This is a genomic window from Lysinibacillus sp. YS11, assembly GCF_002896375.1.
Taxonomy (GTDB): Bacteria; Bacillota; Bacilli; order Bacillales_A; family Planococcaceae; genus Lysinibacillus; species Lysinibacillus capsici.
This window is the reverse complement of record NZ_CP026007.1, coordinates 4,170,576-4,228,246: the sequence shown is the minus strand read 5'-3', so window position 1 is coordinate 4,228,246 and position 57,671 is coordinate 4,170,576. Positions and strand designations below refer to the sequence as shown.

The 57,671-nt window shown below is 36.8% G+C and carries 51 protein-coding genes, 2 pseudogenes and 1 riboswitch (1 of these 54 only partly in view); of the genes and pseudogenes, 46 read left to right on the top strand and 7 right to left on the bottom strand.

Annotation, left to right across the window (positions count from 1 at the left end; all coding sequences use genetic code 11):
* The 6 genes from LBYS11_RS21150 to LBYS11_RS21125 form a co-directional block, all read left to right on the top strand.
* Positions 1 to 248, top strand: the 3' portion of a protein-coding gene (locus LBYS11_RS21150) for a DsrE/DsrF/DrsH-like family protein (RefSeq protein ID WP_048394137.1). The gene continues 148 nt to the left of window position 1, outside the view; only the last 248 of its 396 coding nucleotides appear in the window; its start codon lies off the left edge, out of view; the stop codon is at positions 246 to 248.
* Between the two features lie 79 nt (positions 249 to 327).
* Positions 328 to 1,455, top strand: coding sequence for an MBL fold metallo-hydrolase (locus LBYS11_RS21145; protein ID WP_054549638.1), 1,128 nt, complete (start codon positions 328 to 330; stop codon positions 1,453 to 1,455).
* Positions 1,456 to 1,596: 141 nt separating this feature from the next.
* Positions 1,597 to 1,827 carry a sulfurtransferase TusA family protein gene (locus tag LBYS11_RS21140; protein ID WP_103119113.1) on the top strand — a complete coding sequence of 77 codons (231 nt, stop codon included), beginning with the start codon at positions 1,597 to 1,599 and terminating at the stop codon, positions 1,825 to 1,827.
* An 80-nt stretch (positions 1,828 to 1,907) separates the two neighbouring features.
* On the top strand, positions 1,908 to 2,684 hold the full coding sequence (locus LBYS11_RS21135; RefSeq protein WP_103118920.1) for a sulfite exporter TauE/SafE family protein: 777 nt from the start codon (positions 1,908 to 1,910) through the stop codon (positions 2,682 to 2,684).
* A 12-nt stretch (positions 2,685 to 2,696) separates the two neighbouring features.
* Entirely contained in the window at positions 2,697 to 3,401 is a 705-nt protein-coding gene (locus tag LBYS11_RS21130) for a DsbA family oxidoreductase (RefSeq protein WP_054549636.1), read from the top strand.
* Positions 3,402 to 3,635: 234 nt separating this feature from the next.
* Positions 3,636 to 4,586, top strand: coding sequence for a c-type cytochrome (locus tag LBYS11_RS21125; protein ID WP_009370633.1), 951 nt, complete (start codon positions 3,636 to 3,638; stop codon positions 4,584 to 4,586).
* A 38-nt stretch (positions 4,587 to 4,624) separates the two neighbouring features.
* Here LBYS11_RS21125 and LBYS11_RS21120 read toward each other — a convergent pair whose 3' ends face one another.
* Positions 4,625 to 6,319 carry an FAD-dependent oxidoreductase gene (locus tag LBYS11_RS21120; protein ID WP_103118919.1) on the bottom strand — a complete coding sequence of 565 codons (1,695 nt, stop codon included), beginning with the start codon at positions 6,317 to 6,319 and terminating at the stop codon, positions 4,625 to 4,627.
* A gap of 248 nt (positions 6,320 to 6,567) precedes the next feature.
* Between LBYS11_RS21120 and LBYS11_RS21115 the strand changes: the two genes are divergently transcribed.
* Together LBYS11_RS21115 and LBYS11_RS21110 are read left to right on the top strand one after the other, a co-directional pair.
* Complete coding sequence (locus tag LBYS11_RS21115; protein ID WP_103118918.1) at positions 6,568 to 8,556, top strand: ABC1 kinase family protein; 1,989 nt, start codon at positions 6,568 to 6,570, stop codon at positions 8,554 to 8,556.
* Positions 8,557 to 8,898: 342 nt separating this feature from the next.
* Positions 8,899 to 10,032 (top strand): C40 family peptidase, encoded by a 1,134-nt coding sequence (locus tag LBYS11_RS21110; RefSeq protein WP_304481699.1) that lies wholly within the window; start codon positions 8,899 to 8,901, stop codon positions 10,030 to 10,032.
* A gap of 162 nt (positions 10,033 to 10,194) precedes the next feature.
* Here LBYS11_RS21110 and ytvI read toward each other — a convergent pair whose 3' ends face one another.
* Positions 10,195 to 11,253, bottom strand: a complete 1,059-nt coding sequence (gene ytvI / locus LBYS11_RS21105) for a sporulation integral membrane protein YtvI (RefSeq protein ID WP_048394150.1) — start codon at positions 11,251 to 11,253, stop codon at positions 10,195 to 10,197.
* A gap of 90 nt (positions 11,254 to 11,343) precedes the next feature.
* Here ytvI and LBYS11_RS21100 point away from each other — a divergent pair, with 90 nt between their 5' ends.
* The 20 genes and pseudogenes from LBYS11_RS21100 to LBYS11_RS21005 all read left to right on the top strand — a co-directional run bounded on the left by LBYS11_RS21100 (position 11,344) and on the right by LBYS11_RS21005 (position 30,844).
* Complete coding sequence (locus tag LBYS11_RS21100) at positions 11,344 to 11,898, top strand: hypothetical protein (RefSeq protein ID WP_054549633.1); 555 nt, start codon at positions 11,344 to 11,346, stop codon at positions 11,896 to 11,898.
* An 80-nt stretch (positions 11,899 to 11,978) separates the two neighbouring features.
* Positions 11,979 to 12,524 (top strand): glutathione peroxidase, encoded by a 546-nt coding sequence (locus LBYS11_RS21095; protein WP_103118917.1) that lies wholly within the window; start codon positions 11,979 to 11,981, stop codon positions 12,522 to 12,524.
* Between the two features lie 124 nt (positions 12,525 to 12,648).
* Positions 12,649 to 12,847: riboswitch (cobalamin riboswitch) on the top strand.
* 157 nt (positions 12,848 to 13,004) lie between these two features.
* A complete protein-coding gene (locus tag LBYS11_RS21090) occupies positions 13,005 to 13,562 on the top strand; it encodes a hypothetical protein (RefSeq protein ID WP_103118916.1) in 558 nt (185 codons plus the stop codon).
* Positions 13,546 to 14,496 carry an ABC transporter substrate-binding protein gene (locus tag LBYS11_RS21085; RefSeq protein ID WP_103118915.1) on the top strand — a complete coding sequence of 317 codons (951 nt, stop codon included), beginning with the start codon at positions 13,546 to 13,548 and terminating at the stop codon, positions 14,494 to 14,496. Before LBYS11_RS21090 ends, LBYS11_RS21085 begins: the two co-directional genes overlap by 17 nt.
* Before the next feature lie 145 nt (positions 14,497 to 14,641).
* Positions 14,642 to 15,409, top strand: coding sequence for a tyrosine-protein phosphatase (locus LBYS11_RS21080; RefSeq protein WP_048394158.1), 768 nt, complete (start codon positions 14,642 to 14,644; stop codon positions 15,407 to 15,409).
* A gap of 134 nt (positions 15,410 to 15,543) precedes the next feature.
* Positions 15,544 to 16,911, top strand: a complete 1,368-nt coding sequence (locus LBYS11_RS21075; protein WP_103118914.1) for an MATE family efflux transporter — start codon at positions 15,544 to 15,546, stop codon at positions 16,909 to 16,911.
* Between the two features lie 2 nt (positions 16,912 to 16,913).
* Positions 16,914 to 17,747: a putative RNA methyltransferase gene (locus LBYS11_RS21070; RefSeq protein ID WP_103118913.1), complete on the top strand. Its 834-nt coding sequence runs from the start codon at positions 16,914 to 16,916 to the stop codon at positions 17,745 to 17,747.
* Between the two features lie 79 nt (positions 17,748 to 17,826).
* A complete protein-coding gene (locus LBYS11_RS21065; protein WP_048394163.1) occupies positions 17,827 to 18,429 on the top strand; it encodes a lysophospholipid acyltransferase family protein in 603 nt (200 codons plus the stop codon).
* A 60-nt stretch (positions 18,430 to 18,489) separates the two neighbouring features.
* Positions 18,490 to 18,951 (top strand): low molecular weight protein-tyrosine-phosphatase, encoded by a 462-nt coding sequence (locus tag LBYS11_RS21060; RefSeq protein ID WP_103118912.1) that lies wholly within the window; start codon positions 18,490 to 18,492, stop codon positions 18,949 to 18,951.
* A 201-nt stretch (positions 18,952 to 19,152) separates the two neighbouring features.
* Positions 19,153 to 19,872, top strand: coding sequence for a YebC/PmpR family DNA-binding transcriptional regulator (locus LBYS11_RS21055; RefSeq protein WP_004231899.1), 720 nt, complete (start codon positions 19,153 to 19,155; stop codon positions 19,870 to 19,872).
* 64 nt (positions 19,873 to 19,936) lie between these two features.
* Entirely contained in the window at positions 19,937 to 21,232 is a 1,296-nt protein-coding gene (locus LBYS11_RS21050; protein WP_103118911.1) for an arsenic transporter, read from the top strand.
* 82 nt (positions 21,233 to 21,314) lie between these two features.
* Positions 21,315 to 23,063, top strand: coding sequence for a methyl-accepting chemotaxis protein (locus LBYS11_RS21045; protein WP_054549626.1), 1,749 nt, complete (start codon positions 21,315 to 21,317; stop codon positions 23,061 to 23,063).
* Between the two features lie 217 nt (positions 23,064 to 23,280).
* Positions 23,281 to 25,023: a methyl-accepting chemotaxis protein gene (locus tag LBYS11_RS21040; protein ID WP_054549625.1), complete on the top strand. Its 1,743-nt coding sequence runs from the start codon at positions 23,281 to 23,283 to the stop codon at positions 25,021 to 25,023.
* 92 nt (positions 25,024 to 25,115) lie between these two features.
* Complete coding sequence (locus tag LBYS11_RS21035; RefSeq protein ID WP_081010983.1) at positions 25,116 to 25,676, top strand: YdcF family protein; 561 nt, start codon at positions 25,116 to 25,118, stop codon at positions 25,674 to 25,676.
* 141 nt (positions 25,677 to 25,817) lie between these two features.
* Entirely contained in the window at positions 25,818 to 27,515 is a 1,698-nt protein-coding gene (locus LBYS11_RS21030) for a M3 family oligoendopeptidase (protein WP_054549623.1), read from the top strand.
* Positions 27,516 to 27,680: 165 nt separating this feature from the next.
* A pseudogene (locus LBYS11_RS21025) lies at positions 27,681 to 28,771 on the top strand (AI-2E family transporter).
* Positions 28,772 to 28,782: 11 nt separating this feature from the next.
* Positions 28,783 to 29,406: an NUDIX hydrolase gene (locus tag LBYS11_RS21020; protein WP_036079462.1), complete on the top strand. Its 624-nt coding sequence runs from the start codon at positions 28,783 to 28,785 to the stop codon at positions 29,404 to 29,406.
* A 134-nt stretch (positions 29,407 to 29,540) separates the two neighbouring features.
* Entirely contained in the window at positions 29,541 to 30,005 is a 465-nt protein-coding gene (locus tag LBYS11_RS21015; protein ID WP_004231915.1) for a hypothetical protein, read from the top strand.
* A gap of 22 nt (positions 30,006 to 30,027) precedes the next feature.
* Entirely contained in the window at positions 30,028 to 30,174 is a 147-nt protein-coding gene (locus LBYS11_RS21010) for a hypothetical protein (RefSeq protein WP_233732223.1), read from the top strand.
* Between the two features lie 61 nt (positions 30,175 to 30,235).
* Positions 30,236 to 30,844, top strand: a complete 609-nt coding sequence (locus LBYS11_RS21005; RefSeq protein ID WP_066038002.1) for an alpha/beta hydrolase — start codon at positions 30,236 to 30,238, stop codon at positions 30,842 to 30,844.
* A gap of 46 nt (positions 30,845 to 30,890) precedes the next feature.
* On the opposite strand, the gene LBYS11_RS21000 is transcribed toward LBYS11_RS21005, so the two are convergent.
* The 3 genes from LBYS11_RS21000 to LBYS11_RS20990 all read right to left on the bottom strand — a co-directional run bounded on the left by LBYS11_RS21000 (position 30,891) and on the right by LBYS11_RS20990 (position 34,766).
* Positions 30,891 to 33,002 (bottom strand): MMPL family transporter, encoded by a 2,112-nt coding sequence (locus LBYS11_RS21000; RefSeq protein WP_103118910.1) that lies wholly within the window; start codon positions 33,000 to 33,002, stop codon positions 30,891 to 30,893.
* A 105-nt stretch (positions 33,003 to 33,107) separates the two neighbouring features.
* Complete coding sequence (locus LBYS11_RS20995) at positions 33,108 to 34,124, bottom strand: inorganic phosphate transporter (protein WP_004231925.1); 1,017 nt, start codon at positions 34,122 to 34,124, stop codon at positions 33,108 to 33,110.
* A gap of 21 nt (positions 34,125 to 34,145) precedes the next feature.
* Positions 34,146 to 34,766 carry a DUF47 domain-containing protein gene (locus LBYS11_RS20990; RefSeq protein WP_004231927.1) on the bottom strand — a complete coding sequence of 207 codons (621 nt, stop codon included), beginning with the start codon at positions 34,764 to 34,766 and terminating at the stop codon, positions 34,146 to 34,148.
* A gap of 424 nt (positions 34,767 to 35,190) precedes the next feature.
* Here LBYS11_RS20990 and LBYS11_RS20985 point away from each other — a divergent pair, with 424 nt between their 5' ends.
* The gene (locus LBYS11_RS20985) at positions 35,191 to 35,877 is read left to right on the top strand and encodes an ABC transporter ATP-binding protein (protein ID WP_048394180.1); all 687 of its coding nucleotides are present in this window, start codon (positions 35,191 to 35,193) and stop codon (positions 35,875 to 35,877) included.
* A 1-nt stretch (position 35,878) separates the two neighbouring features.
* The gene (locus LBYS11_RS20980) at positions 35,879 to 37,198 is read left to right on the top strand and encodes an ABC transporter permease (protein WP_103118909.1); all 1,320 of its coding nucleotides are present in this window, start codon (positions 35,879 to 35,881) and stop codon (positions 37,196 to 37,198) included.
* Between the two features lie 62 nt (positions 37,199 to 37,260).
* On the opposite strand, the gene LBYS11_RS20975 is transcribed toward LBYS11_RS20980, so the two are convergent.
* Positions 37,261 to 38,421 carry a class I SAM-dependent methyltransferase gene (locus tag LBYS11_RS20975; protein ID WP_048394183.1) on the bottom strand — a complete coding sequence of 387 codons (1,161 nt, stop codon included), beginning with the start codon at positions 38,419 to 38,421 and terminating at the stop codon, positions 37,261 to 37,263.
* A gap of 198 nt (positions 38,422 to 38,619) precedes the next feature.
* Between LBYS11_RS20975 and putP the strand changes: the two genes are divergently transcribed.
* From putP to LBYS11_RS20915, 12 genes and pseudogenes are all read left to right on the top strand, one after another.
* Complete coding sequence (gene putP / locus LBYS11_RS20970) at positions 38,620 to 40,107, top strand: sodium/proline symporter PutP (RefSeq protein ID WP_048394185.1); 1,488 nt, start codon at positions 38,620 to 38,622, stop codon at positions 40,105 to 40,107.
* 133 nt (positions 40,108 to 40,240) lie between these two features.
* Positions 40,241 to 41,527 carry a GTPase HflX gene (gene hflX / locus LBYS11_RS20965; RefSeq protein ID WP_066038006.1) on the top strand — a complete coding sequence of 429 codons (1,287 nt, stop codon included), beginning with the start codon at positions 40,241 to 40,243 and terminating at the stop codon, positions 41,525 to 41,527.
* A 400-nt stretch (positions 41,528 to 41,927) separates the two neighbouring features.
* Positions 41,928 to 43,415, top strand: a complete 1,488-nt coding sequence (locus LBYS11_RS20960; RefSeq protein ID WP_048394189.1) for a peptide MFS transporter — start codon at positions 41,928 to 41,930, stop codon at positions 43,413 to 43,415.
* A 203-nt stretch (positions 43,416 to 43,618) separates the two neighbouring features.
* Positions 43,619 to 44,764 carry a M20 peptidase aminoacylase family protein gene (locus LBYS11_RS20955; RefSeq protein ID WP_048394190.1) on the top strand — a complete coding sequence of 382 codons (1,146 nt, stop codon included), beginning with the start codon at positions 43,619 to 43,621 and terminating at the stop codon, positions 44,762 to 44,764.
* Positions 44,764 to 45,588 carry a GNAT family N-acetyltransferase gene (locus tag LBYS11_RS20950; protein ID WP_048394192.1) on the top strand — a complete coding sequence of 275 codons (825 nt, stop codon included), beginning with the start codon at positions 44,764 to 44,766 and terminating at the stop codon, positions 45,586 to 45,588. The genes LBYS11_RS20955 and LBYS11_RS20950 overlap by 1 nt, the downstream gene beginning before the upstream one ends.
* Before the next feature lie 21 nt (positions 45,589 to 45,609).
* Positions 45,610 to 46,716: an o-succinylbenzoate synthase gene (gene menC / locus LBYS11_RS20945; RefSeq protein WP_103118908.1), complete on the top strand. Its 1,107-nt coding sequence runs from the start codon at positions 45,610 to 45,612 to the stop codon at positions 46,714 to 46,716.
* A gap of 51 nt (positions 46,717 to 46,767) precedes the next feature.
* Positions 46,768 to 47,819, top strand: a pseudogene (locus tag LBYS11_RS20940) (hypothetical protein).
* A gap of 283 nt (positions 47,820 to 48,102) precedes the next feature.
* Complete coding sequence (locus LBYS11_RS20935; protein WP_048394199.1) at positions 48,103 to 49,053, top strand: ABC transporter permease; 951 nt, start codon at positions 48,103 to 48,105, stop codon at positions 49,051 to 49,053.
* Positions 49,046 to 49,999 (top strand): iron chelate uptake ABC transporter family permease subunit, encoded by a 954-nt coding sequence (locus tag LBYS11_RS20930; protein WP_004231949.1) that lies wholly within the window; start codon positions 49,046 to 49,048, stop codon positions 49,997 to 49,999. Before LBYS11_RS20935 ends, LBYS11_RS20930 begins: the two co-directional genes overlap by 8 nt.
* Positions 49,996 to 50,757, top strand: a complete 762-nt coding sequence (locus LBYS11_RS20925) for an iron ABC transporter ATP-binding protein (protein WP_048394201.1) — start codon at positions 49,996 to 49,998, stop codon at positions 50,755 to 50,757. Before LBYS11_RS20930 ends, LBYS11_RS20925 begins: the two co-directional genes overlap by 4 nt.
* 62 nt (positions 50,758 to 50,819) lie before the next feature.
* Positions 50,820 to 51,845 carry a siderophore ABC transporter substrate-binding protein gene (locus LBYS11_RS20920; protein WP_103118907.1) on the top strand — a complete coding sequence of 342 codons (1,026 nt, stop codon included), beginning with the start codon at positions 50,820 to 50,822 and terminating at the stop codon, positions 51,843 to 51,845.
* A gap of 1 nt (position 51,846) precedes the next feature.
* Positions 51,847 to 52,161, top strand: coding sequence for an antibiotic biosynthesis monooxygenase family protein (locus LBYS11_RS20915; protein WP_054549614.1), 315 nt, complete (start codon positions 51,847 to 51,849; stop codon positions 52,159 to 52,161).
* Between the two features lie 649 nt (positions 52,162 to 52,810).
* Here LBYS11_RS20915 and LBYS11_RS20905 read toward each other — a convergent pair.
* Positions 52,811 to 53,356 (bottom strand): hypothetical protein, encoded by a 546-nt coding sequence (locus LBYS11_RS20905; RefSeq protein WP_103118905.1) that lies wholly within the window; start codon positions 53,354 to 53,356, stop codon positions 52,811 to 52,813.
* Between the two features lie 340 nt (positions 53,357 to 53,696).
* On the opposite strand from LBYS11_RS20905, the gene LBYS11_RS20900 reads away from it, so the two are divergent.
* From LBYS11_RS20900 to LBYS11_RS20885, 4 genes are read left to right on the top strand one after another with little or no spacing between them, the layout of a single operon-like run.
* Positions 53,697 to 54,599: a polyprenyl synthetase family protein gene (locus LBYS11_RS20900; protein WP_103118904.1), complete on the top strand. Its 903-nt coding sequence runs from the start codon at positions 53,697 to 53,699 to the stop codon at positions 54,597 to 54,599.
* Positions 54,600 to 54,611: 12 nt separating this feature from the next.
* Positions 54,612 to 54,770: a competence pheromone ComX gene (gene comX, locus LBYS11_RS20895; protein WP_054549612.1), complete on the top strand. Its 159-nt coding sequence runs from the start codon at positions 54,612 to 54,614 to the stop codon at positions 54,768 to 54,770.
* 17 nt (positions 54,771 to 54,787) lie between these two features.
* A complete protein-coding gene (locus LBYS11_RS20890; protein ID WP_048394213.1) occupies positions 54,788 to 57,064 on the top strand; it encodes a sensor histidine kinase in 2,277 nt (758 codons plus the stop codon).
* Positions 57,048 to 57,659 (top strand): response regulator transcription factor, encoded by a 612-nt coding sequence (locus LBYS11_RS20885; RefSeq protein WP_225341057.1) that lies wholly within the window; start codon positions 57,048 to 57,050, stop codon positions 57,657 to 57,659. Before LBYS11_RS20890 ends, LBYS11_RS20885 begins: the two co-directional genes overlap by 17 nt.
* Positions 57,660 to 57,671 lie beyond the last annotated feature (12 nt).

The window sequence follows — 57,671 nt, the reverse complement described above, 5'->3', positions numbered from 1 at the left end:
GTATGCATGCATTACCAATGCCAGCTGGAGCAGAACACTATGCTGAAGGGTTTACAAAAGCAAATGTGCCAGCTATTCCTCAACTAGTGGAAATGGCACAAGAATTAGGTGTGAAATTTATTGCTTGTCAGATGACGATGGATGTTATGGGTTTAACTACTGAAGATTTCATTGAGGGTATTGAAGTGGGAGGAGCCGTAACGTTCCTAGAATTCGCGAAAGACGCAGCACCGTCACTTACATTCTAGTGACCTACCTATAAAAGCGGAGAGGGCACCCCTCTCCGCTATAAAAAACATAAAAACAATACCAATGGGGGTAAAAGAGATGTCAATTCAAAAATGGAGCGCGTCACAAGTAGCTAAAAAGGTTATTCACAATGAAGAGTTGTTTATTTTAGATGTTCGTAATGCGGATGCATTCGAAGATTGGAAAATCGATGGACATCGTTTTGAGTACTTAAATATACCGTATTTTGAACTGTTAGATGGTATTGATAATATTTTACCGAATATCCCAACTGATAAAGATGTATTAGTCGTTTGTGCTAAAGAAGGATCGTCTTTAATGGTTGCTGAAATGTTAGCTGAGGCAGGTATTGAGGTTGCCTATTTAGCTGGAGGTATGAAATCCTGGAGTGAATATTTAGAGCCAATTAAAGTAGGTGATTTAACAGGCGGTGGTGAGCTTTATCAGTTTGTTCGCTTAGGAAAGGGCTGTCTGTCTTATATGGTCCTTTCTGAAGGTGAAGCAGCTATTATTGATGCTGTACGTTTTACAGATGTGTTTATAAATTTTGCAGAACATAAAAATGTCCAAATTAAACATGTTTTTGATACACACTTACATGCTGATCACATTTCAGGTGGGCGCCATATTGCAGAGATGACAGGCGCAACCTATTATTTGCCACCTAAGGACGCTGAGGAAGTTGTGTTCCACTATACACCATTAGTTGATGGAACGACTGTTCAAATCGGTGCATCAAAAATAGATGTAGGAGCTATCTATTCTCCTGGTCATACGATAGGCTCTACTTCATTTGTTGTTGACAGCAAATATTTATTAACAGGAGATATTTTATTTATCGATTCAATCGGACGTCCTGATTTAGCTGGCCTTGCTGATGACTGGGTTGGAGATTTACGAGACACGCTTTACAAGCGTTATCGAGAATTGTCTGATGAACTTATTGTCTTACCAGCACATTTTATGATTATTGATGAGCTGAGTGAAGATGGGACGGTTGCTAGACGACTAGGGGATTTATTTGTACAAAACCATGGATTAAATATTCAAGATGAAGAAGAATTTAGACGTGTGGTAACAGATGAATTACCTCCACAACCAAATGCTTATCAGGAAATTCGTCAGGTGAATATGGGGAAAATCACACCTGCGTTAGATGAGCAAACAGAAATGGAAATTGGACCAAATCGCTGTGCAGTACGATAAAACATGCTAAAGTGCAATGAGTATGCATGTATGCTTATTATATGTAAATTTCGTGAATTGAAGGCGCTCATCCTTCATGAAGATATAAAACAAGAAGAACCGGCAAAATCGCTTACAACTTTTGTCGAGTTGAAGGAGAATATGATGAAATCAAGTTTACAACTAGATGCAAAAGGCCTTTCTTGTCCAATGCCTATTGTGAAGACAAAAAAAGCAATAGATTCCCTAAAGTCTGGGGAAGTTTTAGAAGTTCAGGTGACAGATAAAGGAGCTTTAGCGGATATTCCTGCTTGGGCAAAAGCAGGAGGTCATATCATTTTAGATCAATCTGAAGAGGCTGGCGTTATTACATTTTTCATTCAGAAAGCATAGGGCTGATTGAGGGTTGTCTATTACAGTAGAACAACCCTTCTTTCCTTTTGTTGAATACAGCCAGAAAGAAGGAAAACTAAATGGATATTGCATGGATCTTAACCATTTTACTTATTGGTTTTCTCGGTTCATTTGTATCAGGGATGTTAGGTATTGGCGGTGCCATCATTAATTTCCCGATGCTACTATATATACCGCCATTACTAGGATTTGCGGCCTTTTCTGCACATGAGGTGTCAGGAATAAGTGCGATTCAGGTACTTTTTGCTGCTCTTTCAGGTGTTTGGGTCTATCGTAAAGGTGGGTATTTAAATAAATCACTCATTATCTATATGGGGAGCGCCATATTAGCAGGAAGCTTTGTGGGTAGCTTCGGTTCAAAATTTTTATCTGAGTCTGGTATTAACATGGTCTATGGAATCCTTGCATTGATTGCAGCTGTGATGATGTTCATACCGAAAAAGCAAATTGATGATAAACCGATGCAGGCTGTTACATTTAATAAACCATTGTCGGCCCTATTAGCTTTCGTTGTTGGTATCGGTTCCGGGATAGTAGGGGCAGCTGGTGGATTTTTATTAGTACCAATCATGCTTGTGGTCTTAGGAATCCCTACTCGTATGACCATTGCGTCAAGCCTTGCTATTACGTTTATCTCCTCAATAGGAGGAACTATTGGTAAATTAATGACTGGGCAAGTGGAATATTATCCAGCGCTCATCTTGATTGTAGCTAGTCTAATAGCTGCTCCTCTAGGTGCGAGAATAGGGGGCAAGTTAAATACTAAATTCCTACAAATTATTTTAGCGGTTCTTATATTAGCAACAGCTATTAAAATTTGGATGGATATATTATAAGGGGGTATGGTAATGAAAATTGAAGTTTTCTCTGATTTTACATGTCCATTTTGTTATATTGGCAAGCGAGAACTGGAACGGGCGATTGGCATCGCAGGCTATACAGGATTAGTGGAAATAGAATATAAAGCATTTCAAATAGGCCCAGATATCCCGAAAGTGAATGCACCCTCTTTTTATGAGGCGCTGGCTAAAAAGTATGATGTCACGCTAGATGAAGTGAAAGATATGGTCGAGGGTATAGCTACGAGAGCAACGGAAGTTGGTTTGCATTATGATTTTGCTAAGATGAAAACAGCGCATACAGAAAAGGCTCATCGTTTAGCTAAATGGACGCAGCAATTTGGTAAAGCGACAGCTTATACGGAAGCACTAATGGCTGGTTATTTTAAAGATGGTGAAGATTTGAATAAAGATGAGTTCTTATTAAAAGTTATTGCGCAATTAGATTTGGATAGAGAAGTTGCAGCGGGAATATTAGCTTCAACTGATTTTAGTGAAGAGCTAGACAAGGATCGCTATGAAGCACAGCAACTTGGCGTACAAAGTGTACCGTTCTTTGTATTTGAAAATCGTTATGGTATTAAAGGGGCTGAGCCGAATGAAGTGTTTGTGCGAACTTTGCATCAAGCTGCAGAAATAGCTGGTATTCAGCCAACGATAATGATAAATGGTAATGGAGAATCGGTATGTGCTGATGGACAGTGTAAACTATAAAAGACTTTAAAGGTGTCGAGTGCGTATGTGTACTTGACGCTTTTTTTTCGAACAAATGAATACTGCAAGAGGTATTAAGTCTTGTTTTCTGTGTTATAGAACAAAATAAAATGTATAATTTATCCTTTTTTATCATCTGAATGGTTCTATTTTATGGTAGTGTGAGAAAAATCACATCCAATAAATTGTTATGTTGCTAAAATATAAGTGAGAATACAAAGGGGGGTATTATAGATGAAACCTATAGTAGCAGGAGTAGCAGGAACAGTACTGTTAGCAGGCGCCATTTTTGTTGGGACGTTTGTCAGTGACAAAATTACAGTTGATTCGAATGTGAGTGAGAAAGAAGCGACAGTGCAAACACAAATACCAACAACAGCAGCTGCTCAGTCAATGGTCTATGCTCCGCCAAGTATTGAAGAAGTACCAGATGGTCCAATGAAAGAAGCAATATTAACGGGCTATGAACTTGTTAATAACACACATGTTGCGGCAGATGAATATGTGGGCAACCAATTATCTTGCACAAGCTGTCATGCCGGTGCTGGCTATGACGAGCAAGCCTCATCATTAGTAGGTGTAATGGCAAATTATCCACAGTATATTGGACGCTCAGGTGGTGTAGTTACAATAGAAGAACGGATTAATGGCTGTATGGTTCGGAGTATGAATGGTAAAAAATTCGAAATGAATAGTGATGAACTAGAGGCTATGGTGGCGTATTTCGCTTATATTTCTGAAGGTGTTCCGATTGGAGCAAAACGTGAATGGGCGGGCACAAGTGATATGAAGAATGTGCCGATTCCAAATGTTGCAGATGGTGAGGAGCTTTATGCACAGTCCTGTATAGCCTGTCATGCAGCTGATGGCGCAGGAACTGGTGCTAATACTGGCCCAGCTTTATGGGGAGATAATTCATTTAATGATGGCGCAGGTATGGCACGTATGTCAAAAATGGCTGGCTATATTCAAAATAATATGCCGATAGGTGCAGCGGGAACATTAACAGATCAAGAAGCTGCAGATTTAGCTGCCTTTATTTTATCGCAAGATCGTCCAGAGTGGGCAAACCATGAAAAAGATTGGCCAAAAGGCGGGCGTCCAAATGACATCATGACTAAGGAAAAACGTGAACAAGTTAAAAATGGTACGATTGACTGGGAAAAAGTTTTGTCTACAAATTAACGAAGAAAAGGGATGCTGATAATTGGCATCCCTTTAACTTATTTAAAATTATAAGCAGTTACTATTTTATCTCTGTTCGTTGTGATATCTGTAAAATATTCGTATAAGCAAATCCCTAGGAATGACCCACTTACATTAAAGACGTTAGAAAAACCGCTATTTTGAAGGGCCATAACAGCATTATAGCTACGTTGACCAGATCGGCAATGCACATACACTGCTTGATCCTTCGGAATTTCATCCATTCTTTCCCGAAGTTCACTTAGAGGAATATTGTGTGCATTGATAAGGTGACCGGATTCAAATTCATTTTTTTCACGAACGTCTAAGAAAAAGGCTTGATTTTCAATGAGTTCCCTTACTTCATCAACTTTTACCTGCTTAAAGTGTCCGTGTAATAGATTTTGAGCTACAAGAGCTGCCAAATTAACAATATCACGGGCAGTGTTAAACATTGGAGAATAGGATAACTCTAGCTCCTTTAAATCTTCTAATGTACCGCCCATTGTGATGAGGGTAGCTATAACATCAATCCTCTTATCTGCATTACCTTTACCTATTGCTTGAGCCCCTAGTATTTTACCCGTCGGTGTTTCATAAACGAGCTTAAAGTGAAGTGGATTACTATTTGGCATTAGTCCTACTTTGTCTGGAGCTATCAAATAAACACTTTTTGCTTGAAAGCCATTTGCTAGGGCTGTTTTTTCGTTCAAACCTGTTGTCGCGCATACGAGATCGAAAATTTGTACGCTTGAAGATCCAATGACTCCTTTGTTGTGATGAGGGATGTTATACATATGATTAGCTGCTGCACGTGCTTGTCGTTGAGCGGGACCGGCTAAAGCAAGGCGCGTCTGTTTATGGGTAAGCTGATGGAATACTTCAATCGCATCTCCCACAGCATATATGGAAGGATCAGACGTCACGTAATTTGCATCAACTTGAATACCTCCGAGTTCACCAATTGTTAGCCCGGCCTCTTTGGCTAAGCGGATTTCAGGTCGAACGCCAATTGCTAATACTACTGCTTGGGCTTTCAATTGTTTGCCTGAGTTCAACGTCACATTATTTGGTGTAACCTTTGCAAGACCGTCATTGACAATAACTTGAACCCCTTTATCAGTCATTTCCTTGTGTAAGATTTGAGCCATATCATAATCAAAAGGGACCATAATTTGTTGGCCAAATTCAACTAGAGATACATTATAGCCTGCTAGCTTCAAATTTTCTGCTACCTCTACACCAATGAAGCCTCCGCCGACCACGGCAATATCCTGTACATTATCTGTTTGTAGATACCAATTTAAACGGTCAATATCAGCCACGTTTCTAATGGTAAAGACGTGCTTAGAATGAATGCCCTCTAAGTCAGGGACGATAGGACTTGCTCCTGGGGATAAAATTAACGTATCGTAACTTTCCTCATAATCTCTATTCGTTTTTAAATCCTTAATGGTGATGGTTTTTTGCTCTCTGTTAATACGTACAACTTCTTGCTGAACACGAGCCTCTATATTGTATTTTGTTTGGAAGCCTTGAGGCGTCATTAAAATTAATTTGTCGCTATTTTCAACAATCCCGCTTAAATGGAAGGGGAGAGAACAATTAGAGAATGAAACATTCGGCCCCTTTTCAAATATAATAATTTCTGCCTTTTCATCTAGACGACGAAGACGAGCCGCTGTGGATGCACCACCTGCAACGCCGCCGACTATTAAAAATTTTTTACTCAATGTAAACACTCCTTTTCATAGTAAATACATAATGGGGTATTTAGAGTCTATTAAATAAAGGTTTTGTTTCTAAAAATAGGAGAATTATGTAGTTTGAATACTACAAATAAATAATATACCCTAAAGGGTATATTATCAAGGTGCCAAATTAATAAATTTTCTGTGGTGTTCCTCGTTCAAGAAAGTTGATGCACAAATTTGCTATACTAACGGTAGTAGGAAATGGAAATGGCACAGGGGGTGACATATTGATCTTTTTGAAATTTTTAACCCAAATCCTCATAGTATCGGGTTTGATTTATATTGTGAGTGGACGATTAATTGGCTCGAATATTAATTTTGTGCGAAGAGTGCTGTCAGTCGTTATTAGTGTGACATTAACCTCTTTTGTGTACTGGTATTCTTATCTACGCCATACAGATTTTTTATCAGAAACGATGATGCAAACAGTAACTGAGGTAAGCACACTAATTTGGATCGGTAGTATGCTACTAATTTCGATGTTGCTTTATTTGGTATTTGAGCTTTTTGACCCTAGTGGCATTACGAATGGAGATCGCCGTCACGGCCAAAAATCTTTACTATTGCGATTGCGTAGCTATTGGCGACAGCAGAAACGCCTGCGTCAGGTATTAAAAATTGCTGTTACAAACGGTGTCGTACAAACGATTAAATTTGCGAGGCAACGAGAAAATGAAAAAGAACTTGCAATTGCTTTGCGCGCAACGTTAGAACAATGTGGTGGGATTTTCATCAAATTTGGCCAGGTACTTTCCACACGAAAAGAGCTTTTTTCACCTATTTTTATTGATGAATTAGAAAGGCTTCAACACCGAGTAAGGCCTTTATCAGAGGAGCAAGTGAAACAAATTTTAGAGAGATCTCTTCCGCAATCAATGGACGAAATATTTAGCCAATTTCAAATGGAACCCATTGCAGCAGCCTCTATTGGCCAAGTGCATAAAGCAAGGCTTAAAAATTATGAAGAGGTGGTAGTCAAGCTATTGCGTCCAGAAGTAAAGGGAATTATGCGCGATGACCTTGAAATTTTAGAGGAATTTGCTAATTGGCTATCCACAAAATCAACCTGGGCAGAATCATTAGGCTTTCGAGAGTTGGCTGGGGGATTTGCAGAGGGGCTACGTGAGGAGATTCATTTAGATATTGAAGTACGTAATACGCTACAGGTGAAGAATGCACTGGCGAAAAGCGATTACAAGGTTCGAATTCCTAAAATATTTACGCCTTACAGTAATGAAAATGTTATTGTGATGGAGTATATTCGTGGACAAAGTGTGGCAGAGGGGGCATCTGAATTTAATCGTTTGTCGATTGATCGTAGGCAATTTGCAAGAACCGTACTCTACTCATTTTTTGAGCAGATGCTATTCTCTGGTATTTTTCATGCAGACCCACATCCGGGAAATATCCATATCGATGAAACAGATGGAACACCAGTCTTGCTTGACTTTGGCGCAGTAGGACGTTTAGGTGCAACACAGCAAGAAGGCTTAAAGTTATTTTTGATGGGCATTCAACTAAATGATTCAAGCGTTTTATATGATGGTTTAACATTATTAGTGGAAAATGCTGATCATGCAGAACGTGCGAGAATGGAGCAGGCAATCGACCAAATTTTACTGAAAATTTCCTATGTTGACCGTATACCTACTGAAGAATTAATTCACGCGCTATTTACAGTGGTAAGAGATTTTGGACTTGCATTCTATCCAGCAGTGGGATTAGCTCTCCGTTCCTTAGTGACGTTAGATGGCACATTACGGGTAATAGATCCACGTTTTGATATCTTTACTGAGGCAAAGGATTTTTCTGCTACATATATGCGTGCCTCTTTCCTTAAGCCTTTTAAAGAACCGATGGCAACTAAGGAGCGGCTGCAAGAAGAATTATCTATGCTAATACCGACTTTGCGTAAAATGCCTAGAAGAGTCGATCAGCTCATTCAGCGAGTTGAGAGCGGAAAAATCATTTTACATCATGATGTCTTTTCGGATGAACATAATTCACGTTTTATTACACATTTGTTTTCTCAATTTGTTTTGCTGCTGGTGGGTATAACTTTTGGTATTATATCTGTCGCTCTTTTAGCTATTTCACAATTTATCCACGATTCTTATGCGGTCTATTTGAACACAGCGGCATATTTAGGTTTATTTTTATGTGCTATTTTGTTAGTGAGATTATCTATACAAGCATTAAGGTCGATGAAGCAATAGGTAGGGAATTTTTTCCCTACCTTTTTCTTTGGCACCCTCAAATATTACAAAAACATTACAAAAGATCTGTTAGGTCTAATGTCGAATTAGCTAATAGTTTCTCTGTGTAGAAGAAAAATGTATTATGTAGAATAATGTAGTTTAAGTGCGAATGTTACAGAAATATTTCGAGTTTTACTAATGTATTAAATAGACATGAAATAGTATAAAAGTTATGTAGAAAATGCTAAACTTTAAAAGGCTAAAATAAATATAAGAACATTTAATTAAAATAGAAATCGTTCAAGTGATTACATAGAATATCGAGAGCGAAATTGATAGATGAAGGGAAATGAAGGTAACGTGGCTAAGCGTAACAAATGGCGTAAGTCGATGGTGCTAGCATTAGCACTAGCTGGCGGCTTATTATTTAATACAATTCAACCAACAGAAGTACATGCCGAAGAAACTTCTCAACAAATGATTGAGAAAAAGGCTGAAATAGATGCACAAATTAAAAAATTACAAGAAGAACTAACGAAACTACAACAAGAGATCGACGCAAAAGTAAAGGTATTTAAACAAGTACAAGCAGATATTAAAGAAGTGGATGCTAGTATTGTTGAAACACAAAAACGTATCGAGCAACGTTCAAAAATTTTAAGTGAGCGTATGGCTGCATATCAAGCGCAAGACAACACTGTAGGTGTTTATTTAAATGTAGTGCTTGAGGCAAAAAGCTTTGCAGATTTAATGGATCGTGTCGTAGCGGTAAAAACATTAATGGATGCTGACCAAGAATTAGTGGATCAACAGGAAGCAGATAAAGCAAGCTTAGAGCAACAAAAAGCTACATTAGATGAAAAACAAAAGGAACTTCAAAAACAATTCCAAGAGCTTCAGCAAAAAGAAAGCGAAATGGAAGTGAAGAAAGCTGAGAACGAAGCGAAATCACTTGCATTAAAAGCTGAAATTGCAACGAAACAAGAAGAAGAACGTTTAGAAGCAGAGCGTAAAGCAGCTGAAGAAGAGGCAGCTCGTTTACGTGCACTTCAAGCAGCTACACCAGTTATACAAGCAACTCAGAATAATGGTGGAGGCGAACCACAAAAAATTATTGTTGGGTCAGGAGCTGGCACTGTTTCTTCAGGAGATGCCATTTCAACAGCTAAACAATTCCTAGGACGTCCTTATGTTTGGGGTGGTAGCAACCCATCGACAGGTTTTGACTGTTCAGGTCTTGTACAATGGTCATATAAGCAAGCGGGTGTTTCTTTACCTCGTACAGCATCACAACAATATTTAGCAACACAACGCATTTCAGCAGGTGAAGCACGCGTTGGGGACTTAGTGTTCTTCAGCTATGGTTCAGGTGTAGCTCACGTAGGTATTTATTTAGGTAATAACACAATGATCGACGCTCAAAACAATGGTGTCGTAATTGAATCACTTGATTGGTGGAATCAATACTTAGTAGGCTTTGGACGTATTCAATAGGCCTCACTAATATATAGACGGTTGAGATAAGAAAAAGGTCATCTTTGTAGAGAAAAATATACAAAGATGACCTTTTTTGTTTTTGGAATGCTATTCTTTCAAAAGAAACAAGACGACTACTTCTATTCTTGAAAAGAGACTTTCCTGCATATTAAATTGATATTAAATTTTAAAATTTACTTTGATGACACCTGTCTCTTTCAAGGCAATAAAGAAAATAATAACGAATGGGCCGACAAGTAAACCGATAATACCAAATAACTGTAGACCTATGAACATGGAAATTAATGTTGGTAAAGTGGATAAACCGATATGGTCTCCCATTAATTTAGGCTCGACTACTCGACGAATAATAAGTAAAATAGCAGCTAAGATGAATAATTTTACAGCTATAGAGGTGTTTCCCATCAACAGGTGGTAAAGTCCCCATGGCGCTAGAATAATGATAGAGCCTAGGAATGGTACAATATCTATTAACCAGATAATAATCGTCATTGTTACTGCATATTTCGGTTGGATTAATAGCAGTCCAATGAGTGTGACGCCTCCAATAATAAAGCTTACAAATAAGTGAGCCTTCATATAGCCAAATGTTGCATCTTTTAAGCGATTTAAAATAATTTTTATCTTCTTTGCTGTATTGGGCTTTAAATATTTATAAGTGATTTGCTTTAACTTAGGCAAATCAAGCATAAATAGGAATAGCGCAATCATATAAACGAGAAGACTGATAAATAGGCTGGGTATCTCTGAAAAGAAGGCAGAAACTTTGCTATAATTAAAGAAGCTTAAAAAGGATTCTTCGACTTTCTTTATGAAATCCATAGTGGTTTTTTGAAGCGAAGCACTTACTTCAGGTGGAAAGTCTTCTGTGTATTTAGAAATATTTTCTTGCATATGAAGCCACATATCTGATAGCTTGGAAATATAATAGGGAGCTTGCTTAGATAGTAAAATTATTTGTGTCATTATTTGTGTAATAGAAAGATAACAAATAATAGATATAACAATAACACTCACTATGTAAATAAAAGCAACTGCTATTTTCCGTGACATTTTCCATTTCCGTTTAAAGAACATGACAATTGGTTCTAAGAAAAATGCACTAATCCCAGCAAGTATTAAAGGCATGGACACTGGGATAACAAAATAGGCAGCTAGAAGTAGTGATATTATCACAATCAACCGAAAAATCAATTTCCTAGCATTAAATTTATTCATAAACTCACCTTCTTTGCGAAAAAAATTAAGTTAAGTGTACCATAAATCAAATTTTATTACGTTCTGAAACAATAAAGGTAGGGATGAATTATGGAAAAAGAGATTTTGCAACTTTTTAGTAATCTAACAGAGCATGATCGCGATATTCAATATGAATCTTACGAGGAATTAATAAAAATTATGCAAGAACCCGTAGATTGGACATATGCAGTTTGGGAACAGCTAATAAAAGCTCTTACATACAATAATGGTTATTCTCGTGCACGTGCTGCACAAATTTTATGCGCTTTAGCTGCAAAAAGTGATCCAGAAGAAAGGGTCTTGGAGGATTTTTTAAAGATTTGGGCTGTGACTTACGATGAACAATCTGCTACGGCAAGGCATGCATTACAAGCAATTTGGAAAATTGGACAGGCGGGTCCAGTACAAAGAGATTTGGTTGTATCGTATCTAGCTAAAAGATTTCAAACATGTATAGATGAAAAACAGCCATCTCTTATTCGTCAGGATATTATAATGTCATTTAAAAAGTTATATGATCAAACAAATGACTCGAAATTATTAGATATTGCCCATCGTTTAATTAATGAAGAACAAGATGCTAAATATAAAAAGAAGTATAAGTCAGCCATCCGTTCAAAGTAGCGAGGTGGTGTTTTTTTGTGCAAATTCTTTGATGAACGATAGAATAGTCAACTATAATGAATGAAAAAAGGGGATTATGCATGAGCATTTATAATTATCTAGTTCGGAAGCCTAATGGCGAAATTTTATCGATGGAAACATATCGTGGAAAAACAATGTTAATTGTTAACACGGCAAACCAATGCCGATTTACATATCAATTTGAAGACTTACAGAAAATGTATGATAGATATGGAAAAGAGAATTTTGTAGTTCTTGGATTCCCTTGTGATCAATTTGGCCATCAAAATCCTGAAGATGGGGAGGAAACTAAGCATCTATGCAAGGTAAACTATGGGGTCACATTCCCGATTTTTGAGCTTGTACAGGTAAATGGAGAGGCTACCCATCCACTCTTTAATTATTTAAAGCATGAAGTGGATTACCGAGAGTTTGGGAAGGCAAGTATGCAGGAGAAAATGTTGGCAGAAGCAATTGTTCAACTTGCCCCAAGCTTTTTAGATGGTCGTAATATTCGCTGGAACTTTACAAAATTTCTAGTAGATGCTAATGGTAAGACCGTCGCACGCTTTGAACCAACAGATTCACAGCTCGATATTGAAAAAGCAATTGAAACACTATTATAGTAAATTTCTTAATAATGTAAAAATTTGTTAGGGTTTTCTCTTCAAGTAGAAATAATGCTATATTTTAAAACTGTGTACAGCTATTTTTTCTGAAGCATATATGATAAACTGCTTTACAAATGAAATATTCTTGCAGAATAAAGGTGCTAATTAGCATAATCGGGAATCCGGTGAAAAACCGGAGCTGTTTCCGCAACTGTAAGTGCAGCCATTATAAAGATTTACCACTGTCTCAAAGAAGATGGGAAGGTCCTTTATAACACATTCGTTTCATGTGACGAACTGTACAAGCCAGGAGACCGACCTTTATTTGAACGTATAAAAACTTCTCGGAAGCTAGGAGGATATACGGCAAATACATAGGCTTTGTCCAGTTTGATGGCTCATTATGTTATTTTTGTCGTTCCTTTGCAAAAAGGAGCGACTTTTTTATGCCTTTCAAATAAGAATTTTTCATTATAGAAAATAGGGGGGAAGCAAGTGAAAAAAGATGCCCGTTATTCTTGTTATCCATTTATGCGTGAGAAAGCTTCAACGGTCGATTTTGAAATTCGAACAGATAGCCTGACAACACATCTAGGAGTTGCATTAGCTGCGGTAAAAAAAGAGGATGTTCAAGTTGTTACTGAGGATTTATTGCTTATGTTACCTATGGCTTATCATGTGAATGGCTCAGTACGTGGGAAATTAGCAGTAACTGAAGAGGATTTATCTTGGTTAAGTGAACGTTATGATTTTTACGTTCGCCATGTGAAGGAAGAGATTCAAAGTTTTGTTTTACCTCAAGGAACAGAGGCTGCTGCAGCCTTACATCTTTGTCGCAGTGAGGCAAAAAAATCATATCGTACTTTACACAAAGTATCAGAAGAACGAGAGGTTCCAGCTATTCTTTTCGATTACCTTGGTTTATTAGCTAATGTATGTTTTGTCATGGCTGTTTTTATGAATCAGCAAGCTGGAATAGCGGAAATACCGTTTATTAGTAAATCCTACCCAATGAAAAAGAAAAAGGAGAATAACAATGAAAAAAGTATTTAATTTCCAATGGCTATCAGTGCTCTTACTTGCACTGGTATTAGCAGGCTGTGGCACTGCTGAAGATACAAAAAATAAAGATGCTTCGCAAGATACACAACAAGCAGAGAAAACAAGCTATAAAGTGACAGATGACCGTGGAGTGGAAATAGAGTTTAAAGAAGTACCAAAAACAGTTGTATCTTTACAACCAAGTAATACTGAAATTTTGTTTGCTTTAGGTGTTGGCGATAAAATTGTAGGAGCAACTGAGTACGATACTTACCCAGAGGAAGCACAAAAAATTGAACGTGTCTCTGATACTACGAACTTTAACAGTGAAAGAATTATAGCGTTAAAGCCAGATGTTGTCATTGCTTATACAATCGGTGATAAGGATGCCCTAAAGCCGCTTGAGGACGCAGGAATTAAAGTGTTTGTTATTCAATCTGCGACTACTTTCGACGATGTTTATGGAGATATCGAACAAATTGCTGCTGTGATGGATGTTCCTGATAAAGGAAATAAATTAAACGAAGAGATTAAAGCGAAAATTGCTGAAGTACAAACGAAGGTGAAGGATGTAAAAACGCCGAAAAATGTTTATTTAGAGGTTAGCCCTAAGCCAGATATATATACAGCAGGCTCTAGCACTTTCCAGCAAGAAATATTAGATGCAGCTAATGTTAATAATGTTTTTTCTGACTTGAATAGCTGGGCAAAAGTGAATGAGGAAGATGTTATTGCGAAAAATCCAGATGTTATTTTAACAACAGTAAACTATACAGAAGATCCAATAGGAGAAATTCTTGGACGAGATGGTTGGAATACTGTGAAAGCTATTCAAAACAAAGCGGTATTGTCCATTGATACAGATATCTCTAATCGACCTGGTCCGCGTATTGGTGAAGCTGTAGAATTAGTAGCGAAGGCTGTGTACCCAGAGTTATTTAAATAAGAAATGTTTCCATGCTAGCTGTCAGCCATTCAGCTAGCATTTTTTATGTGGTTTAAATTATTACCTAGCGTGAAAATTGGAATTAATGTAGTTTGTTCTTTAAAATAAAAGTAAGTATGCTTGATAATCTTAGGAGGTGTAGTGATTGGAGCAATTAGAGACAAAGGTAATTCCATTTGAAGCAGTCTATAATTTCCGAGACATGGGTGGATATAAAACAAAAGATGGGCGTAGGGTAAAGAACGGTTTATTTTACCGCTCAGCTGCCCTTGGAAAAATGACACTGTCGGATAAAGAGCTATTTGAAACGTTAGGGATTAAGACCATTTTTGATTATCGCGATAACAATGAGGCGTATCATAATCCTAACCCAGTGTTCTCGCATGCTCAATATATACAAATCCCAGCGAAGGGTAATCATGCTTTTGAAATGCCAACCAATGCTGGTGGTAGAGATTTCTATAAAGTGGTAAGCCCTGAGATGTTTCGGGATTTTTATGCACAAATGCCTTTTAACAATCTTTCATTTAAAGAGTTAATGCAAACGATTCAAAATCCTAATAATCTAGGTCTTGTACATCATTGCGCAGTTGGTAAGGACCGAACGGGTATTGGAGGAGCACTTATTTTACTAGCTTTAGATGTACCCGTGGAGACTATCATGGAGGATTATTTAGATACTAATATACATTTACGTCCAATGGTAGAACGAATGGCTCAGGCTATTCAGCATCAGTATAATGAGCAAGAACTACAGCAATTTTATGCATTAATGTCCGCCCGTGAAGACTATTTACAAGCAGCATTGGATGCGATGGATCGTCGCTATGGTTCTAAGACTGGGTTTTTAGAGCAGGAATTTGGCCTAACAATTGAAAAACGAGAGCAATTACAATCTTATTGCTTAATTTAAAAATGAGCCCTTTCACACGATGTGAAAGGGATTTTTTATGTGGAAGCACTGTCTTCCTATAAATCTCTTTACAGTCTGAATATTTGTGATAAGATACAATAGATTTTTAAGAAAAAATAGGAGAAGTGAAAGTATTGGCAGACACAATTAAAGAGACAAATAAGTTAAGTCTATTCCATTTAACATGGCCAATCTTCTTAGAAGTTTTTCTATTTATGTTGATGGGACTAGCCGATACTTTTATGCTCAGTGCTTTATCAGATAATGCTGTATCAGGAGTAGGTGCAGCCAATCAATATATCCATATTGCCATCTTGATTCTGGAGGTAGTGGGCAATGGTGCATCTATTGTTGTTTCTCAGTATTTAGGCTCCAAACGCTTTTTTGAAGCGGCCAAGATCTCGGCGTTAGCGGTCACGATGAATTTGGTCGTTGGGCTTTTAATGAGTATTTTATTTTTCTTCTTTGCGAGACATTTAATGACAATGATGAACTTGCAGGGAGAAGTACTCCACTATGCACAAAGTTACTTAGCCATCATTGGGAGTTTTATTTTCCTACAGGCTATTATTAATGCACTCGCTGCAATTATTCGTGTACATGGTTGGACAAAACAAACTATGTACGTTTCGCTTGGCATGAACGTCTTACATGTTGTGCTAAACTACGGTCTTATTTTTGGGAATTTAGGTTTACCAGAGCTTGGTGTGAAAGGAGCGGCTATTTCCTCTGTCATTAGTCGCGGATTAGCCGTCCTAGTATTTTTCTGGTTGCTGTATCAGGTAATGGAAGTGCGCGTAAAGTTACAATATTTTTTTGAGTATTCAAAGGAATATGTGAGAAAAATATTAAACATTGGTTTACCATCTGCGTTTGAACAGGTACTTTATCAATTTTGCCAAATCATCTTTTTATATTATGCGACTTACTTAGGAGCAGAAACACTAGCAGCACGACAATATGCTATGAATATTTCGATGTTTACGTATTTATTTGCAATTGCCATTGGTACAGGAACAGCCATTATTATTGGTCGTCATGTAGGTGCAGGAGAAAAAGATGAGGCGTATCATCAGCTATGGAAAAGTGTTCGTGCAGCATTTGCTTTTACGATTATTATGGTCGCAGTCGTTACGCTATTCCGTAAGCCACTTATGCAGGTATTTACTGATAATCCAGAAGTCATTAAGATTGGGGCATCCGTGTTAGCATTAAGTATTTTGCTAGAGACTGGTCGCACAATGAATATCGTTGTCATTAACTCTTTACGCGCTTCTGGGGATGCTAGATTCCCTGTGAAAATTGGTTTTCTATCAATGGTTTGCATGAGCCTGCCGCTTGGCTATTTATTTGTCTTTGTATTGGATTGGGGCTTGGTCGGAATTTGGCTAGCCATTTCAGCAGATGAATGGGTGCGGGCAATTATCGTATACTTTAGATGGAAAAGTCGTAAATGGGAGCGTTATGCTCTTGTATCACCGAACGACAAAAAGGAGGCATAGAAATGGGCGCATTATCGAAACGTGCTATCGGGGCGGCATTAATGGATCAACATATCACCCTTTTTGCTTGTCCAATCTGTCAGCAATCAATGCATGTATATGAGCAGGGGAGATTGGTTTGTACTTCTAACCATTCCTTTGATATTGCGAAACAAGGCTATGTCAATATGCTGACACATAACGCCGCTTCTAAATATAGTAAGAGCCTTTTTGAATCCCGCAAGGCTGTTATTGATAGTGGGATTTATGATGCTGTAGAAGCCCGAATCGGTGAGCTTATAAGCTCTGCAAAAACGGTGCTCGATACTGGTTGTGGAGAGGGCTCACATTTAGCTCGCATTATGAATGATAGAGATCATGGTATTGGCGTTGGAATTGACATAGCGAAGGAGGGCATTTTGGCTGCAGCACGTCATTATCCTCAACAAATTTGGTGTGTAGGGGATTTAGCTAAAAGTCCATTTGCTCAAGCGAGTTTCGATGCCATTTTAAATATACTATCACCAGCAAATTATGAGGAGTTTAAACGACTTCTTACACCGAATGGCTGTCTTGTGAAGGTTGTACCGCAAAGTGGTTATTTGCGGGAACTGCGTGCTCAATTATATGCAGATTCAAACAAGGAAACTTATTCTAATAAACAAATTGTAGCTCGTTTTCAAGAAAGTTTTTGTGAGGTAAACGTAGAACGTGTAACTTATACTTTACCGCTTTCAGAAGAGCTAGTACCCGCTCTATTAGAGATGACACCAATGGGTTGGCATAAAGCAGAACAAACAGCCGTTGAACTAAATGAAATCACGATTGATGTGGATCTATTAGTAGGGAAGGTTTAAGTTGGTCACCTGCAATTGCAGTATACTGGTATTTTCGATTACAATGGGAATAACTATTGAATAAGGTAGGAATGTAACAGTGTATAAACTAGCAGCAAATGTTGTCAAAGTAATATTAAAATTAATGGGTTCAAAGGCTCGTGTATACGGAGAAGAAAACTTGCCGAAAGAGGGTGGGTTTATTATAGCTTGTACACATACTGGCTATGTGGATATTTTAAACCTTGGTGTAGCCATGTACCCTCGTGAAATTCACTTTATGGCGAAGAAGCAATTATTTGAAATGAAAGGGCTTGGCTGGCTTGTTAAGCATTTAAATGCTTTTCCGGTAGACCGTGATAATCCTGGACCAAGCGTGATTAAAATTCCTTCGCAGTTATTGAAGGAAGGTAAAATTGTAGGGATTTTCCCCTCTGGGACACGTAGTGCAGAAGGAACAGATTTAAAACAAGGGGCTATTACCATTGCACAGTTGGCAAAGGCGCAAATTGTTCCAGCTGCTTATGTTGGTGCACGTAATGTGGGTGATGTAATGAAGCGAGGCAAAGGCTATTTAATTTATGGTGAGCCTTTTTATGTAACAGGCAAGGGTAAAGAAGGTCGTGAGCAGTTTACTCAACACCTTGAGCATGAATTAGTTGCTCTAACAGAAGAACTACAGAAACGTATTCCCGTAAAATAAAAGCAAACGGCACTCAGAATCAAATTGATTTTGAGTGCTTTGTTGTAGGAGGAAAATAAAATGATTCGAGTACTTTTCGTATGTTTAGGTAATATCTGTCGCTCACCCATGGCTGAGGCGGTCATGCGCGACATGGTGAAGAAAGAGCATTTAGAAGATAAAATTGAAGTGGATTCCGCTGCTACTAGCTCATGGTATATTGGCGAACCTCCACATAGAGGTACACAGGATAAGCTTAGGGAATATGGTATTTCTACAATAGATATGCAAGGTCGACAATTACAAAAGTCTGATTTTGAAAAGTTTGCTTATATTATTGGAATGGATGAAAGCAATATTCGTAATATCCGCACAATACTAGGCAATCCAAACTCGCCAAAGATTTTTCGTTTTTTAGATTTAACAGCGCATCGTAAGGATGTCCCGGATCCTTATTATACAGGTGATTTTCAGGAAACCTATGAATTGGTGCAAGAAGGCTGTCGGGCATTGCTAGCAAAAATTAAACAAGAGCTGTTGTAAGATGGCGCTAAAATCGTAAATTTTAACAGCCATTTTTTTAGAAAAATGCTACCTTAAACATTGGTATATCTAGCTTTGTAAGCATCATTGTGTTATTATTTGCAGAGTAAAGATACGATAAGTATTTAATTACCATTTACAGATATACAACTGTGTATCTATTATTTTTATAAATTTATCTTTTGAAAGAGAGTGGAAACAATGGGTCGTAAGTGGAACAATATTAAAGAAAAGAAAGCGTCTAAAGATCAAAGCACAAGCCGTATTAATGCAAAATTTGGGCGAGAAATTTATGTGGCAGCTAAATCAGGCGAACCAGATCCAGAGTCAAACCGTGCACTTAAAGTAGTGCTTGAACGCGCAAAAACATACAGTGTTCCAAAACATATTATAGAAAAAGCCATTGATAAAGCAAAAGGTGGCGGTGATGAAAGCTTTGATGAATTACGTTATGAAGGCTTTGGACCAGCCGGCACAATGATTATCGTGGATGCTTTAACAAACAATGTAAATCGTACAGCATCAGATGTACGTGCAGCATTTGGTAAAAATAACGGCAATATGGGTGTCAGTGGATCTGTAGCTTATATGTTCGATTCAACAGCAGTTATTGGCTTAGAAGGTAAAACCGCTGATGAAGTACTAGAGATTTTAATGGAAGCTGATATTGATGCTCGCGATATTCTAGAAGAGGAAGAAGCGGTAATTATTTATGCAGAGCCAGACCAATTCTTTGCGACACAAGAAGCATTAAAGGCTGCGGGCGTAGAAGAATTTACAGTAGCAGAGCTTTCTATGTTGCCTCAAACAGAAGTGACTTTAACTGGCGACGATGTAGCGAAGTTTGAAAAACTAATTGATGCATTAGAAGATTTAGAAGATGTACAAAATGTTTTCCACAATGCAGATTTAGGCGAATAAATATTAACAAAATGAGTAAACCAGTAGCATTTAAGCTACTGGTTTTTAATTAGGGAGGAAAACGATGCAGACTGCTTTAGCCATTATTTTATTTTTAGTCACATTATTTTTTGTCATAGTGCAACCACGAAAACTATCAATTGGCTGGTCAGCCTGTATAGGAGCAGCTATTGCGCTATTAATAGGTGTAGTAACCTGGCAGGATGTGTTAGAGGTAACGGGGATTGTTTGGAATGCAACGCTATCATTTATTGGTATTATTTTAATTTCACTCATCTTAGATGAAATTGGCTTTTTCGAATGGGCTGCTCTACATATGGCACGACTTGCAAAGGGAAGTGGAATTCGCTTATTTGTTTATATTAGTTGCCTTGGAGCTGTTGTATCGGCTTTGTTTGCGAACGATGGGGGTGCTTTAATTCTAACGCCGATCGTTTTAGCGATGGTGAGAAAACTGAACTTGAGTGAAAAAATGATCTTTCCATTTATTATTGCAAGTGGATTTATAGCAGATACAACCTCGTTACCGTTCGTTATTAGCAATTTAACGAATATCGTATCCGCTGACTTTTTCGATATAGGCTTTATAGATTATGCAGTTCATATGCTTGTACCGAATTTCTTTTCGTTAGTGGCAAGTATAGTAGTACTTTACATTGTTTTTCGCCGTTCCATACCACAACATTATTCTCTTGAGGCCGTTGAGCAACCAAGTCAGGCAATCCGAGATCCCAAATTATTTTCGATCGCTTGGTATGTAATTGGGATTCTATTAGTGGGCTTCGTAGCTGGTGAGGTTTTACACATCCCTGTATCTTTTATTTTATGTGGGGTCGCTGCAATATTCTTATGGCTAGCACAGCGTAGCTCTGTGGTAGATACAAAAAGAGTTGTAAAAGGAGCGCCATGGAGTATTGTGTTCTTCTCAATTGGCATGTATGTGGTTGTCTATGGGTTAAAAAATGTAGGGATGACAGGAATGTTAGCAAATTTATTTGAACTTGCTATACAACAGGGCTTCGTAGTAGCAACGATGACAATGGGATTTGTCGCTGCCATTTTGTCTGCTGTCATGAACAATTTACCTACTGTTATGATAGATGCTTTGGCGATTTCAGAAACCAGCGCATCGGGCATGATGAAAGAGGGACTGATTTATGCAAATATAATTGGTACGAATTTAGGTCCAAAAATGACACCGATTGGTTCACTGGCAACATTGCTATGGCTTCATATATTAGCCCAGAAAGGCATTAAAATTAGCTGGGGACAATATTTTAAAATCGGTGTTATTCTTACCATCCCGACACTGTTCGTCACTTTAATTGCATTAATTATTTGGATATGCTTAATATCATAGATTTATTGTCGAAATAGTTGAAAAAATAGTACAATAGGAACTATTAAGATATTAGTATATCAGTATATTAAAGGAGGAAAGTATGCGAGCGACAGGCAAATTAAGCAATAAAATAGTGTTAATGTCATTGGTAATGTTAGTGGCTTTGTTATCTTTTTTCGTTATAACAACTATCTACACAGCAAAATCATCTGTTAATAAAACCATGGGAACACAGGCAGTTGCAGTTGCTGAGAATATTGCAAAACATCTAAATGCTGCTGAATATGAACAACTCTCAAAGGAACCAAAAGAATCTGAGTTATATTGGCGACTTCGAGAAGAGCTAAACGAATTACGTGAAATAAATGGTGTTCTCTATGCCTATACTTTCGCAGTACCACAGGAAGATAAAAAGGTACGTTTTTTAGTGGACGGTATGCCAGCAGATGATCAAGAAAATGCTGGAGCTATAGGAGATGAGTCCTCCACCACATACTACAAGGATATTGAAAAGGTAAAGAATACAGGAAGTTATTATTCCGCTATTTTACATAGTGATTTTGGAGATTATTTATCTGGTACTGTTCCATTAAAGGATGAGGCAGGGAATACTGTTGCCTTTGTTGGGGTCGATATAGAAGCAACAGAGGTAAGCAATGTTGCGAATGCCGTATTAACGGCTATTTTACCTGCATTAATTATTGTCATATTAGCTTTAACAGGTATTGTTATGTTCATCCTATATCGTTATATTAATGGAGCGTTAAAACCTCTTGCACATTTAGGTGATGCAGCACAAAGTTTTGCTCAAGGTGATATTGCTAAGGCAACGATAGCAGTGGAGAAAATCCAGCTAAAAGGAGCAAATGAAATTACAATATTTGCACAATCCTTCAGAGAATCACTACAAAAATTAAAAGAAACTTTCCATACGATTCAACAACGCACATTTGCTTTACAAAATGTTGTTCAAAAAATTGATGAGACTTCTCAGCATGTGGAAGAATCAAACGCTCAAATTGCAGATCGAATTATTGAAATTGCTGCTGGTAGTGAGCAACAGCAGCAAAATAATCAAGAGGTTGTATTAACTATGAATGAGATGTCGATTGGTATTCAACGACTGGCTGATACAACTTCAGAAATTGCAGAGTCATCATCAGCAATGACGGGACTTGTGGAAACAAGTGTTAGTCATTCTCAAGAAGTTGTATCTCAAATTCAAAACGTAGAATCTTCTGTTTTACGTACGGCTAATCATGTCGAGGAAATGGGTGATAAGTTCCGATCAATTGAAGAGATGGTGACCATCATTACGAGTATTGCGGATCAAACCAACCTACTAGCTTTAAACGCGGCAATAGAAGCAGCTAGAGCAGGAGAAGCTGGTAAAGGATTTGCGGTCGTGGCAGATGAAGTTCGTAAACTTGCAGAGATGTCTAAAGCATCTGCTGACGAAATACACATGCATTTAGAAAGCTTTAAGAAAATTACTGATCGAGCGTTACAAGAGATGGCTAGTAGTACCATAGATGTACAGGCAGGCAATAAAGCAGTGCAACACATAGGTGAAAGTCTAGAGAAAATATTGCAATCTGTCCTTGAGGTGAATAATAAAATTCAAGATGACTCTGCTGTCATTGAAGAAATGTCAGCAGGCTCTGAGGAAGTATTAGCTACTACCGAACAGATGAATGCTATTGCGAAGCATAGTGTCCTAGGAACAAAGGAAGTAGCAACTGCCTCAGATTTACAAGTAACGATGGTTTCTGAATTAAATGAAGTTGTAACAATATTAGATCAAACATCGAAAGAGGTTATAGAAACGATTAATACATTTAAATTATGATTAGTTTAGAACTATTTCTCTATAAGCTTATGTCTTGTGGAGAAATAGTTCTTTTTATTTTTGGCATTTAAAAATTTAACTGGAGATTAGCATAAAACAAACCATATTAAGGGAAATAAGAAAATAATTTGTGCTTTACCCATTGTGAAAACTTTCAAACCATAACATAATATAAAGTAATATATTGTTGAACGAAGAAAATAGGGGGGGCTAAAGTATGAAGTTTTTACGTTCAATACAGGGGAAATTGATTATTATTTCATTGGCACTACTAATTATTCCAAGTTTAATAATTGGTATAGTTAGTTATGGTAAGGCTAAGAATGGGATGGAGGATATAGGAGAACAGGTACTTTACAATAGTGTTGAATCTGCTTTGCAATTAATCGAGCTCGCAAACGAGAGTGTTGAAAAGGGTGACATACCCTTAGAGGTTGCACAGGAACGAGTAAGAGAAGCATTTCTTGGTCCGAAAGATAGCGAAGGAAAACGGCCTATTAATTATCCGGGTGATTTAGGGGAATATGGCTATATCTATGTGTTGGATGATAAGGGAACATTAACAACACATCCAACACGAGAAGGAGATAATCTTTGGAATGATCAAGATAGCAGTGGCAATTACTTTATTCGAGAAGTAACTGAAAAGGCACTTGATGGTGGTGGTTTTACACAATATGAATTTGAACTACCAGGTCAGGATGTCTTAGCGGATAAAATTATTTATTCTGAGAAAGATCCACATTGGGGATGGATTATTGCATCAGGTACATATATGCAGGATTTTAATGCAGAGGCGAATTCTTTATTGCTAGTAATTGGTTTGACATTAGTAGGTGCCATAATTATTGGGACAATCGTTGTCATTCTTGTATCAAGACATCTGGCATTACCAGTTCAAAAATTATCTAAACGTGTACGTGAAGTAGCAAAAGGGAATTTAACGGTTGAAATTGAGCATTTACAGCGCTCGGATGAAATAGGACAGTTAAATGATGGCTTTAATGAAATGGTACAACAACTTAAAACACTTATTTCAGATGTGGAGGAAGCGATTGTAGAAATACAATCAACTTCAGCAAATTTAACCGCAGTAGCTGAAGAGACAAATGCCTATGGTGATGAAATCGTCAAAGCAATCAATGAAGTATCCAAGGGTGCAGTCAAGCAAGCATCTGATGCAGAGGATACAAACCGAACGGCTATCGAGTTTGCGCAGCAAATAGAAGGATTGCATGATAAAAATGAATTAATGTTAGATGCCTCACAGCATATGAAAAAATCAAATGAAGAAGGCCTAGTCAATTTAGAAAGCTTAAAGGATAAGTCGCGGGAGTCTTCAACTCTCGTTCAGAATATTCAGTCTGTATTTGGTAGTCTAATTGTCAAGGTACGTGAAATTGAAGGCATCGTGGGGACGATTACGGAGATTTCAGATCAAACGAATTTACTTGCACTTAATGCCTCTATTGAAGCAGCAAGAGCGGGTGAACATGGTAAAGGATTCGCAGTTGTCGCGGAAGAGGTACGTAAACTTGCTGATCAAACCTCTGTAGCAACTGAGCTAGTACGCACGACGCTAAAAGGCATTGAAAGTGAAACAAACTTAGTCAATGGAGAAATGCAGAAAACCCATATCATTGTAAGTCAACAAAATGATTCTGTCATGGTAACAGAATCATCCTTTAAAGAAATTAAATTAGCTGTTGAAAAAATCATAGCCATTATAGGCGATACAACAGATAGCGTAGAATATTTAAATAGCTCTAAGAATACGATTATGCAATCGATTGAAAGCATTGCGATGATTAGTGAAAAGAATGCTGCTGCGTCTGAAGAGGTAACAGCATCTGTAGATGAGCAACAACGCGCAATACAACTCGTTAGCGAATCTTCCAATGATTTAACTGATGAAATATCTGCCTTACAGGAGTCTATTAAACGATTTATATTGAGATAATATCTTTCAGGGTGCTTGCTTAACAAGCATCCTTTTCTTTTTATCATCGTTAATAAAAGGTAAAGGAGGAATGATTTGTGAGAAGGTGGCTGATGACAATTGGTGTTATTTTAATCAGTATTGGAATCGTTCTTTATATTTGGCTGGGAAAAGAAATTGATCAGGGTATGGAACCGAATGCCAATGGTTCAGCTGATTATATGATTATATTGGGAGCAAAAGTAAGGCCAGGTGGTGTACCATCGCTTTCATTAAAAAGTAGATTAGAGGTGGCTGTTCCATACTTAACAAAATACCCACATGTTAAGGTCATTGTGTCAGGTGGACAAGGACCTGATGAAGATCGTACAGAGGCATCTGTAATGCAAGACTATTTGGAACAGCATGGCATCGATGCCGCGAGAATTATCATAGAAGATCAATCTACATCTACTTATGAAAATTTAGTATTCTCTAAAGAATTATTACCACAAGAAACAAAGAAAATTACCATCGTTTCAAATGACTTTCATTTGAAACGTGCAAAATATCTTGCTGAATCGTTAGATTTTGAAGTAGATGTTCTATCGGCAAGAACACCCAAATCAGTAGAGGCAAAATTAAGAATAAGAGAAAGAGCTGCGTTATTAAAAACATATATTGTGGGCTATTAAAACAACAACGCCATTATATTTAGGAACCGCTTCTTTCTCAAAAAAATCATGGAACAGAAAAGAGATAATTGTTTCTTAATAGATTCTATTTGGCATATAATAGAAATATTACGGGGTATAGGACAGAAAGAGGGGACTTTAATGACAACGTTTAAAGAATATCAATACAGCCGTCCAAATGTGGCATCAATGAAAGAGCAGCAGTTAGCACTCATTGAGCAATTTAAACAAGCACAATCGATGGACGAGCAAAGTAATATCATTGAAAAGCACAATGCAATTAGTAATGACTTTGCGACAATGGCTAATTTAGTATATATTCGTGCTTCAATCGATACGAACGATGAATTTTATCAAGCAGAACGTGATTATTTCGATGAAGTAGGTCCTGAGCTAGAAGAAGTAACGACGGAATACTATAAAGCTCTAATTGATTCACCATTTCGTGAGCAATTAGAAGAAAAATGGGGACAACAATTATTTGATCTAGCAACTTATCAAATTAAAGGCTTCTCACCAGAAGTTATTGATTTGATGCAAAAAGAAAACAGACTTGTTTCTGAGTACAATAAGCTTGTTGCATCTGCACAAATTGACTTTAATGGGGAAACATTAACACTCGCTCAACTTGGTCCGTTTGCAGAGTCAACGGATCGAGAAACACGTAAGGCAGCAACGGATGCTCGCTTTGGCTTCTTTGCACAGCATGAAGATGAATTCGATCGTTTATATGATGAACTTGTCAAGGTACGCCATGAAATTGCGATTAAACTCGGCTATAACAACTATGTTGACCTAGGCTATATTCGTATGAATCGGATTGATTACAATGCTGATATGGTTAAAAAATTCCGTGATCAGGTACGTGATTTAATTGTGCCTGTTGCAACGAAGCTTTACGAGCGTCAGGCAAAGCGAATTGGCATTGAAGATTTCAAATTTTATGATGAAGCACTTAACTTCTTATCAGGTAATGCTACACCAAAAGGGAATCCTGAGTGGATTGTAGCAAACGGTAAAAAAATGTATGAGGAACTTTCACCTGAAACAGGAGAGTTCTTTAATTTCATGATTGACCATGACTTAATGGATCTTGTAGCGAAGAAAGGGAAAGAAAGTGGCGGTTATTGTACGTTTATTGAAAACTATCATTCCCCATTCATTTTCTCAAATTTTAACGGTACTTCAGGTGACATCGATGTATTAACACATGAAGCTGGACATGCTTTCCAAGTTTATTCAAGTCGTAACATTGGCATTCCTGAGTATTTATGGCCTACCTACGAATCTTGTGAAATTCACTCGATGAGTATGGAATTCTTTACTTGGCCTTGGATGGAGCTGTTCTTTGAAGGTGATACAGAGAAATATAAATTTACACATTTAAGTAGTGGTCTTTTATTCTTACCATATGGTGTGGCAGTAGATGAGTTCCAGCATGTTATTTATGAAAATCCAACAATGACTCCTGCTGAACGTAAAGCTGCATGGAAAAAAATTGAGGAAACGTATTTACCACACCGTGACTATGATCATAACAGCTACCTAGAGGCTGGGGGCATTTGGCAACGTCAAGCTCACATCTATGCAAGTCCGTTCTACTACATTGATTACACGTTAGCGCAAATTTGTGCCTTCCAATTCTGGAAACGTTCACGTGAAGAATTTGAAGCGGCTTGGAAAGACTATATTCATCTTTGTGGTTTAGGTGGCTCTATGTCCTTTACAAAGCTTGTAAAAGAGGCAGGTTTAATCTCGCCATTTGAGGATGGCTGTGTTGAATCGGTTATTGGAGAAATTGAGACATTCTTAAATTCCATAGATGATTCTTCTCTATAATTGATGACTTAAATTCGTTTCACTTCCACGATAACTATTATTGGGGAAGTGAGCGAATTTTTTAGTTTGTCAGAGGAGTTCTGTAAAAAAATACTAGGATACTTGCGAAATGGTTAATATATCAGTAGTATTTTCAGTAACTGCTATTAAAGGAAGTGAAAGAAAGTGACAAGGAAAGTTTGGTTTCAAGTAGGGGTAGGGATACTACTTACACTATTAATCATTAAATATTTTATAGAAATTCATTGGATTTTTTCACCGCTTGTCATCATATTAAAAGCCATTTTTGTGCCTTTACTACTTGGTGGTGTTCTCTATTATGTGACGGAACCAATTCAGAGATTTTTAGAAAAACGTAGATTTCCTCGATGGGGAAGTATATTGACGATTGTGTTCGGACTAATAGCAATGGTAGGTATTTTTGGCTGGATTATTGGTAACCCGATTGCCGAGCAGGTCAATAAATTAGTGAAAAATGCCCCTATGATTAGTACGAGTATTAGTACGAGCATCCAGCAATTAACAGACTATGTAACGCAAAATAAGGATAACTTCCCTGAGCAATTAAATGATGTTATCGAAAAATGGCGAATTCGGTTCAAGATATTGCAGTAGTGGCGAGTAAAGGTTTTGTGTCCTTTTTACAATCCATTGTATCTGTGTCGTTATTAGCCATTTTAATTCCGTTCTTCTTTATTTTTATGCTGAAGGATCATGAGAAGTTTGCTCCATCCATCTATAAATATTTCAGTGGTGAACGTCAGCAATGGGTAAAGAAAACGTTAAGTGAAATTGATGATGTATTACGTACCTACATTCAGGGCCAACTGCAAATTAGTTTTTTATTAGCACTAATAATGTATGTAGGCTATTTAATTATAGGTTTAGACTATTCGTTATTACTAGTGATTTTTGCATTCTTTATGAATATGATTCCATTTATCGGGCCTTGGATTGCCTTTGCGCCAGCCCTGATTGTGGCAGTTATTCAAGATCCAATTTTAGTGGTGTGGGTTTCGGTTGTGACGCTGGTTGCTCAGCAAATAGACAGCAACTTTATTACACCTAATGTCATGGGGAAATCACTTGATATCCACCCCCTTACCGTTATTACAATTATTTTAGCGGCAGGTAATATAGCAGGTTTTATTGGTATTATTATCGCTGTACCATTTTATGCAGTCTTAAAGGTTATCGTATCCAATATTTATGATCAACGTAATGCAATTAAGAAAAAAGCGACGAAGTCAGTATAGGAGTCGAAACAATGGAACAAGAAATTGTAAAGGTATTTAATGAACAGCATGAGCAAATTGGGACAGCTACGAGAGCGGAAGTGCATGAAAAGGGGCTTTGGCATGAGACTTTTCATTGCTGGCTTGTAAATGAAGACTATATTTATTTTCAAGTACGTAGTTCACAGAAAAAGGATTATCCAGGGTTACTCGATATTACAGCAGCAGGACATCTTTTAGCGATTGAGACAGTAGAGTCAGGCATTCGAGAAGTAAAAGAAGAATTGGGACTTAATATTGATGTCCATGAAGTTGTCAAAATGGGCATGACATCTTGTAGTATCGTTTCTGAAAATATGATCGACAATGAATTTTGCCATGTCTACATATATCCTTTCAAGCATGATTGGGATTCCTTTGCTTTGCAGTATGAAGAAGTATCGGGTGTAGTTAGAGCGAGGCTAAATGAGGCGGAGGCTTTCTTCTTGGGAGAAACGACGACACTTAATATTGAAGGGTATGAATATTTCCCTGATGGTCAACGTGTGAGAATTGTCAGACCAGTAGGTACTGCACAATTTGTTCCTTATCGGGAATTGTATGTTGCACAGGTGATAAAATTCACACGTGAAAAAATATTTAATCAAACCTCATAAGTTTAAATAGGATAAGCTATAATATTAGCTTGTCCTATTTTCTTGCGCAAAAATGATTTACAAACGACACGATATAATAGGAAAAAATGAGTTATACTGTTAGATAGATTGTAAAGAAAAGGAGCATTTTTTATATGCTAACATTTGAACAAAAACAAGCGATTATTGAATCGTTTTCTGAGCTAACAAAAAAAGAAATTTCTTTAAAGCGCCTAAATTATCATTACATGGACAGTCTTTACGAAAAGACGATTGTAGTTGAGAAATTACATCCAAACGGCAATGGCTTTGTCTTTGTAGGAGATTTATTACGCTATGAGAATGAGGCTAATGATAAAGGATTAGTAAATATCCGCGATTACGATGAACAACAACTTCGTGAAATTATTGAAGACGCAATCCAATATTTATCTGAAGAAGTAGAAGAGCAGGAGCCAATTGTAGAGATTTGGCATAGTCGCGATGGTAGTCAGTTACAGCTAGCTTTTGAGCAACGTTCGTGGAACGTGTATCATGGAGACAATCTGGAAGAGGCATTTGGTACGTATGAGGCAGCAAAGGAATATTTACTAGAAGAAGGCTTTCGTACAAAGAAATAAGAAATACGGGGGATCATGATAGATGAACGGAAAAAAATTAGTGGGAATTGTTATTGTTGTTGTGATTGCGGCATGTTTATTTTCAGTTTATACCATTACTAATTTTTATAAAAATCACGAAGAACAGCCAAATCGTGAAATCGTGAAATTAATAAGTCAAAGAGCTTGAATTTAATTTTGCCACAGGCTACAATTATCTCGAATTCAAGATAATTGAGAGGTGACTGTCAGTGCAACATATTTTTTATAAAGGTACAGACGAAACGAAGCCGACATTATTATTGCTACATGGTACAGGTGGTAATGAGGAAAGTCTTATTGGGCTGGCAAAAGAAATAGATGAAACAGCCAATATTTTAAGTGTTCGCGGAAATGTACTTGAGCATGGAATGCCACGATTTTTCCGCCGATTAGCCGAAGGTGTCTTTGATATTGAGGATTTAATCTTTCGTACAAAGGAGCTTCATGAATTTTTAAAGACGTCAGCACAGCAATATGGCTTTGATCGCCAACGAATTGTAGCAATAGGGTATTCGAATGGTGCTAATATTGCAGCAAGCTTATTATTCCACTACGATGATGCGTTAGCAGGAGCTATTTTGCATCACCCAATGGTACCAAGACGTGGTATTGAATTACCGCAACTTTCTCCAACACCTGTGTTTATCGGTGCTGGTACGAATGATCCGATGTGTACAGCACAGGAGTCTGAGGATTTAGAAACCCTTTTAAGTGCTGCAGGTGCCAAAGTAACGACGAAATGGTTTAATTTTGGTCATCAACTAACAATGCCTGAAGTACAAGCTGCAAAAGAATGGTATAAAAGCATCTACGCTTAATTGAAAAATCCACCTCCTTTTATAAGGGAGGCGGATTTTCTTTATGTTATTTACTTTTCTTTGAGAAAGGAAGCCACCAGTTCCAATCACCAAACAGCTTCATAAGACTAGGCACAAGCATAAGACGAATAATTGTTGCATCAATGGCAACAGCAATAGCGATACCCACACCAATTTGCTTTACAGGCATTACATCTGTGAAGGCAAATGCACCTGTAATAACAATCATGATAAGCGCTGCAGATGTAATTATTCGGCTAGTGGATGTTAAGCCATCAATTGTTGCACGCGTATTATCGGAGCCCTTTAAATATTCCTCTTGGATACGAGAAATTAAAAAGACTTCGTAGTCCATACTTAAGCCAAATACAAGACAAAAAACAATAACTGGAATGATTAGCACGATGGAGCTTGCTTCAATACCAAAATGACCATATTGGAAAATATAAACGAGTATCCCGAATGCAGATGAAAGCCCAATAATGTTCATGATTATTGCCTTTAACGGAATTAAGATAGAACGGAATGCCAACATTAAAATAAAGAATGTAGAAACGATAATAATTGCTATAGCTAAAACAATTTTATTAGCAATTTCATCAAAGATTTCTTGGTTGAATTTAGCTGGTCCACCAAGTGCAAAATCCACGCCCAGGTCTTTGTCCATCCATGTTCGGGCAAATTTTTGAGCTGTAGAGGAAGAACCTGCTGCATCAATTGTAATTGGAACAAATAGCTGTGTATCCTTTGAAAATGAATTAATAACAGGTTTTAATTGTTCAGCAACCTGTGGAATAGCTAAAGAAGCAGAAAGCTCTTCTGGTGTTTGAATGTTAGCAGCTGTATAAATAGTTGAAACATTAGTCACTAATGGGTCCTTTAATAGCTTTTCTTGAATAGTAAAAATTAGCTCTCTACCCTCAGTATCCTCCCAGCCATCTTTTCGTTCAACCAACAAATATAATGTAGAAGATTCACCTAGTCCAAACGTTTCATCTAATTTATCGTATGCTGCACGAGCATCATATTTCGTAGGTAAGGAGTCCACCTGTGGAATGGTTAATTGGATATCCTTTAAAGGGATCATGCCGATGCCTAGTAATAATAATGCTGAAATCACTATAGCTACTGGATGTTTCATGACAAAACCTGCAAAGCCACGCCAACGATTAGCCCCACCTGGTTTAACGCGTATTAAGCGCCATTTATTAAGTCTATCTCCTAATAGCATCATAGTGGCAGGAAGTAATGTTAAGCCAGAAAGAACGGCTAACAGGACGACTATAGTGCCTCCTAGGGCGATATTATGAAAAATTTCTACATTAATGACAATCATCGCACCTAAGCCAATCATGACACAGACTGCGGAGAAAATGATAGAACGACCTGCTGTCTGAATAGCCGTTTGAATGGCTTGAGCAATGGAAGTATGTGTGCGTTCTTCTCTGTAACGATTAATAAACAGCAATGCAAAATCAATACTTAAAGCCAGCCCAAGCATTGGAACAATATTTAAGACGAAAATAGATAGATTTACATTAGCACTGAGCAGTGTCATCATACCAAAGGCGGTAACCACTGTCACAACACCAATGACGATTGGCAAAATAGAAGCAACAACTGTACCAAACGCTAATAAGAGAACCACGATGGCAATTGGCAATCCAATGGCCTCAGCTGATGCCAAATCCTTTTGACTAGCAGTATTTATGTCAGCAGAAATAACAGGCCCTCCAGTGATACTAATTCCGTCTTTTTCAATTAATGAACGGAATTCCTCAACAATGTCAGGAAGGTTTTCTACATCGTTCTTTATGTGAACCATAGCATAGGCAATACCATCTTTCCGTAAAGAGGAGTCTTCTAAAGGTGATTGAATAGAATGAATCTCTTTTATGCTATCTAATTTTTTTAAAGTGTCTTCAATTTTCTGATCTTCAGCTGGATCAAAGACAACCAAAATCGTATTAGATGGTAAATCAAATTTTTCTGCTAGCTCGTTGGTAACATAGGTATGATCTGCTTCGACAAAGAAACCATCACCTTGAAGTTTGCCTGGAAGCTGTAAAGCAAAGTACGCCATTGCTAGAAAAATAATAAGCCATATGACTACGATTGCTTTCGCATGTGCTGTAATAAAAGCTGAAAAAGTTTTCATAGTTGTTTATACATCCCCCTTTTCAATTAGTGTAAAGGATGTGTCACATTTTGTCGTGTGACAAAGTAAAGACTCCCATCCACTTTTTGGACAGGAGTCTTACTATTAAAAGAATAATGATAATATGAAATAAATAACAGATGCCATAACGGCAGAAATTGGCATTGTAATCACCCAAGTAGTAACAATCTTTCGAGCCATACCCCAGTTTACACCACGCACACGCTGTGCTGAACCGACACCCATAATGGAGGAAGAAATGACATGTGTTGTTGAAACTGGTAAGTGGATTAGCGTAGCGCCAAAAATAACAGTAGCAGATGCTAAATCTGCCGCAACACCATTAACAGGGCGGATTTTCATAATCTTACCACCAACCGTTTTAATGATTTTATAACCACCAATTGACGTACCTAGCCCCATTGCTGTAGCTGCAGCAGCACGCACCCAGAAAGGTATTTCATCTCCAGTGTGCAAGCCACCAGCGATTAACGCCATCGTCATAATCCCCATCGCTTTTTGCGCATCATTTGTACCATGGGTGAACGATTGGATGGCAGCAGTAAAAATTTGCATTGTACGGAAACCTTTATTCGTCCTATATAAATTTAAATTTTTAAACCATAGTTTAAAAAGAGTCATCATAATAAAGCCTGCACAAATAGCAAGTAAAGGTGAAAACACTAAAGCCATGATGATTTTAGTAAAGCCGCCATAGTTTAACACATTAAAACCAGCGGATGCGATTGCAGCACCGGCAATAGACCCAATCAATGTGTGTGAAGAACTTGACGGAATACCGAAATACCATGTCAATAAATTCCAAATTATAGCTGAAATTAATGCAGCTAAAATAACGACTGAGCCAGTTGTGTCTCCTTCAAAAGCATTTAATGCAAAAGGATCTACAATATCTTTTGTTAGAGCTTTTGCAACCCCTACAAAGGTGATAGCACCAATAAAGTTCATAGTTGCCGCCATAATGATTGCCGTGCGTGGCGGCAATGCTCTAGTAGAAACCGAAGTTGCAATAGCATTTGCTGTATCATGGAAGCCATTGATAAAGTCAAATGTTAGGGCAAAGATGACGACCAGTACGGTTAATATAATGATTGTGTTCATTGTAAAGTGCCCATCTCCTAATTATGCGTTACGCATGATAATTGTTTCCATAGTATTTGCTACGTTTTGACAATGATCAGCGATATCTTCAAGTTGTTCATAAATATCCTTAAATTTAATGAGGCGGATTGGATCTTTTTCATTTAAAAATAACTTCTTAATAGAAGTACGTTGTACCTCATCACATTCACGTTCATAGTCTTTAATAAGAATTGCGTGTGGACGCATGCCAATTAGATTCTTTTTCTTTAACTCTTCTGTCGCTTTGACTATTTCATCAGCACTTTTTGAAATAAACCCTAAGAAAATGCGCATAGATTCATCAATCTCAGTGAGCGAAAACATTTCAAAGTGTGCAATACAGTGTTCTGTTCCATCTAAAACATCATCCATACGAATGGCGAGCTCTAAAATATCCTCACGTTCAATAGGTGTCATGAATGATTTGTTTAACATGACAATCAGTTCATGAATAAGCTTATCACCAGCAGTTTCATAATTTTTCATTGTAATGCTAATCTCTTTTAGGTCAGCTACACTGTTAATACGAAAATCATTTGCGTAATGTACAGCCTCTCTCATATTTTCAGCAATTTTATGCAATGCAATAAAGAAAGGGTCTTGTTTTTTTGAGTTAAGCATGTGAATCGAATCCTCCTGGATATAAATAAATTAATCGACCTCTAAACTTTACTATCATAACAAAATCTTTAATTTATCTACATAAAAATTTACTAATCGACATGAAAATTTACATTGCTGTAATATACAATTCGTTCACAAAATATAAGGTAATCCAGCTGTATTTATTTTTATGAGTACAGATAAAACTTGTTATAAATGGCTATTCATCTGTAATGGTGACTTATTAGTACAGATTAAGACACGAAAGATAATAGAAGGTAATAAAAATAGCGCATTCGAATTGTAAAGGTATTGTAAATTCATTTGATAACCAGAAGAGTACCTTCTTATTCTTAAGAATATCTTCATTTTTATCCTCCCTCTTTATTAAGAATTGTTTACTACAATGGAAAATGAATAGGAAAGGAGCGTTTATTAACTAATGATTCAGGTTGAAAACTTACAACATACATTTTTAATTGGAAAACGAGGGAAGGAAAAGCAAGTGCCGGTATTGAAAGGTGTGAACTTCGAGGTCCATAAAGGAGAAATTGTTGCCATTGTAGGTAAAAGTGGCTCAGGAAAATCGACCTTATTACAAGTTCTAGCTGGTTTTATGAAGGCTGAACAGGGCTCTATTAAAGTAAATGGAAAGGAAACAGCCCATCTAACTGAAACAGAAAGTGCTGCCTTCCGTTTACGTCAATTCGGTTTTATTTTTCAAAACTTTCAATTGATGCCTGGTTTAACTGCTTTTGAAAATATCGAATTACCTTTAAAGCTACAGGGTTTGCGTAAGGCTATGCGCAAAGAAAAAGTGAAGAAATTAATGGACAAGGTTGGTTTGACAGAAGTAGCAGACCATTATCCCAATGAATTGTCAGGTGGACAGCAACAGCGTGTCAGCATTGCACGAGCCCTTATTACGAATCCTCCTATATTACTTGCTGATGAGCCAACAGGGAGTCTCGATTCAGAAACCGAGCAGGATATCTTATTGCTTATTCAAAGTTTAAATCGTGAATTAGGGCTAACCTTTGTCATTATCACGCACGATGAAGAAGTAGCTACTATCGCACATAGACGCTTCCGCATGTACGATGGAGAACTTGTAAAGGAGGAAGCTTAACATGTTATTTAAGGATCAATTAGATTTTGTAACACAGCATATCAAGAAAAATAAGCTGCGTGTGTTTATGACGATACTAGCTGCAACGATGGGCTGTGCCTTTTTAATCGTGCTAGCATCCGTTGGTTTTGGTTTACAGGAATTTTTACGTAATGAAATTCTTTCAAACGAAACAGTTACAAAAATTCAAGTATATGGCGATAAGCAATTAACTGAAGAACAAGTACAAGAAATTAAAAAAATGGAACATGTAGAAACGGTGCTTGAAACAATTAGTGTCAATGCTACCGCACAATCATTTTTTGAAGATCGTGATACTACTTCTAATTTAATATTGTCAGATATGCAGGACTTTGAACAGGTAAATGGAAAGCTTGCAAAAGGGCGTTATCCAACGAAATCTAATGAAATTGTTGTAGGCTATCATTTTGCTCAAACATTATTGAATGAAAGAGAACGTGATGTCATTGCGGAAAAAAGTAAAAAGGCTGAAGCTGAGGGTACGTATTATGATGGTAGTGAAGAGGGCTATAAAGAATCATTGATTGGAAAGAACATAGACCTGTCATTAGTTCCTCACACGGGTACAAATGATGAAAAGCAAAAAATGAGCTATACAATTGTTGGCGTAATGGAGAAACCTTCTTATGATTGGATGGTTGATAACGCTATTCATATGGACAAAGAGCAAAAAGCAGTATGGGTTGAAAATTTATCTACAGATAGTAACATGGCAGAGGATGAGCTGTTTTACTCTGAATTTAATATTTATGCGGATACATTAGAAAACGTAAAGCCGATTTTAGAGAAGTTAAAAGATAAGGGCTATAGCGTATATTCAGTAACAGAGCAACTAGATCAAATGAATGTATTTTTCCTTGTCTTAAAAATTGGCTTAATCTTTGTTGGTACAATTGCTGTGTTGATTGCTTCCATTGGTATTTTTAATACAATGACAATGGCTGTCACAGAGCGAACACGTGAAATTGGTGTATTAAAGGCAATTGGGGCAAGTCCGAAGCTTATACAACGGTTATTTTTAATGGAAAGCACATTTATCGGTATTTTTGGTACGCTAATTGCGGTTGTCATCTCGTATGCTATTAGCTTTGCGGCTAATGCAGCATTACCATTAATTCTTAAGGCGGCAACAGGGGAGGAAGCTTTTGCAACAAATGATATAACATTTTCTCTTATTCCATGGCAACTAGTCATTATTGCAGCAGCCATTAGTGTTGGTGTAGCGATGATTTCAGGTTATCGCCCAGCACGTAAAGCAACAAAAATCGACGTTATTCAAGCTTTACGACAAGAGTTATAGTAAAAAAGGCGGTCCAATCAACATTGGATCGCCTTTTATTTGGATTGAAGTACATCTGTATGTTATAAATACTCTTTTAACTCATTCGCTAAAAATGGTGTTGCATTCAATAATTTTAAGAAGGCATCATAGCTGGCACGTTGCTCTTCATTTGGTTTTTTACCTGTTTGATAGGCTCGAATTAATATGTTTTTAGGTGTATTCTCCATATCGATAAACTCTAAAAGCTGTGCCTCATAGCCAACAAGCGATAAAATTTCAGCTCGAATAGCATCTGTAGCAAGTGCCGCAAATCGCTCTCGAACAAGTCCATGTTGCAACATAATATCGAGAGCAGGTGTATTTAGTTGACGATTTAACTCATGCTGACAGCAAGGCACACTTAGAATGACACTTGCTCCCCATTTCACAGCACGAGCCAAGGCCATATCTGTCGCTACATCACATGCATGGAGTGTCACCACCATATCCACAGCACTTTCATCATTATAATCATTGATATCTCCTACAAGAAATTCTAGCTGATCATAGCCTAGATCCTGTGCTATTCTTGAGCACTCTTCAATAACCTCTTTTTTTAAATCTAAACCAGTAACACGAATGTCTAAGCCTTTTTCAATTTTTAAATAATGATACAAAGCAAAGGTTAAGTAGGATTTTCCTGAACCAAAATCTAAAATCCTCACCTGTCGATCCTGAGGTAAATAGGTTAAGGCATCATCTATAAATTCAATGAAGCGGTTAATCTGTTTAAATTTATCATACTTTTGTTTCTTAACCTTTCCTTCTTCTGTTTGTACCCCCAGTCGAATTAAAAATGGATAGGGTTGATCATCAGATAGTAAATAATTTTTTTTACGATTATGGCTTAGATGGACTTGTTTAGGTGAAGCTGTTTTATCTGATTTCCAAAGGACTTTGTTCTTTTTTGATAATTGTACTTGTACCGTTTCATCTACGAAATCAATATGAGCTTGACGATACTCCTCAAAAAACGCGTCAAGCTTGGAAGGTAAATGAGCCAATAGAATATTTTCATGTTTTAAAATCCGTTCATATTGGTATTCAATTTGTATATGGTACTGATTTTTTAACATTAATGGTTTTAATTTTATACGTTTTATTTCATTTGATTTCATACGTGGTTGACTGATTGTAGCTGTCACAAGCTTTTGTTGCAAAATTTGCTCAGTGAGCAGAGCTTTCATTTCTTCAAATGTCATACATTTTCGCCTACTTTATTGTGTTATAGATGGCACTAGTTTAACACATTTTATAAAAGACAATGGCATCTTTGGTATTCGGAATAAATTTAATAAAAATTCCGAGTATTTATAGGTGGAATTGTATATTCGTGGTATCTTAAATACAGTAATTCTTTTTAAATTGGTGATACTAAGGATTAATAAGGAGGAGAAAATATGTCGGATAACATGTATCAATTATTAGCGATTGTTATTTATATGATCGCCATGCTAGCAATTGGCTGGTATGCATTTGTTAAAACATCTAATTTAACAGATTATATGCTTGGCGGTCGTTCCTTAGGTCCAGCGGTTACTGCGCTAAGTGCGGGTGCTGCGGATATGTCTGGCTGGCTCCTAATGGGCTTACCAGGTGCGATATTTTTATCAGGTCTTGTGGAGGCTTGGATTGCAATTGGATTAACAATAGGAGCTTACCTAAACTGGCTACTTGTGGCACCACGTTTACGGGTATATACACAGGTTACAAATGATTCCATTACTATTCCAAGTTATTTGGATAATCGATTACGTGATCATACGAAGCTTATTAGAATTGCTTCAGGTATCATCATCCTCATATTCTTTACATTTTATGTATCGTCAGGAATGGTAGCAGGGGGCAAGTTTTTCGATAGTTCATTTGGTTATGAATACCATACAGGCTTATTAATTGTGTCAGCTGTAGTTGTAGCATACACTCTTTTTGGCGGATTTTTAGCGGTAAGTTATACAGACTTCTTACAAGGTCTTATTATGTTTTTAGCACTTATTATGGTACCGCTATTTGGTTTATTTGTAACAGGTGGTATAGGTGAAACCATTTCATCTATTAAATCTGTTGATCCAGATCTTCTAAATTTATTACCAGCCACTGCGACAGCAGCAGGGATCATTTCTTCAGTTGCTTGGGGATTAGGCTATTTTGGACAGCCTCATATTATCGTCCGCTTTATGGCGATTAGTTCCGTTAAAGAAACGAAGCAAGCACGACGCATTGGTATTGGCTGGATGATGTTAAGCTTATTTGGAGCTATTGGAACTGCCTTGGTTGGTGTAGCCTATTATCAGCAAAATGCTGGTGAGCTAAAAGACGCTGAAACAGTATTTATTGTACTTGGTCAGATTTTATTCCATCCATTTATAGCAGGTATTATGCTGGCGGCTATTTTAGCAGCTGTTATGAGTACAATTTCTTCTCAATTAATCGTAACTTCTTCAGCACTTGTAGAGGATATTTATAAAGCATTATTTAATAAAACAGCAGACGATAAGCATTACGTTTTTGTTGGGCGTATGGCTGTATTAGTTGTTGCAATTATTGCAGCAATCCTAGCGTGGAATCCAGATAGTTCTATCTTAAGCTTAGTTGGCTTTGCTTGGGCAGGATTCGGTGCAGCCTTCGGACCTGTTATTTTACTTTCTTTATATTGGAGAAAGCTAACAAACTACGGAGCACTTAGCGGAATGGTAACAGGGGCTGCAACTGCGTTTATTTGGGGTAAAGTAGATGCTTTATCAAGTACGTTGTACGAAATTGTTCCTGGCTTCATTGTTTGTTTAATTGTTGCGGTTGTTGTCAGTATACTGACATATAAACCAAATAAAGAAATTGAAGAAGAGTTCACACGCTCAGAAGCCCTGCTAAAAGAAGAAAGAAAATAGTTGAGATGCGCCTTTACATGAGGCGCATTTTTTAGGAAAGTTAACGATGATCTTCAAATACGAAAAAGGGTATATTATGGTAAGATGAAGAAAATTTGTCGTAGCGACACCAAGCTTTGGTGGGAGGTTTCTAATGGATAGAATTAAGGAAGTTGATGTATTAATTGAAAAGGCCATACTAGTTGGCGTGAATTTACGAAATGATGAGCACTTTGACTATTCTATGGAAGAGTTACAAAATTTAGCTGAGGCCTTGCATGTAGAAGTGGTTGGGACTGTCACGCAAAATTTGGAACGTGTGACACCTTCCCATTATGTGGGTACAGGTAAAATAGAAGAAATCAAAAATTTTTATGAAGAAGCACAAGCAAACCTCGTGATTTTTAATGATGAACTGTCTCCTTCGCAAATCCGTAATTTGGAGCGTGATTTAGCAACGAAGGTCATTGATCGAACAATGCTTATTTTAGATATTTTTGGAAGGCGCGCAAAAACACGTGAAGCCCAAATGCAGGTGGAATTAGCACAGCTTCAATATATGCTACCTCGTTTAGTGGGTTTGCATGCCTCTTTAAGCCGTCAGGGTGGAGGTACTGGGGGAGGCTTTAAAAACCGTGGTGCTGGTGAGACAAAGCTGGAATTGGATCGACGAAAAATTGAAGATCAAATTGCTAAAATTAAAAAGGATCTAGAGCACGTTAAGGAGCAGAGAGAAACGCAGCGTAAACAGCGTCGTAAAAATGCTCTTCCGGTTGTATCGATTGTAGGCTATACAAATGCTGGGAAATCAACGATTATGAATCAACTGCTTACACAAATAGGACAAGAAGAGCACAAGCAAGTCTTTGAGAAGGATATGCTTTTTGCTACCCTTGAAACTTCTGTTCGTCAGATTGAACTACCTGATAAAAAGACCTTTTTACTGACAGACACTGTAGGCTTTGTTAGTAAATTACCTCACCATTTAGTGAAGGCATTTCGCTCCACTTTGGAAGAGGCGCGAGATGCGGATCTTTTACTGCATGTGGTGGATGTTTCGAATACAGAGCACGGATTTATGATGGATGTGACGAACGAAACACTTAAAGCAGTTGGTGTTGAGGACATTCCTACAATCTATGTATACAATAAAGCAGATATAGCAGATGTTCCATATCCTGTGGTAAGTGGAGATAATATTTGGATTTCAGCAAAGCAGGGGGTTGGTTTAGAAGAATTAGTACAGCTAATTCGTCAACACATCTTCTCGCATTACGTAACGTGTGAAATGTTAATACCTTATGATCATGGGAACGTTGTTTCTTATTTAAATGAGAATGCCTCTGTTTTTAATACAGCCTATGAAGAGGGTGGGACATTATTGTCTCTTGAAGTAAAAGCAGCAGATTATGCAAAGTATCAGCACTATGTTATTAATTAAAAAATGTACTTCCCAAAGCATGCCAAAAGATTTTTGGCATGCTTTTTATGATTAGAGGGAATAGTAGAATCTAGAACAAAGGTAAAACATGTAGTCAAGAAATTGTATTAATTTTCAAGTAAAGTAAGAAATCTGAATTTTAAATATTTTAGAATAATTCATTGTAAATTTAAAAATCTTTTAGGTATAAAGTGTGAGAAAACTTAGATATATCAAAGGATTTAATAATTTATCTAATAATCAATCAGAATTTATAGAAAAATGACAAATTTTCAACATTTTTTAAAACTCTTGCTAAAGTGTATAAAACGCTTTAGTATGATGAAACAAAGTTTTTTTATCCTTATATTAGGGTAGTTGTGTTTTTGTAGAATAATTTTTTATTGGGAGAGGGTATTGTATGTCTAGTAAAGATGAAGTTGTAAAATCTGTCCCTCAAAATGGTTTTGTTGGACACCCTAAAGGGCTCTTTACTTTGTTTTTCACAGAATTTTGGGAACGTTTCTCGTACTATGGTATGCGAGCAATTCTTATCTTCTTTATGTATTACGAATTACATGACGGGGGCTTAGGTCTAGACCGCGGAACAGCAAACTCTATTATGGCCATCTACGGCTCACTTGTTTATATGTCTGGAATTATAGGTGGATGGATTGCCGACCGAGTTTTAGGAACACGAAAAACCATTTTTTATGGTGGCGTGTTAATTATGATTGGTCATTTACTGCTAGCATTGCCTGGTGGTGTGAGCATGTTATTTGCTTCCATGGCATTTATCGTTATGGGTACTGGTTTATTAAAACCGAACGTTTCAAGTATTGTTGGGGACATTTATGCTGAAACAGATAGCCGTCGTGATGCAGGTTTTTCTATTTTCTATATGGGTATTAATATGGGAGCATTTATTGCACCTTTTATTGTCGGAACAATTGGACAAAAATATAGCTTCCACCTTGGCTTTGGTTTAGCGGGTCTAGGTATGTTTATTGGTTTAATTGTTTATAAATTAACAGAGAAAAAATATTTAGGCTTAGCGGGCTTACAAGTAAACAACCCATTAAAGCCTGAAGAACGTAAAAAAGTCTTTACGCAATTCGGAGTTGCAGCTTTACTTATTATCATCTTGGGTGCTATCGGTATTAAAACTGGTACTTTAACAATGAATGTATTTAGTTTAATCATCACAGCTCTAGGTGTATTAATTCCAACTGCATTCTTTATTTATATGTATCGTAGTAAAAAAACAACAAAGGATGAAAAGTCTCGTCTACTTGCTTATATTCCTTTATTTTTATCAGCTGTAATGTTCTGGGCTATTCAAGAACAAGGAGCAACTATTTTAGCGACTTATGCAGATGAGCGTACACAGCTAAGTTTTGGTGGTATTCAGCTTCAATCTTCTTGGTTCCAGTCATTGAACCCATTATTTGTTATTACAATGGCACCATTATTTGCGATGCTATGGCTTAAATGGGGAGACAAGCAGCCAACAACACCACGTAAGTTCTCATATGCATTGTTCTTTGCGGGTCTATCGTTCTTAGTGATGATGATTCCAGCACACCTGTCTGGTGGAGATACATTAGTGAGTCCTTTATGGTTAGTATTGTCATTCTTCTTAGTGGTTGTTGGTGAGTTATTATTATCACCAGTTGGTCTATCTGCCACAACGAAATTGGCACCACAGGCATTCGCAGCGCAAACGATGTCTTTATGGTTTTTAACAAGTGCAGCAGCACAAGCAATTAATGCGCAATTAGTTAAGGTCTATGAAGTTGTAAGCGAATTCACATACTTTGGTTTCTTAGGTACCTTATCTATTGTAGTCGGGATTATTATATTGGTGCTTTCACCAATTATTTCAAAAGCGATGAAGGGTATTAATTAAATGAAAGATGCAAGTACAGTTATTAAAAAAACTGTACTTGCATCTTTTTTGTATCTAAATAAAAGTCTATCTAAGAGGCTGAGAGCGAAATATATTATCGTAAGTAGTTATTTTGTTGAATGTGGGTATAAGTTTCTATGTAGAAAATTATCATTTTCGTTATAATAATTTTAATAATATGAAAATTTAAGGGGTTGGAATCTATGAAGGAAGAGTTAGATTATTTGAGGCCAAGATTAATGGAGATTTTTACGTATTTACATGCAAATCCAGAAATCAGCTGGCATGAAGTAGAAACCACCAATTATATAGTGGAGCTATTAACGCAGGAAGGCTTTTCCCCTAAACGATTTAAAAATTCCACAGGATTATATGTTGATGTAGGCAAAGGTAACCCCAAAGTAGGACTAAGAACAGACATAGATGCCTTATGGCAAGAAGTAGATGGTCATTTCCGTGCGAATCATTCATGTGGACATGACGGTCATATGACGATGGCCATTGGTACACTATTACTTTTAAAAGAACTACAGCAATCTATTAATGGTACAATCCGCGTTATTTTCCAACCTGCTGAAGAAAAAGGAACTGGAGCGTTATCTGTATTAGAAGAAGGTGTTATTGATGACTTAGATTATTTATTTGGTGTCCATGTAAGACCTGTTCATGAGCTAGAGGACGGCACTTATTGTGCAGCCTTATATCATGGTGCCTCTCGTTTACTTGAAGGCGAAATTATCGGAGAGGATGCTCATGCTGCAAGACCGCACCTAGGTATTAATGCCATTGAAGTAGGTGCAACAATCATCGAAGATTTGCGAACCATTCATACAGATCCTATGGTTCCTGTATCTGTAAAGATGACGAAATTCCATGCTGGGGGAGATTCGGGCAATATTATCCCAGGTAATGCCTCATTTACGATTGATATTCGTGCACAGCAAAACAAGGTGATGGACGATTTAGCACAAGGCGTAAAGCGTGTGATCGATTCCTCTAAATTGTTGCATAAAGTACAAATTGAATTACGTACGGTGGCCAATATCGTAGCTGCTGAAGTTGATACAAGTGCTCAATATTTAATGGAGCAGGCAATTATACAGGCTGCTGGATTATCAAATTTAAGAAAGCCTGTTCATACACCTGGAGGAGAGGATTTTCACCATTATGCTGTACAACGGCCGCATTTAAAAACAACCATGCTGGGCTTGGGTTGTGGATTAACACCAGGCTTGCATCATCCGAAAATGAAATTTAAACAAGCAAGACTTGTCACGGGAGTGGAGATACTTACAAGAGCAGTTTTATTAGCTTTGGAGTCAGGGCATAAAAAGGAGGCGTCAGCGTAATGTTAGAGCAAGTGCGAATTCACAAAGTAACGACACCGAAAGAAATTGCAGAGATCCAAAAATTAAATGCTGAAATATGGGGCAGTCAAGCAATCCCCTCCCATCAATTACTAGCTGCTGTACAAAATGGGGGAATCGTATTAGGAGCGTATTTAGATGAAAAGCTAATTGGCTTTAACTATTGCTTCGTTGGCTATCGGAATAGAGAAATGTACTTACATTCGCACATGATTGGTGTAGAAAAAGCATATCGTGAACAAGGTGTGGGTGAATTATTGAAGCATGCCCAACAAGAATATGCAAAAGAGCATGGTTTTCAACTTGTCCGCTGGTTAATTGACCCATTAGAGGCGCGTTTAGCGAATCTAGCATTTCTAAAACTGAACGCCACTAGTTATCAATATGAAAATGATTATTATGGTCCACTTCGAGATGACTTTAATGAAGGACTACCTTCAGATAGACTTGTCGTTGAATGGTGGATCGAGCGTGATCAAATGGCAGATAGCCTTGATGAATTAGAAGAAGTAGCACAGGAAATTGTACCTTGGACATTAACAGTAGACGGATTACCAGTTCTAGATGTAGAAAATACATTTCAGTTAAATCAATCCTTTTATAAAGATGCCTATCTTTTACCGATCCCTCAATCTCTACAGAAAATGAAAGTGGAAAGTCCAAAACTTGCAGAGGACTGGCGTTATAAAATTCGCACAATCTTAACAACATTATTTAACCAAGATTATGCCATCGTACGCATGAAGAAACATCCAGAATATGTTCATAGCTATCTGTTAGTCAGACGCTCCTTATTAGCTTTATAATAATGATAAGGAGTGAACAATGTGAGATTAGAAAAGATTACATTAAGGCATTTAAAAATGCCTATGAAAGCACCATTTACTACGAGTTTTGGCACAGTTGATGAAAAGGAAATGTTACTGATAGAAGCAAAAGATGAATCAGGGACGACGGGGTGGGGAGAAACTGTTGCTTTTGTAGCACCATGGTATACGGAAGAAACATTAAAGACAACATGGCATATGCTACAAGATTTTTTGATACCCATCTTGTTACATAAAAAGATTGGGCATCCAGATGAGGTAACCTCATTATTTGCACCTATTCGGCGAAACTGCATGGCGAAAGCTTCAATTGAGGGTGCTGTATGGGATATCTATGCTCAGCAAACAAAGCAATCACTTGCACAGGCGTTAGGTGGTCAAAAACAACGTATTGAAGTAGGAGTCAGTGTGGGTATCCAACCCTCTATCGCTCAGTTAATAGCATTAATAAAAGGTCATATTGAAAAAGGCTACAAAAGGGTGAAGATTAAGATAAAGCCTGGAGAGGATGTAGAGATAGTACAGGCAATTCGTGCGGAATTTCCAAATTTACCCTTGATGGTTGATGCAAACTCTGCTTATACATTAGAGGATATAGAAATACTACAGCAGCTTGATGATTTTAATTTATTAATGATCGAACAACCATTAGCTACTGATGATATTGTCGATCATGCAGCATTGCAGAAAAAGTTAAAAACGCCTATTTGCTTAGATGAAAGCATCACATCATATGAGGATGCCAGACGAGCAATTGAACTTGGAAGCTGTGGTGTCATAAACATCAAGATTGGACGAGTAGGTGGTTTAACGGAAGCAATACGAATACATGACCTATGTAAAGCAAACCATATTCCAGTTTGGTGTGGTGGTATGTTAGAGGCTGGAATTGGACGAGCACATAATGTTGCCTTAACGTCTCTTAGCCAATTTATTTTACCTGGCGATACAGCAGGTTCTAGTCATTATTGGTACGAGGATATCATTGATCCTGAAGTAAAAGTCAAAGATGGCTATATTGAGGTACCCCAGTCGGTAGGTATTGGTTTTAAGCCTAATATGGCTGTGATTGATAAATTAACAATTAGCAAAGAAATCTATCAATAAGGCAGTACTTAGTCGATCATTTAGTATATAGGAAAACGAGGAGAGAACTGATTGAAAAAAAGCTTGCAAATCGGTGGTGCCTATGTGGGGATTATCGTTGGAGCAGGATTTGCATCAGGGCAGGAAATTGTCCTTTATTTTACAAGCTATGGCTTTAAAGGAATATATGGAGCATTGTTAGCTATGGTTGGTTTCTCAATTGTTGGAATGTGTGTTGCTCAAGTGAGCTCTAAGCTTCGCACATCGTCCCATAAGGATTTGATTTATCAAATTTCAGGGAATACTATGGGCTTTGTCTTGGATTTAGTGCTATCACTCTTTTATTTGGTGTAGCTGTCATCATGTTTGCTGGCGCTGGTGCAACATTTCAGCAAATGTTTGGACTGCCTATTTGGCTAGGGAGTATTTGTATGATCTTGCTTACAGTAGCCACTGTCATGATGGATGTGAAAAGCATCATTAATATCATTGCACTAGCAACCCCCTATCTACTAACCGTTGTCTCCATCATCGCTATCTATGCTATTGCAACGATGGATTTTACCTTTGCAGAGCAAGCTGTTATTGCTCAACAGGCTCAAATAAGTGAGAAAAGTTGGTGGGTAACGGCTTTATTGTACATGTCGTTCAATGTAGGGGTAAGCTTCTCTTTACTGACTGTTATGTGTGGATCCATCCGCAATCATAAGGTAGCTGGCATGGGTGGTATAATTGGTGGGATTTTGTTAGGTGCTTTAATCTTACTTGTGAATTTCTCCCTTTTAGCCAAGATGAATATCATTGTTGGGTTAGACATTCCGATGCTAGCGTTAGCGAATGAAATTCATCCGATTGTTGGAGTATTAATGACTATTTCTCTTTTGGGAATGATTTATAATACGGCAGTAGGGATGCTATATTCCTTTATGGTAAGGTTTTTCGAACCTAGTAGAGCAAGCTTTAGGGTTGCAGTTATATTTATAGGCGGTCTCGGTTTTCTAGCAAGTCTTGTAGGGTTTACAACGCTAGTAGCTAAACTATATGCAGTGATGGGCTATGTTGGGTTAGTATTAATCATATTCATTATTTCTGCATGGTTAAGAGGCACTAAAAAAATTATCTAATATAGAAATGGTAATTGAGGGATAGATTTTATTCTCAATTACCTTTTTATTTGGATAAAAATATTGTAGAAATAGTGAATTATTTCTGTTGATTAATTTACGGTAATGCTGATATTTCGTTAATTTGGCATATTTTTTAGTTAATCATTAATAAAACGAGAATAATTCTCATTGCTGGTTGACTGAGAATAAAATCATGCTTATAATGGAAATCGTGAGTAATGATAATCATTTTCACTAATAAGTGAGTTACACACAAAAATGAAATCTACCGGGGATTACTATGAAAATAAGATATCTTTTAACAGCAACTGTTTTGCTGTCTATTGTGTCGCTCTTTATCGGAGTAGTAGATATTAAGCCTAGCGACCTATTAGACTTCCAATCAGAAGAAGCTAGACTATTTTTAATTAGTCGTGTACCTAGACTTGTTGCAATCTTGCTAGCGGGTGCAGGTATGAGTATTGCTGGTTTAATTATGCAAAGCTTAAGTAGGAATAAATTCGTTTCACCAACAACAGCTGGTACATTAGATGCCACACGGTTGGGTGTATTGATTTCCATGATGTTCTTTACGAACGTTACGTATTTCCAAAAAATTTCCTTCGCTTTCATATTTGCTTTAGCCGGCACATTACTATTTATGCAAATATTAAACCGAATTAAGTTTAAAGATGCGATTTTTATACCGCTTATTGGCTTAATGTTTGGGAATATTTTGTCCTCTGTTACAACATTCTTTGCATATAAGGCGAATATTATCCAAAACATTTCTGCATGGTTACAAGGAGATTTCTCATTAATCATGAAAGGCCGTTACGAACTGTTATACGTAAGTGTACCAATACTCATTTTAGCTTACATTTACGCAAATCGTTTTACAGTAGCTGGGATGGGAGAGGATTTTGCAAAAAATCTTGGTCTATCCTATAAATTTGTAGTCAATTTAGGCTTGGTGTTGGTAGCTCTTATCTCCACGACAGTGGTGTTAACAGTCGGTATCATTCCATTTCTTGGTTTGATTATTCCGAACATTATTTCCCTGTTTAAAGGTGATAATTTGGCAAAAACCTTGCCGCACACAGCATTACTTGGTATGTCATTCTTGTTATTCTGTGATATTTTAGGACGAGTACTGATTTTCCCTTATGAAATACCAATAAGTATGACTGTTGGTGTAATTGGAAGTGCCATCTTCCTATTCATGTTGTTTAGGGGGAGAGCATATGCGTAATCGTACAAAAATGTTCATTTTACTAGGTCTCGCTGTTATAGCAGTTGTCCTATATTTATTTTGGGAACTCAATGGTAATTATCACTATGCTTTTCCACGCCGTGTCATAAAGGTTGTGGCAATGGCATTAACGGGTATAGCGATCGCCTATTCAACAGTAGTTTTCCAAACAATTACACATAATCGAATTTTAACCCCAAGTGTCATGGGTTTAGATGCCTTGTATATGTTAATTCAAACATGCATCTACTTCTTCTTTGGCTCTACATCCATATTAGTTATTAATATCTACTATAATTTTACGCTTGCAATTGGGGCGATGATTCTATTCGCTTTAATTTTTTACCGAGTATTGTTTAAAGAAGGAAAGCGACCGATTTATTTTTTACTGCTTGTTGGGATGATTGTTGGTACGTTCTTAGGAAGTATTACAACGTTCTTCCAAGTATTAATAGATCCGAATGAGTTTTTAGGCTTACAAAGTAAAATGTTTGCAAGTTTCAATAATGTTAATTCAGATTTAGTTTGGCTAGCAGGCGTTATCATTTTAATAACGTTTATCTACGGTGCTCGTCACATGAATCAATTAGACGTCATGTCTCTAGGACGAGACACAGCTATAAATTTAGGTGTACCTTACGATAAGCTGGTACAACGTATGTTAATTTTAGCTTCAATTTTGATTGCTGTTTCAACAGCGCTTGTTGGTCCGATCACGTTCTTTGGTTTAATCGTTGCAAATTTATCATATCAGTATTTCAGAACATACAAGCATTCCATCTTAATTACTGGCTCCTGTGTAATGAGTGTTGTAGCTTTAGTCGGTGGACAGTGGATGGTTGAACGTTTATTTAGTTTCACTACTACACTTAGTGTCATTATTAATTTTGTGGGTGGGGTTTACTTCATCTACTTATTATTAAGAGAAAGTAGGTCAGCAGGATGATACAAGTCAAAGAAATTACAAAGTTTTTTGGTAAAAAACCTGTCGTTCAAGATGTAAGTGTTGATATTGTCTCAGGAAAAATCACATCGTTTATTGGACCGAATGGTGCAGGGAAGTCCACGCTACTTTCTATGGTGAGTCGTTTACTGAATGCAGATACTGGTGAAGTACTACTCGATAAGGCAGATGTACGTAGCTGGAAATCAGATGATTTCGCTAAACGTGTATCGATTTTAAAGCAATCAAACTTTATGAATGTTCGTCTAACGATTCGTGAGCTTGTATCTTTTGGCCGTTTCCCTTACTCAAAAGGACACTTAAAACCTGAAGACGAAGAAAAAGTGGATGAAGCTATTCGCTATATGAATTTAGAAGATATGCAACATAATTATTTAGATGAGCTTTCAGGTGGTCAACGTCAGCGTGCATTTATCGCAATGGTTATTGCCCAAGATACTGAATATATCTTACTGGACGAACCATTAAATAATTTAGATATGAAGCATTCTGTCCAGATTATGAAGATTTTACGTAAGTTGGTTGATGAGTTAGGCAAAACAGTGGTTATCGTTTTACACGATATTAATTTTGCTTCTGTTTACTCTGACCATATTGTTGCATTAAAAGATGGCCGTGTTGTTAAAAATGGCCCTACAAATGACATTATTAACTCACATGCATTGAAGGAAATTTATGATATGGATATTCCTGTTCAAGAGCAGGATGGCTGTCGAATTTGTGTTTATTTTAATTCGTAAAAATAGTTCCAGATGATGAACATCTAACTATCAAATCATTTAATTAAAGGAGAAATTTCACAATGAAAAAATGGAAATTACTTACGGTATTAATGGCAATGATGCTATTAGTATTAGCTGCTTGCGGTTCGAAAGATGAAGCAAAAGAAGATGATAAAGGTAATTCAACTGACAAACCAGCTGAGGAACAAAATGAAGAATCATCAGTATATCCACTAACAATCCCAGGTAGCACAGTTGAAGGTCGTGACGGTAGTACAACATTTGAAGAAGTAACACTAGATAAAATGCCAGAAAAAGTTGTCGTTTTTGATAATGGTTTCTTAGATACATTAGATGCTTTAGGCGTTAATCCTACAGCAGTGGTACAAGACTCATTACCAGCATATTTGAGCAAGTTTAAAGATAGTACTTATGTAAACGCAGGTACATTATTCGAGCCTGATTATGAAAAATTATCTGAAATTAACCCAGATATCATTTTCATCTCTGGTCGTGCTTCAGCAGCTTATGCTGAATTATCTAAAATTGCTCCTACAGTATACATTGGTGTAGATAATACTAACTTCTTAGAGTCATTCAAAGCTAATACAGAATTAGCTGGTAAAATTTTTGGTAAAGAAAAAGAAGCGGCAGATGCAATTGCTGCATATGAAGCAAAAGTAGAAGAAGTAAAAGCTAAGGCTACTGCAACAGAAGAAAAAGCGTTAATCGTTTTAGGTAGTGAAGGTTCATTATCAGTATTCGGTCCTGGTTCACGTTTCGGTGTGATTCATGATGTATATGGTGTAAAAGCTGTAGCTGAAGCTAGTGGCTTCAAAATCGAATCACATGGTGATAATGCAAGCTTTGAATTTGTACGTGAGAAAAACCCAGATATCTTATTCGTCATTGACCGTGACGCTGTTGTAAATGAAAACGGTGAATCAGGTACAAAAGCTGCAATTGAAAACGAAATCGTAAGTGCAACAAACGCTGTGAAAAATGGTAAAGTATTCTACCTAGATCCAGAAATTTGGTACCTTTCAGGTGGCGGTTTACAATCAGAAACACAAAAAGCTGAAGATGTATTAAAGGCGTTCAACTAATATGTTTGTACAAATTAAACGTATTGTTGTGACAGAAGGGAATTCGGATAAGGTTGTGGAACGTTTTGGTGCTAAGCCAAACGGTCCCTCATTACTTGAACAACAACCTGGCTTCATTGATAAGCAGGTACTTGTAAAGAAAGTTCGCCGCGGTGATGAAGAAGTACTAGTGATGGTTCGTTGGGAATCAGAAGAAGCATGGAAAAATTGGGAGAAGAGTCCTGAGCATATTGCAGGCCATAAGGCAAGTGCAGGTAAACCGAAGCCTGATCATATCATTGAAAGCGGACAAGAAGTTTATTATGTAAAAGGTTAATCTAAAGGTGTCTCAAGGGATTGAGACACCTTTTCTTGTTGTTGAAAAAAGAATGTCACTAGCAGAAAAAGCCTTTTTAGCAAGGTGAGGGGTTGATTTCCGATCCGCCAGCGTCCTTTCCAGGGGGCGTCCGATGAGCCGCTTCACTCACTTGCGCTCGCTCCAGGGTCTCCTCAGTGACGCTAAATCTCCTAGGAGTGACGCTGGCTCCACTCCAATCAACCATTCTGCAAAGTGTCTTTACTTTTTTCATAGTAGCATAACAATCAAATAGCCCATTATCTGTATTCTTAGAGGGGATAAGCTCTTATTTTCAATGTGGAGAAGTGATGCGTGACAACACCTCTTCATAAAGAGTAATGAACACCTTCACTTTATTTGAAAACCTTTGCTAAAAAGCGGTTTATAGTGGTGGGCTACTGGACTACCATAGAATAGCAAGACAGGCAAAACTTTAAACGGAGCAGTAGCGGAGGAAGCGATTCGGTGCTCTCCTACAGGAAAGCAAGTAGCCTGCAACGGAAATGCATTTTCATCTTTTATAAAAATGCTATTGATCGCTTTGTTTATCAACACTATGTAAAGATGTCGTTTTATTACTCAAAAAGCAGGTCACAATCAGTGTGACCTGCTTAGCTAGGTGTATAGGTTAATGTGTAATAGATGGTTTTCTCCATTTACTAAATGTAGAATCCATATTAAAGGAAATGGTGTTCTCATTAATGGACAAGCCTGAGATGCTGGTATTACAGAGCTCATCCAAACTATCAGAATGATTGTTATTATTAGATGCATTAGCCGCTATTACTAGCCCTCTTGCATTAATAATTGTGTCATGTGGCGTTACATACACTATAGGGGAATCTATATTTAATCCAAAAGTGAAAGGATTGACTAATGACATAGTAGAAATACTTTCGTTTGATATTCTAATAATGCCATATTGCTCAATATAATAATCTCTTTTTTGTTGAAATGTATCCTCAAATCCAGGAATATCACTAATATATTTTGAATAGGGTGAAATATTTTTATATGCAGCCAGTGTATCTTGATAGGCTTTTACTTCAGATTGAATAATAATTTGTTCAATTCGTCGTTGATCATTGCTAGGCTGTTTAATTGTAATTTCTTCAGCTGAGACAGAGATATTACATGAAAAAGTAGCCGTAAGTATGAAAACAGTTTCATTCAATTTTAAGTCACTCCCAGTACAAAAAGATTTCATGTTCATCAATCTATCCTGACTTTATAAATATATTTTATTGCTAATCTAAGCGTAACATCTGTTAGAGCGCCATTTCAATGGTAAGTTTACGCCACTTTAATGGCGGTACTTGGTTCTCTACCGCCATTTTTTTAGTAATAATTAGCAAAAATCTGGCGTGATTTGCATGAATAACGCCATTTTTTGGCGGTCTCTCACTTTATAAAGGAATTAATGGTATTTAATGTATTATAAAACGCTGTGACTAGTATTAATTCCCACTAATCTATATAATATCTAGTAATACAACAGATAGGAGAGAGGACTATTGAAGGATTTAGATGTACACATCAATGAATCATTAGACATCCTTATAGAAAATGAACTATTACTTGGACCAGAGCTAAAATTAATGCTAAAAAGCTTTAAAGAAGAAAAAACAACAGTAGGTTTTTCCTTTGGTAAAATGTGTTTTTGGCATTATGAAGCATTTTCAAGTAGTATAAATCCAGATATCTACAAGGTAGCTGCTGCAATTGAACTTTTAATACTGTCTTTTGATATTATTGATGATCTGCAGGATAAAGATTCAGACTATAGTTGGAACAAAACACCAGAATTATCATTAAATGTTGCTTTAGCTATGCTGGTCATGGCATCTAAAACAATAGATGAAACCTCTTTTGAACATAAAAGAGCGGCTATAAAGCTAGTTGATAAATACGCATTAAAAAGTATAAATGGACAGCAATTAGACTTATTAAATAGTTGTCGCGATGAAGATTCCTATGTAAAAATGATTACCTTGAAATCCGGCTCATTAACAGCGATGGGTTGCTTGGTTGGCGAAGTACTTGCAAAAGGAGAAATATCTCAAGAAGTAGAGGAATATGGGAAATACATAGGGATCATCCAACAAATTAAAAATGATATTCAAAGCTTAAAGGAGTGGGGTCCTAAAAATGATCTGCTAAATAAAAGGTATTCTCTTCCTATTATTTATCTATTATCACAGAAAAATGATGTTTCAAAATCTGTTTCTAGCTATTATAATAATGATATAGTTACAGATTTGGATAATAATGCAACAGAAGACGCGTTGACAAATGGTGGGGCGATACGTTATGCCATTACCATAAAAAACGTCTATAAATTTAAAGCATTGAATTACCTGGAAAATGTAGCTATAAATCAGGTAGGTAGAGAATACCTACAAAAACTATTGAAATGAGGAGAGATAAGAATGATTAATGTAATCCAATATTTAGAGCAAAATCCAAGCCTAGTTGCACTATTAAAAGATCAAAAAGCCTCATTAGTTGGAGTTTCATCTGTAGAGCAAACAGCAATTTTAGAAGCGTTTAACGGTGAAATGAATACAGAAAGTGATATTTGGAACTAAGAAAGTTGCGAAGTAAGTTGTTTTGGCCCGCTATAATTCTCTATTTAATTATTGGTTTTTATTTAAATTATGTGAATTATAGCGAGCCTTATATACAGATTGGGGTAGAAGAAGAGAATGACAAATGGGTCATTTCTCAACTTTATTATAAAGACTGGGCAGAGGGTCAAAATATTTCTGTTGGTGATGCAATTTTAACTGTAGATCATGAACCCATCAATGAATTAAATCAACTGAGATATAAATCTAAAATTTTATCTGCTAATGAAATAACAATACTGAAGCCCGATGGAGATCTAATCAATATACATATTAAGCATTTGGATATCCCTCAACAATTTATCTATGTATTAATCATTCCAGCTTGTTATTATTTATTAACATTATTTATAGCGTTTTATTTACATTTCAAACAAAGGAATACAAAATTAGCTGACTTACTAATTCTTTTTATGTTAACGGTTTCTTTGGCCTATGTAAGTAGTGGTGTCTCTGGTAGAATGGATACGATTGGCATTATCGTAAATCGAAGTAGTATGCTGTTATGTTTAGTTATACTGTTACATTTTTTGAGAAATTATTATTCATTTGTGAAAACAAATTGGGTGTTTACAAATAATATCAAGCTCTTTTATATACTTCCTTTCATAGCTTTTGTATTAGGATGTATGGGTACTATTTATCCTGCTTCAAATGATATTCTTTCCAATGTTATATTGGCTATTTTCTTTATTCTCCTAGTGATCATCCTTAGTATTTTATTAATAAGCTATTTTAAGTACAGCTCACCTCAGTTGAAGATTTTATTAAATAGTATATTAATTCCGTTTCTACCATTTCTTTTTTTATATGCACTCCCTAAAATTTTTTTTCATACGTATATACTTTCATCTGAGATAAGCTCATTATTTTTATTGCTTATACCCTTTAGCTTTATTTTTACGCAATTAGCAGAGAGATTATTTGATATTGAGTACCATATTACAAGATTACGTTATTATGTTATATTCTCTTTAATCTTTACTGTATGGTTTACAGTGGGACTATATTTTATTGCAGGGCGTTATTTAACCATGACGGTTATGTCAGGGGTATCTTTCTTTACATTTTCTTCATTAGTCATACTTTTTTACGTAAAAGAGAAGGTCGATTATCGCAAGCGGAAAATATTATTTTCCACAAAGGGTGACTATATTCATCAGCTATATACAGCCGTAGATAAAATTGGGAAAACAATTAAAATTGACGAACTTTTAGAAAAATTTGCTTATGAGGTTTCCATGCATCTGGAGTTAGAGGATGTTTTTGTCTTAACATATAACTATGACAAAAATGAATTCATACCAATAGCTGGTGAAAGTATTACGATAGATCCTGACATAATGGAAGATATCAGATTAGGTGAAATACGCAAAATTGACAAAGTTTATATAGCATTCCTCCATCAGGATGCACATTTTAAAAGAGCTTTAGTGCTAGGGCATAATAATACGATTCATTTAAAAGATGAGGAGCTTTTATGGCTTGAACTGCTCTTATTATATGTAAATAATTTTATTGAAAATACCAAGATGGTGGAAGAACTGCTAGAGGAACTAAAGCATATGAAGCAAGCTGATGATGGTCAGTTACCATGGCTGAATAAGCTATTATGGCTAAGATTTGAAGAAGAAAAATACCAGTTAGCTCAAGAGTTACATGACACCAATTTACAGGAGCAACTTCATATAGCCCGCGAGGTGGATGTCCTAGTAAATGCAAAAAATACAACGGATATTCAAGAAAAGCTTGCGAAAATTCATAAACAAATGGTTGCATCCTTACATGAATTACGTACTTATTGTGAAAACCTAAAACCACCGTTATTAGATACATTAGGTTTAAATGCAGCTTTGGAAAAATTGATTCGGAAAGTTCAAGAAAGAGCTAACTTCGTGCTTATTTACACCATTGACCGTCTTTATTTAGAGGATGAGCGTATGAATTTAATGATTTATCGTTTATTCCAAGAGTTACTTAATAATGCGTTGAAGCATTCTTATGCAGCATCAGTTGAAATTCATTTAAAAGAAATGAACGATGGTTTCGAAATCATTTATAAAGATGATGGTGTAGGCTGTAATGTAGAGGACATTATAGTAGCCGAATCAATGGGCATTCAAGGCATGCAGGAGCGTGTAAAAGCGTTTAACGGACAATTTACTATTGACTCGAATATCAATGAAGGGATGTTTATAAGAATCATGGTGAAAGAAGGGAGTGAAACACTTGATTACGATGCTCATAGTGGATGATCACCCTATAGTGTTAGAGGGAACTAAAAATTTATTTCAAGAGAATGAAGATATTATCATCGATACGGAAAGTGATGCAACTTGTGTCATTCAAAGGATAAAGAATAAACCGTACGATATCTATCTAATAGATATCAATATGCCATTAGAAAATGGAATTAACCTAGCCCGTAATATCAAGGCTATTCAGTCAAATGCTTCAGTTATTCTTTACACAGGTGATGATATTACAGATTATTATCCACTCATTTTAGAAAGAAAAATAGAAGGCATTTTAGCTAAAACAGCTTCGAAAGAGCAAATATTAAGAACAGTAAGGGCAATTGCAAACGGTGAAATTGTTTTACCTAAAAATTTCTTAGATTTTCTGGATGATAAATTTAAACTGCAAGGTGCTAAAGATATTCACTTAAATGAAAAGGAAAAGAAAATTCTAAGACTCATTGCAGAGGGCCATACAAATAAAGCTATCGCTATTGAATTAAATATTCCTCAACGTACAACGGAAAGATATTTAACTCAACTCTTTTCTTTGTTAAATGTAGATTCACGAACAGAAGCTGTAAATCTTGCAGAGAGAATGAATTTACTCTAAACTATTTCTATG

Bases quoted from the DNA above. Each gene is read 5' to 3' on its own strand.
- LBYS11_RS21145 (WP_054549638.1), top strand. From the start codon at position 328: ATGTCAATTCAAAAATGGAGCGCGTCACAAGTAGCTAAAAAGGTTATT.
- LBYS11_RS21140 (WP_103119113.1), top strand. From the start codon at position 1,597: ATGATGAAATCAAGTTTACAACTAGATGCAAAAGGCCTTTCTTGTCCA.
- LBYS11_RS21135 (WP_103118920.1), top strand. From the start codon at position 1,908: ATGGATATTGCATGGATCTTAACCATTTTACTTATTGGTTTTCTCGGT.
- LBYS11_RS21130 (WP_054549636.1), top strand. From the start codon at position 2,697: ATGAAAATTGAAGTTTTCTCTGATTTTACATGTCCATTTTGTTATATT.
- LBYS11_RS21125 (WP_009370633.1), top strand. From the start codon at position 3,636: ATGAAACCTATAGTAGCAGGAGTAGCAGGAACAGTACTGTTAGCAGGC.
- ytvI (WP_048394150.1), bottom strand. From the start codon at position 11,253: ATGAATAAATTTAATGCTAGGAAATTGATTTTTCGGTTGATTGTGATA.
- LBYS11_RS21100 (WP_054549633.1), top strand. From the start codon at position 11,344: ATGGAAAAAGAGATTTTGCAACTTTTTAGTAATCTAACAGAGCATGAT.
- LBYS11_RS21095 (WP_103118917.1), top strand. From the start codon at position 11,979: ATGAGCATTTATAATTATCTAGTTCGGAAGCCTAATGGCGAAATTTTA.
- LBYS11_RS21085 (WP_103118915.1), top strand. From the start codon at position 13,546: ATGAAAAAAGTATTTAATTTCCAATGGCTATCAGTGCTCTTACTTGCA.
- LBYS11_RS21070 (WP_103118913.1), top strand. From the start codon at position 16,914: ATGGGCGCATTATCGAAACGTGCTATCGGGGCGGCATTAATGGATCAA.
- LBYS11_RS21060 (WP_103118912.1), top strand. From the start codon at position 18,490: ATGATTCGAGTACTTTTCGTATGTTTAGGTAATATCTGTCGCTCACCC.
- LBYS11_RS21055 (WP_004231899.1), top strand. From the start codon at position 19,153: ATGGGTCGTAAGTGGAACAATATTAAAGAAAAGAAAGCGTCTAAAGAT.
- LBYS11_RS21050 (WP_103118911.1), top strand. From the start codon at position 19,937: ATGCAGACTGCTTTAGCCATTATTTTATTTTTAGTCACATTATTTTTT.
- LBYS11_RS21045 (WP_054549626.1), top strand. From the start codon at position 21,315: ATGCGAGCGACAGGCAAATTAAGCAATAAAATAGTGTTAATGTCATTG.
- LBYS11_RS21040 (WP_054549625.1), top strand. From the start codon at position 23,281: ATGAAGTTTTTACGTTCAATACAGGGGAAATTGATTATTATTTCATTG.
- LBYS11_RS21035 (WP_081010983.1), top strand. From the start codon at position 25,116: ATGACAATTGGTGTTATTTTAATCAGTATTGGAATCGTTCTTTATATT.
- LBYS11_RS21030 (WP_054549623.1), top strand. From the start codon at position 25,818: ATGACAACGTTTAAAGAATATCAATACAGCCGTCCAAATGTGGCATCA.
- LBYS11_RS21020 (WP_036079462.1), top strand. From the start codon at position 28,783: ATGGAACAAGAAATTGTAAAGGTATTTAATGAACAGCATGAGCAAATT.
- LBYS11_RS21015 (WP_004231915.1), top strand. From the start codon at position 29,541: ATGCTAACATTTGAACAAAAACAAGCGATTATTGAATCGTTTTCTGAG.
- LBYS11_RS21010 (WP_233732223.1), top strand. From the start codon at position 30,028: ATGAACGGAAAAAAATTAGTGGGAATTGTTATTGTTGTTGTGATTGCG.
- LBYS11_RS21000 (WP_103118910.1), bottom strand. From the start codon at position 33,002: ATGAAAACTTTTTCAGCTTTTATTACAGCACATGCGAAAGCAATCGTA.
- LBYS11_RS20995 (WP_004231925.1), bottom strand. From the start codon at position 34,124: ATGAACACAATCATTATATTAACCGTACTGGTCGTCATCTTTGCCCTA.
- LBYS11_RS20990 (WP_004231927.1), bottom strand. From the start codon at position 34,766: ATGCTTAACTCAAAAAAACAAGACCCTTTCTTTATTGCATTGCATAAA.
- LBYS11_RS20985 (WP_048394180.1), top strand. From the start codon at position 35,191: ATGATTCAGGTTGAAAACTTACAACATACATTTTTAATTGGAAAACGA.
- LBYS11_RS20980 (WP_103118909.1), top strand. From the start codon at position 35,879: ATGTTATTTAAGGATCAATTAGATTTTGTAACACAGCATATCAAGAAA.
- LBYS11_RS20975 (WP_048394183.1), bottom strand. From the start codon at position 38,421: ATGACATTTGAAGAAATGAAAGCTCTGCTCACTGAGCAAATTTTGCAA.
- putP (WP_048394185.1), top strand. From the start codon at position 38,620: ATGTCGGATAACATGTATCAATTATTAGCGATTGTTATTTATATGATC.
- hflX (WP_066038006.1), top strand. From the start codon at position 40,241: ATGGATAGAATTAAGGAAGTTGATGTATTAATTGAAAAGGCCATACTA.
- LBYS11_RS20960 (WP_048394189.1), top strand. From the start codon at position 41,928: ATGTCTAGTAAAGATGAAGTTGTAAAATCTGTCCCTCAAAATGGTTTT.
- LBYS11_RS20955 (WP_048394190.1), top strand. From the start codon at position 43,619: ATGAAGGAAGAGTTAGATTATTTGAGGCCAAGATTAATGGAGATTTTT.
- LBYS11_RS20950 (WP_048394192.1), top strand. From the start codon at position 44,764: ATGTTAGAGCAAGTGCGAATTCACAAAGTAACGACACCGAAAGAAATT.
- LBYS11_RS20935 (WP_048394199.1), top strand. From the start codon at position 48,103: ATGAAAATAAGATATCTTTTAACAGCAACTGTTTTGCTGTCTATTGTG.
- LBYS11_RS20930 (WP_004231949.1), top strand. From the start codon at position 49,046: ATGCGTAATCGTACAAAAATGTTCATTTTACTAGGTCTCGCTGTTATA.
- LBYS11_RS20925 (WP_048394201.1), top strand. From the start codon at position 49,996: ATGATACAAGTCAAAGAAATTACAAAGTTTTTTGGTAAAAAACCTGTC.
- LBYS11_RS20920 (WP_103118907.1), top strand. From the start codon at position 50,820: ATGAAAAAATGGAAATTACTTACGGTATTAATGGCAATGATGCTATTA.
- LBYS11_RS20915 (WP_054549614.1), top strand. From the start codon at position 51,847: ATGTTTGTACAAATTAAACGTATTGTTGTGACAGAAGGGAATTCGGAT.
- comX (WP_054549612.1), top strand. From the start codon at position 54,612: ATGATTAATGTAATCCAATATTTAGAGCAAAATCCAAGCCTAGTTGCA.
- LBYS11_RS20885 (WP_225341057.1), top strand. From the start codon at position 57,048: ATGCTCATAGTGGATGATCACCCTATAGTGTTAGAGGGAACTAAAAAT.